Annotated in this window: 59 protein-coding genes (1 of these 59 running past the window's edge); 35 read left to right on the top strand and 24 right to left on the bottom strand. The window is 57.5% G+C overall.

All coding sequences use genetic code 11. The annotated features are described in order from the left end of the window. Positions 1-306, top strand: partial view of a bifunctional DNA-formamidopyrimidine glycosylase/DNA-(apurinic or apyrimidinic site) lyase gene (mutM, locus tag HNR62_RS10975; protein ID WP_204796134.1) — the 3' portion only. 516 nt of this gene lie to the left of the window's left edge; 306 of the gene's 822 nt are visible here — the last part of the coding sequence; its start codon lies beyond the left edge, outside the window; it ends in the stop codon at positions 304-306. A gap of 105 nt (positions 307-411) precedes the next feature. Here the strand turns inward: mutM and coaD are convergent, their stop codons facing one another. Then, positions 412-891, bottom strand: coding sequence for a pantetheine-phosphate adenylyltransferase (gene coaD, locus HNR62_RS10970; RefSeq protein WP_204796133.1), 480 nt, complete (start codon positions 889-891; stop codon positions 412-414). A gap of 79 nt (positions 892-970) precedes the next feature. Between coaD and HNR62_RS10965 the strand changes: the two genes are divergently transcribed. After that, complete coding sequence (locus HNR62_RS10965; RefSeq protein WP_204796132.1) at positions 971-1990, top strand: glycosyltransferase family 9 protein; 1020 nt, start codon at positions 971-973, stop codon at positions 1988-1990. Here HNR62_RS10965 and HNR62_RS10960 read toward each other — a convergent pair. Continuing rightward, the gene (locus HNR62_RS10960) at positions 1959-2738 is read right to left on the bottom strand and encodes a glycosyltransferase family 2 protein (protein WP_204796131.1); all 780 of its coding nucleotides are present in this window, start codon (positions 2736-2738) and stop codon (positions 1959-1961) included. The genes HNR62_RS10965 and HNR62_RS10960 overlap by 32 nt on opposite strands. Further along, entirely contained in the window at positions 2735-3796 is a 1062-nt protein-coding gene (locus HNR62_RS10955; protein WP_204796130.1) for a glycosyltransferase family 9 protein, read from the bottom strand. Before HNR62_RS10955 ends, HNR62_RS10960 begins: the two co-directional genes overlap by 4 nt. Positions 3797-3881: 85 nt before the next feature. Between HNR62_RS10955 and HNR62_RS10950 the strand changes: the two genes are divergently transcribed. Together HNR62_RS10950 and HNR62_RS10945 are read left to right on the top strand one after the other, a co-directional pair. Then, positions 3882-4589 carry a 3-deoxy-D-manno-octulosonic acid kinase gene (locus HNR62_RS10950; protein WP_204796129.1) on the top strand — a complete coding sequence of 236 codons (708 nt, stop codon included), beginning with the start codon at positions 3882-3884 and terminating at the stop codon, positions 4587-4589. A gap of 80 nt (positions 4590-4669) precedes the next feature. Further along, a complete protein-coding gene (locus HNR62_RS10945; RefSeq protein WP_338044104.1) occupies positions 4670-6700 on the top strand; it encodes an acyltransferase family protein in 2031 nt (676 codons plus the stop codon). A gap of 32 nt (positions 6701-6732) precedes the next feature. Here HNR62_RS10945 and waaA read toward each other — a convergent pair whose 3' ends face one another. The 8 genes from waaA to rfaD form a co-directional block, all read right to left on the bottom strand. After that, positions 6733-7989: a lipid IV(A) 3-deoxy-D-manno-octulosonic acid transferase gene (gene waaA, locus HNR62_RS10940; RefSeq protein WP_420827157.1), complete on the bottom strand. Its 1257-nt coding sequence runs from the start codon at positions 7987-7989 to the stop codon at positions 6733-6735. Continuing rightward, complete coding sequence (locus HNR62_RS10935) at positions 7986-9026, bottom strand: glycosyltransferase family 9 protein (protein WP_204796127.1); 1041 nt, start codon at positions 9024-9026, stop codon at positions 7986-7988. The genes waaA and HNR62_RS10935 overlap by 4 nt, the downstream gene beginning before the upstream one ends. A 13-nt stretch (positions 9027-9039) precedes the next feature. Beyond that, positions 9040-10065 (bottom strand): lipopolysaccharide heptosyltransferase II, encoded by a 1026-nt coding sequence (gene waaF, locus HNR62_RS10930; RefSeq protein ID WP_204796126.1) that lies wholly within the window; start codon positions 10063-10065, stop codon positions 9040-9042. 125 nt (positions 10066-10190) lie between these two features. After that, the gene (locus tag HNR62_RS10925) at positions 10191-10934 is read right to left on the bottom strand and encodes a glycosyltransferase family 25 protein (RefSeq protein WP_204796125.1); all 744 of its coding nucleotides are present in this window, start codon (positions 10932-10934) and stop codon (positions 10191-10193) included. Positions 10935-10970: 36 nt separating this feature from the next. Next, a complete protein-coding gene (locus HNR62_RS10920; protein WP_204796124.1) occupies positions 10971-11633 on the bottom strand; it encodes an acyltransferase in 663 nt (220 codons plus the stop codon). Positions 11634-11635: 2 nt separating this feature from the next. Beyond that, positions 11636-12247, bottom strand: a complete 612-nt coding sequence (locus tag HNR62_RS10915) for an acyltransferase (protein ID WP_204796123.1) — start codon at positions 12245-12247, stop codon at positions 11636-11638. 89 nt (positions 12248-12336) lie between these two features. After that, positions 12337-13446: a glycosyltransferase family 4 protein gene (locus HNR62_RS10910; RefSeq protein WP_239552751.1), complete on the bottom strand. Its 1110-nt coding sequence runs from the start codon at positions 13444-13446 to the stop codon at positions 12337-12339. Positions 13447-13454: 8 nt separating this feature from the next. Further along, positions 13455-14408 (bottom strand): ADP-glyceromanno-heptose 6-epimerase, encoded by a 954-nt coding sequence (gene rfaD, locus HNR62_RS10905; protein ID WP_204796122.1) that lies wholly within the window; start codon positions 14406-14408, stop codon positions 13455-13457. Between the two features lie 144 nt (positions 14409-14552). On the opposite strand from rfaD, the gene HNR62_RS10900 reads away from it, so the two are divergent. The 3 genes from HNR62_RS10900 (at position 14553) to tdh (ending at position 17540) form a co-directional block, all read left to right on the top strand. Then, on the top strand, positions 14553-15215 hold the full coding sequence (locus tag HNR62_RS10900; protein ID WP_204796121.1) for a TetR/AcrR family transcriptional regulator: 663 nt from the start codon (positions 14553-14555) through the stop codon (positions 15213-15215). A gap of 95 nt (positions 15216-15310) precedes the next feature. Further along, entirely contained in the window at positions 15311-16501 is a 1191-nt protein-coding gene (locus tag HNR62_RS10895) for a glycine C-acetyltransferase (protein WP_204796120.1), read from the top strand. A 13-nt stretch (positions 16502-16514) separates the two neighbouring features. Further along, positions 16515-17540: an L-threonine 3-dehydrogenase gene (tdh, locus tag HNR62_RS10890; RefSeq protein WP_204796119.1), complete on the top strand. Its 1026-nt coding sequence runs from the start codon at positions 16515-16517 to the stop codon at positions 17538-17540. A 129-nt stretch (positions 17541-17669) separates the two neighbouring features. Here the strand turns inward: tdh and HNR62_RS10885 are convergent, their stop codons facing one another. Genes HNR62_RS10885 through HNR62_RS10875 form a run of 3 tightly spaced genes read right to left on the bottom strand, consistent with a single transcriptional unit; the run spans position 17670 to position 19380 of the window. After that, on the bottom strand, positions 17670-18905 hold the full coding sequence (locus HNR62_RS10885; RefSeq protein ID WP_204796118.1) for an O-antigen ligase family protein: 1236 nt from the start codon (positions 18903-18905) through the stop codon (positions 17670-17672). Between the two features lie 57 nt (positions 18906-18962). Then, complete coding sequence (locus tag HNR62_RS10880; RefSeq protein WP_204796117.1) at positions 18963-19253, bottom strand: glycosyltransferase family 25 protein; 291 nt, start codon at positions 19251-19253, stop codon at positions 18963-18965. A 28-nt stretch (positions 19254-19281) separates the two neighbouring features. Beyond that, positions 19282-19380, bottom strand: a complete 99-nt coding sequence (locus tag HNR62_RS10875) for a glycosyltransferase family 25 protein (RefSeq protein ID WP_204796116.1) — start codon at positions 19378-19380, stop codon at positions 19282-19284. Between the two features lie 314 nt (positions 19381-19694). Here HNR62_RS10875 and HNR62_RS10870 point away from each other — a divergent pair, with 314 nt between their 5' ends. The 7 genes from HNR62_RS10870 (at position 19695) to glpG (ending at position 25934) form a co-directional block, all read left to right on the top strand. Then, positions 19695-20810, top strand: a complete 1116-nt coding sequence (locus HNR62_RS10870) for a branched-chain amino acid ABC transporter substrate-binding protein (protein WP_204796115.1) — start codon at positions 19695-19697, stop codon at positions 20808-20810. Positions 20811-21086: 276 nt separating this feature from the next. Next, entirely contained in the window at positions 21087-22010 is a 924-nt protein-coding gene (gene livH, locus HNR62_RS10865; protein WP_204796114.1) for a high-affinity branched-chain amino acid ABC transporter permease LivH, read from the top strand. Further along, a complete protein-coding gene (locus HNR62_RS10860) occupies positions 22007-23248 on the top strand; it encodes a high-affinity branched-chain amino acid ABC transporter permease LivM (protein ID WP_204796113.1) in 1242 nt (413 codons plus the stop codon). The genes livH and HNR62_RS10860 overlap by 4 nt, the downstream gene beginning before the upstream one ends. Then, positions 23245-24009: a high-affinity branched-chain amino acid ABC transporter ATP-binding protein LivG gene (livG, locus tag HNR62_RS10855; RefSeq protein WP_239552750.1), complete on the top strand. Its 765-nt coding sequence runs from the start codon at positions 23245-23247 to the stop codon at positions 24007-24009. Before HNR62_RS10860 ends, livG begins: the two co-directional genes overlap by 4 nt. 2 nt (positions 24010-24011) lie before the next feature. Beyond that, on the top strand, positions 24012-24716 hold the full coding sequence (locus tag HNR62_RS10850) for an ABC transporter ATP-binding protein (RefSeq protein ID WP_204796112.1): 705 nt from the start codon (positions 24012-24014) through the stop codon (positions 24714-24716). 67 nt (positions 24717-24783) lie between these two features. Beyond that, positions 24784-25101 (top strand): thiosulfate sulfurtransferase GlpE, encoded by a 318-nt coding sequence (gene glpE / locus HNR62_RS10845; RefSeq protein WP_204796111.1) that lies wholly within the window; start codon positions 24784-24786, stop codon positions 25099-25101. Then, positions 25101-25934 (top strand): rhomboid family intramembrane serine protease GlpG, encoded by an 834-nt coding sequence (gene glpG / locus HNR62_RS10840; RefSeq protein WP_204796110.1) that lies wholly within the window; start codon positions 25101-25103, stop codon positions 25932-25934. The genes glpE and glpG overlap by 1 nt, the downstream gene beginning before the upstream one ends. A gap of 7 nt (positions 25935-25941) precedes the next feature. Here the strand turns inward: glpG and HNR62_RS10835 are convergent, their stop codons facing one another. After that, positions 25942-26334 (bottom strand): flagellar basal body-associated FliL family protein, encoded by a 393-nt coding sequence (locus HNR62_RS10835; protein ID WP_204796109.1) that lies wholly within the window; start codon positions 26332-26334, stop codon positions 25942-25944. A gap of 125 nt (positions 26335-26459) precedes the next feature. On the opposite strand from HNR62_RS10835, the gene HNR62_RS10830 reads away from it, so the two are divergent. From HNR62_RS10830 to HNR62_RS10800, 7 genes are all read left to right on the top strand, one after another. Continuing rightward, the gene (locus HNR62_RS10830) at positions 26460-27017 is read left to right on the top strand and encodes a chorismate--pyruvate lyase family protein (RefSeq protein ID WP_338044103.1); all 558 of its coding nucleotides are present in this window, start codon (positions 26460-26462) and stop codon (positions 27015-27017) included. A gap of 11 nt (positions 27018-27028) precedes the next feature. Next, on the top strand, positions 27029-27892 hold the full coding sequence (gene ubiA / locus HNR62_RS10825; RefSeq protein ID WP_204796170.1) for a 4-hydroxybenzoate octaprenyltransferase: 864 nt from the start codon (positions 27029-27031) through the stop codon (positions 27890-27892). Between the two features lie 119 nt (positions 27893-28011). Further along, the gene (lexA, locus tag HNR62_RS10820) at positions 28012-28623 is read left to right on the top strand and encodes a transcriptional repressor LexA (RefSeq protein ID WP_204796107.1); all 612 of its coding nucleotides are present in this window, start codon (positions 28012-28014) and stop codon (positions 28621-28623) included. Positions 28624-28932: 309 nt separating this feature from the next. After that, positions 28933-30054, top strand: coding sequence for a cytochrome c oxidase subunit II (coxB, locus tag HNR62_RS10815; protein WP_338044102.1), 1122 nt, complete (start codon positions 28933-28935; stop codon positions 30052-30054). A gap of 9 nt (positions 30055-30063) precedes the next feature. Continuing rightward, the gene (ctaD, locus tag HNR62_RS10810) at positions 30064-31683 is read left to right on the top strand and encodes a cytochrome c oxidase subunit I (RefSeq protein WP_204796105.1); all 1620 of its coding nucleotides are present in this window, start codon (positions 30064-30066) and stop codon (positions 31681-31683) included. After that, entirely contained in the window at positions 31670-32200 is a 531-nt protein-coding gene (locus HNR62_RS10805; RefSeq protein WP_204796104.1) for a cytochrome c oxidase assembly protein, read from the top strand. Before ctaD ends, HNR62_RS10805 begins: the two co-directional genes overlap by 14 nt. A 16-nt stretch (positions 32201-32216) precedes the next feature. Then, a complete protein-coding gene (locus tag HNR62_RS10800; RefSeq protein ID WP_204796103.1) occupies positions 32217-33086 on the top strand; it encodes a cytochrome c oxidase subunit 3 in 870 nt (289 codons plus the stop codon). A gap of 19 nt (positions 33087-33105) precedes the next feature. On the opposite strand, the gene HNR62_RS10795 is transcribed toward HNR62_RS10800, so the two are convergent. Continuing rightward, positions 33106-33309: a DUF2909 family protein gene (locus HNR62_RS10795; protein ID WP_204796102.1), complete on the bottom strand. Its 204-nt coding sequence runs from the start codon at positions 33307-33309 to the stop codon at positions 33106-33108. Positions 33310-33332: 23 nt separating this feature from the next. On the opposite strand from HNR62_RS10795, the gene HNR62_RS10790 reads away from it, so the two are divergent. The 10 genes from HNR62_RS10790 to HNR62_RS10745 all read left to right on the top strand — a co-directional run bounded on the left by HNR62_RS10790 (position 33333) and on the right by HNR62_RS10745 (position 41217). Further along, entirely contained in the window at positions 33333-34016 is a 684-nt protein-coding gene (locus tag HNR62_RS10790) for an SURF1 family protein (RefSeq protein WP_239552749.1), read from the top strand. Beyond that, positions 34003-34455 (top strand): hypothetical protein, encoded by a 453-nt coding sequence (locus HNR62_RS10785; protein WP_239552748.1) that lies wholly within the window; start codon positions 34003-34005, stop codon positions 34453-34455. Before HNR62_RS10790 ends, HNR62_RS10785 begins: the two co-directional genes overlap by 14 nt. A 9-nt stretch (positions 34456-34464) precedes the next feature. After that, on the top strand, positions 34465-35532 hold the full coding sequence (locus tag HNR62_RS10780; protein ID WP_204796101.1) for a COX15/CtaA family protein: 1068 nt from the start codon (positions 34465-34467) through the stop codon (positions 35530-35532). Between the two features lie 24 nt (positions 35533-35556). Then, positions 35557-36453: a heme o synthase gene (gene cyoE, locus HNR62_RS10775; protein ID WP_204796100.1), complete on the top strand. Its 897-nt coding sequence runs from the start codon at positions 35557-35559 to the stop codon at positions 36451-36453. Then, positions 36446-37093: an SCO family protein gene (locus HNR62_RS10770; RefSeq protein ID WP_204796099.1), complete on the top strand. Its 648-nt coding sequence runs from the start codon at positions 36446-36448 to the stop codon at positions 37091-37093. The genes cyoE and HNR62_RS10770 overlap by 8 nt, the downstream gene beginning before the upstream one ends. Positions 37094-37235: 142 nt before the next feature. Next, positions 37236-38609, top strand: coding sequence for an MATE family efflux transporter DinF (gene dinF / locus HNR62_RS10765; RefSeq protein ID WP_204796098.1), 1374 nt, complete (start codon positions 37236-37238; stop codon positions 38607-38609). Further along, on the top strand, positions 38602-39066 hold the full coding sequence (locus HNR62_RS10760; protein WP_204796097.1) for a tRNA (cytidine(34)-2'-O)-methyltransferase: 465 nt from the start codon (positions 38602-38604) through the stop codon (positions 39064-39066). The genes dinF and HNR62_RS10760 overlap by 8 nt, the downstream gene beginning before the upstream one ends. Positions 39067-39144: 78 nt before the next feature. Continuing rightward, complete coding sequence (gene fieF, locus HNR62_RS10755) at positions 39145-40080, top strand: cation efflux pump FieF (RefSeq protein ID WP_204796096.1); 936 nt, start codon at positions 39145-39147, stop codon at positions 40078-40080. Positions 40081-40083: 3 nt separating this feature from the next. Further along, positions 40084-40866 carry a serine O-acetyltransferase gene (gene cysE / locus HNR62_RS10750; RefSeq protein WP_204796095.1) on the top strand — a complete coding sequence of 261 codons (783 nt, stop codon included), beginning with the start codon at positions 40084-40086 and terminating at the stop codon, positions 40864-40866. 141 nt (positions 40867-41007) lie between these two features. Next, the gene (locus HNR62_RS10745) at positions 41008-41217 is read left to right on the top strand and encodes a cell division protein ZapB (protein ID WP_204796094.1); all 210 of its coding nucleotides are present in this window, start codon (positions 41008-41010) and stop codon (positions 41215-41217) included. A gap of 115 nt (positions 41218-41332) precedes the next feature. On the opposite strand, the gene rraA is transcribed toward HNR62_RS10745, so the two are convergent. The 5 genes from rraA to argS form a co-directional block, all read right to left on the bottom strand. Continuing rightward, positions 41333-41818 carry a ribonuclease E activity regulator RraA gene (rraA, locus tag HNR62_RS10740; protein ID WP_104487896.1) on the bottom strand — a complete coding sequence of 162 codons (486 nt, stop codon included), beginning with the start codon at positions 41816-41818 and terminating at the stop codon, positions 41333-41335. A gap of 97 nt (positions 41819-41915) precedes the next feature. Then, positions 41916-43244, bottom strand: coding sequence for an HslU--HslV peptidase ATPase subunit (hslU, locus tag HNR62_RS10735; protein ID WP_204796093.1), 1329 nt, complete (start codon positions 43242-43244; stop codon positions 41916-41918). 49 nt (positions 43245-43293) lie between these two features. Continuing rightward, positions 43294-43824, bottom strand: coding sequence for an ATP-dependent protease subunit HslV (gene hslV / locus HNR62_RS10730; RefSeq protein ID WP_204796092.1), 531 nt, complete (start codon positions 43822-43824; stop codon positions 43294-43296). 81 nt (positions 43825-43905) lie between these two features. Continuing rightward, entirely contained in the window at positions 43906-44493 is a 588-nt protein-coding gene (locus tag HNR62_RS10725; RefSeq protein ID WP_204796091.1) for an SPOR domain-containing protein, read from the bottom strand. A 3-nt stretch (positions 44494-44496) separates the two neighbouring features. Beyond that, positions 44497-46251 (bottom strand): arginine--tRNA ligase, encoded by a 1755-nt coding sequence (argS, locus tag HNR62_RS10720; protein ID WP_204796090.1) that lies wholly within the window; start codon positions 46249-46251, stop codon positions 44497-44499. 170 nt (positions 46252-46421) lie between these two features. Between argS and HNR62_RS10715 the strand changes: the two genes are divergently transcribed. Beyond that, entirely contained in the window at positions 46422-47030 is a 609-nt protein-coding gene (locus HNR62_RS10715; RefSeq protein WP_204796089.1) for an LON peptidase substrate-binding domain-containing protein, read from the top strand. Positions 47031-47032: 2 nt separating this feature from the next. Here the strand turns inward: HNR62_RS10715 and priA are convergent, their stop codons facing one another. Further along, entirely contained in the window at positions 47033-49231 is a 2199-nt protein-coding gene (gene priA, locus HNR62_RS10710) for a primosomal protein N' (RefSeq protein WP_204796088.1), read from the bottom strand. Between the two features lie 138 nt (positions 49232-49369). On the opposite strand from priA, the gene rpmE reads away from it, so the two are divergent. From rpmE to HNR62_RS10695, 3 genes are all read left to right on the top strand, one after another. Beyond that, positions 49370-49585 carry a 50S ribosomal protein L31 gene (rpmE, locus tag HNR62_RS10705; RefSeq protein ID WP_204796087.1) on the top strand — a complete coding sequence of 72 codons (216 nt, stop codon included), beginning with the start codon at positions 49370-49372 and terminating at the stop codon, positions 49583-49585. Between the two features lie 113 nt (positions 49586-49698). Next, a complete protein-coding gene (locus tag HNR62_RS10700; protein WP_204796086.1) occupies positions 49699-50463 on the top strand; it encodes a thermonuclease family protein in 765 nt (254 codons plus the stop codon). Between the two features lie 114 nt (positions 50464-50577). Next, positions 50578-51822 carry a malic enzyme-like NAD(P)-binding protein gene (locus HNR62_RS10695; RefSeq protein ID WP_204796085.1) on the top strand — a complete coding sequence of 415 codons (1245 nt, stop codon included), beginning with the start codon at positions 50578-50580 and terminating at the stop codon, positions 51820-51822. Positions 51823-52039: 217 nt separating this feature from the next. On the opposite strand, the gene trmA is transcribed toward HNR62_RS10695, so the two are convergent. Next, complete coding sequence (gene trmA, locus HNR62_RS10690; protein ID WP_204796084.1) at positions 52040-53137, bottom strand: tRNA (uridine(54)-C5)-methyltransferase TrmA; 1098 nt, start codon at positions 53135-53137, stop codon at positions 52040-52042. Positions 53138-53335: 198 nt separating this feature from the next. Continuing rightward, entirely contained in the window at positions 53336-54016 is a 681-nt protein-coding gene (locus tag HNR62_RS10685) for a hypothetical protein (protein ID WP_204796083.1), read from the bottom strand. Positions 54017-54107: the final 91 nt, after the last annotated feature.

The raw sequence follows: 54107 nt of genomic DNA, 5'->3' as shown, positions 1-54107 counted from the left end.
GCCAACGAATCCTTGTTCACCGCCGGCATTCACCCCCGGCGTGCGGCCGGCGAGATTGACCATGAACGTTATCTGCAGCTGGCGACGGAGATCAAGAGCGTGCTGGCCCGGGCCATCGGCCAGGGCGGCACCACCCTCAAGGATTTTACCGGCAGCGACGGCAAGCCGGGTTACTTCGTGCAGGAACTACAGGTGTATGGCAAGGCCGGCCGGCCCTGCATGGGTTGTGGCGCCGAGCTGAGGGAAATACGGATGGGCGGCCGCAGTACCGTGTTCTGCCCGTTGTGTCAGCCTGAAGCCAGGTGAGGAGGGAATCGTAAGGAGTGAGGAGAAAATTCCCTCACCCCTCACCCCTCACCCCTCACCCCTCACCCCTCACCCCTCACCCCTCACCCCTCACCCTCACAGGGTTTAAGCCAGCTTTTGGGCAATGGCCCTGGCCACGGCGGCCGGCACGAACTGGCTGATATCGCCGCCGTGAATGGCGACCTCCTTGACCAGGGTGGAAGAGATAAAGGAATTTTCTTCCGCCGGGGTGAGAAACACGCTTTCCAGCTCCGGCATCAGCCGCCGGTTCATGTTGGCCAGCTGAAATTCATACTCGAAGTCGGACACCGCCCGCAGGCCGCGGATCAGCACATTGGCCTGGCAGCTTTTGGCAAAGTCGACCAGCAGGCCGGAAAAGCCGACCACCTTGACGTTGCCCAGGGGGCGCGTGACCTCCTGCACCAGAGCCACCCGTTCGTCCAGTTCGAACATGGGTTTCTTGCTGGGGCTGAAGGCGACCCCGACGACCACTTCGTTAAACAGCTGCGAAGCGCGTTCGATTAAATCCAGATGGCCATTGGTGACGGGATCGAAGGTGCCGGGATAAATGACCCTGATGCTCATGTAGGTTCCTTATTAACAAAATGAAAGTCGAACGGTTTAGGGTAGAATACCGCAGCATAACAGTCAGCGGGAGAGCGAGATGAAACGGGTATTGGTGGTGCGCAACGATAAAATCGGCGACTTTATGCTGGCCTGGCCGGGGCTGGCCATGCTCAAGGCGTCTTCCGGTTGTGAAATAACTGTCCTGGTGCCGGGTTATACCCGTCAGCTGGCCGAACTCTGTCCTTCCATCGACCAAGTAATCGAAGACCCGGGCAAGGATGCCACACCGGCCGATCAGCGAAAGCTGTTGAAACAACTTAAAGCCGAACACTTCGACGCCGTTATCTGCTTGTTTTCCAATTTTCGCAACGCCAGGCTGATGTGGCAGGCGGGTATTCGGCAGCGTTGGGCGCCGGCCACCAAGCTGGCCCAGCTGCTGTATAACCACAGGGTGACCCAGCGCCGCTCCCGGTCGGCCAAGCCGGAATTCGAATACAACCTGGATCTGGTGCGGGCCTTCCTGGACTACAACGGCATGACCGCCATGGAGCCCACCGCGCCCTATCTGCGTTTCGAGGGGGCCGAGCTGGCGAGCTTCAGGCTGCAACAGGCCCAACGGCTGGGCATCGACGCCGCCCGGCCCTGGCTGCTGGTGCATGCCGGCAGCGGTGGTTCGGCCAATAATCTTTCTGCCGGCCAGTATGCCGGGTTTATCAACCGGTTACAGGCAGACGTTCCCTCTGCCCTGGTGGTTCTGACCGCCGGTCCGGGAGAAGAGGCGTTGGCGGAAGAGGTGGCCAGGGGCGTGAGCGAAGGCGCAGTGGTGGCCAGCGGGCTGCCGCTGCCGGACTTCTGCCGGCTGCTGGCCTGCGGCGGTCTCTTCGTGGCCGGCAGCACGGGACCCTTGCATATTGCCGGCGCCCTGGATGTGCCCACAGTGGGTTTTTATCCCCTACGCCGCTCGGCCACGCCGCTGCGCTGGCGCCCGCTCAACAGCGAGGGGCGCCATCTGGCCTTTCATCCCCCCGCCGACGCGCAGCGGGAAGACATGAGCCAGGTGGATGTGGCCGAGGTGGCGGCGGGCGTTAAGCCCTGGGCCCGCGAGTATCTGTCCTGATCCAGAGATCGGCATATTTGACGAAGGTAGAGTGAGCAGAAAGCAGGCTGAGCAGCAGGCCCTGCCTGCCATCGAGAAAGCCGGCCTTGAGCAGATACATCTTCAAGAAGCAGCCCACACCGTGCAGCACACCCTGACCGAGTGAGCCCCGCTTGCCCCGCTGTTGCCGCTGCTGCGCCCAGGCGGCGGCATAACCGGCCGACTTCACCAGATAATGCTCTAGATCCCGATAGGTGTAATGCAGCAAGTCTCCCTTCAGTTTCGCCGTTTTGATGCCGGGGCCCAACTCGACCTTCTCGTGTACCAGGGCATCGTTATAACCGGTGAGCGCCTTGGGATAGAGTCGCAGCACCCGATCCGGGTACCAGCCGCAGTGGCGGATAAAACGGCCGAATACCCAGGATAGCCGCGGAATCGAGTACACCGTATTGGTGGTGGGCTTGGCCAGAATGGCTTCTATGCTGATTTTAAGTTCGGGGGTGACCCGTTCGTCGGCATCAATCCACAGTACCCAGTCGGACTGCACATGGCCCTGAGCCAGCTGGCGCTGACGGCCAAAGCCGGGCCAGTCGGCGTTGACGAAGAAGCGGGCCCCGGCGGCTTCTGCCACCTCGCGGGTGGTATCGGTACTGCCCGAGTCCAGCACGACGATTTCGTCTACCCAGTCCAGGGTAGCCAGGCAGTCGGCCAGGTTCTCCGCTTCATTTTTGACGATCAGCACGGCGGCCAGGGTGGGACGTGAACTCATGAGGGGTCCTGCAACAGGTTGAAATCGTGGATGATGCGGTCGAATTGGATCTCGACCATGGCCGTACTGATCCGCTGCATGGCATCCGGATCCTTGACCCGGGTGCGCCAGGGCACTTGTTCGGCGCGCTTGCCGGTTTCGGCCAGCAGGGCCTCGTCATAGACGCTGACCACATAGTCGCGGCAGCGATAGGGACCGGTACGTCGTGGATTATGATGGGCATAAAGGCCCAGCACCGGGGTGTTTACCAGGGTCGCCATATGGGTTGGGCCCGTATCCGGCGCAACCAGCAGGCGGGCGACCTTGATCAGCGCCAGCAGCTGCGGCAGACTGGTTTGACCCACCAGGTTGTCGGCGATGTTATCCGTCAAATTACAGATTTTTTCCGCCAAATCCCGCTCCTGTTGCGCCGGGCTGCCGATCAGTATCACCTGCATGCCCTTGTCGCGAGCATGATCGGCCAGGGCGGCGTAGCCTTCGGCGGTCCAGTTCTTATAGGCCTTGCTGGCGGCGGGGCAGATCAGCAACAGTGGCTGGTATTCGGCATAGGGTGCCGCCCACTGTTCCGCCTCGGCCGGAATCGGCAGCTCCCAGTTGGGGGTGAAATCGGTCAGCCCCAGCGCCTGACCAAAGCCCATGAAGCCTTCGACCACATGCTCGCCGGTGGCGGCCACCTTGTGATTGGTGAACAGCCACTGGCCGTCCTTGGCGCGTTCTCGCTCGAAGCCCAGTCGATGGGTGGCTCGGATTCCCAGGCTGGCCAGGCTGGCGCGCAGGGCGGCCTGCATATGTAGCAGCACATCAAACCTGCGCCCGCGCAGTTGCTTCCATAGATCGAGGTAGCCACGGATACCGGCTGCTTTATTGAACACGATAACCTCGACATCTGGCAGCAACTGCAGTAATTGTGCCTCTATCTTGCCGGTGATCCAGGTAATCCGGGTCTGGGGCCATTGCCGCTGTATGGCCTGTACCAGAGCGATGGCATGACAGCAGTCGCCGATGGCAGATAAACGTAACAGGCAGATGCTCTGGGGAGCTTGGGAAAATAGCGCCATATATTAGATCTCTTAATACTGAGTCCGGCATTATGCAAAGGCTGGCGGGCCATGTAAAATCCGTGTTTTCGCAGGGGGGACGCTAATGGAACGGATAGAGCACGGCTCGGAGATTATCTGGTATGACCCGGAATGTTTTGGCGCATTCCATCGGGACTTTTTTGAGATTGATTATTGGCGTGAGCAGAACGCCATTCGCGGCAAGGCGGTGGGACGCAACACCACCTGGTTTGTGGAAGACGATATTTCTCACAAGGTGCTGCGTCATTACTACCGGGGCGGCATGATAGGCCGGGTGATGGAAGATACCTTCCTGCACGTGGCCGAGTCCAAGAGCCGGGCCATGGCCGAGTTTACCGTGCTTACCAAACTCTATCGCCGCGGCCTGCCGGTCCCCCGGCCCTGCGCCGCGCGCATGGTCCGTTCCAATCTGGTGTACCGTGCCGATATTATCCTTAGCCGTATCGAGAACTCTCGCGATCTGGTCGCGATTTTGCGGGAAAGGGCGCTGAACAAGGCGGAATGGCAGAGCATTGGCAAGACCATTCGTCAGTTTCACGATGCCGGCCTCTATCATGCGGATCTGAACAGCCACAATATCCTGCTCGACGACAGCGGCAAAAGCTGGCTGATCGACTTCGACAAGTGTCACCTCCGCCAGCCCGGCAGCTGGACCCGGGAAAACATGGATCGGCTGCTGCGTTCCTTTCGCAAGGAACTCAGCCTGCATCCCGAGTTTCAATGGAAAGAAGCGGACTGGAAAGCCTTGTTGAGCGGCTACAAGGCCAGCTGATATATTGTAAATAAAAATAACAAAGTCTTATAACACGTCGAGTCATAGGCATGGCTCGGCTTTTTTATTCAGGAATAAATGTGGCTTTTACGACATACAGACCCGATATAGATGGCTTGAGAGCCATTGCAGTATTAACGGTAATGATATTTCATTTCAATAGCCAATGGTTGCCGGGTGGTTTTATTGGGGTAGATATATTTTTTGTTATATCAGGATATATCATCACCAGAATCCTTTATGTAGACGTTAAGAAAGATAATTTTTCTTTTTCTCTGTTTTATGCGAAGAGAATAAAGCGAATATTACCTCTGTTTTATCTTGTGTCTGTGACCACGCTGGTGGTTTCCTGGTTTCTGCTCACCCCGGACGATCTGGTGAGGCTGGCCGATAGTCTACGTTATGCCAGTGTGTTTATTGCCAATACGTATTTCGAAAAAAACGTGGGTTACTTTGCGCCGGCGGCTGATACTATGCCCCTGCTGCATATGTGGTCGCTTTCTGTCGAAGAGCAGTTCTACTTTGTCTGGCCATTATTGCTGTTTCTATCAATTCGATATATGTCCTCTGGACACCGGAAGCTATTTTTTATTTTATCTCTACTGGTGCTCATTGGTATTTCTGAATATGCGGCTCGAGGTGGGGAAGCATCGGCCTACTATCTGATCCATAATCGGGGTAGCGAGTTGCTGGCCGGAGCCTTGCTGAGCATGTTCGTCCATGACAAAAGGGAAGCACTGTTCGCCCGCGAGGCTACTCTGGCAATAGCGGGATTGGTAGGTGCTCTGGTGTTGCTCAGCCTATTTGTCTTTTTTGACGAGGGGACTGTTTTTCCCGGCTTCAATGCCCTTCTGGTCTCCGTTGCTACAGCAATGGTGATCCTGAACGGTGAGCTGAGAAAAGGTGTGCTGTATCGTTTTCTGAGCTCCCGGGGATTGGCTCTCATCGGCAGGCTCTCCTTTTCTCTTTATCTGTGGCATTGGCCGGTGCTGGTGCTGTATCGTTACTACTTTAATGGCATCGATGCTGTGGGTTATGTCGCCTGTGCATTGCTGACCTTCTTGCTTGCCTTTCTCTCCTGGCGATACTTCGAAAAGCCACTCAGGTATTTGAATATTCGAAAAAAGTGGGTGTTTATTGGTTATTTCATTCTGCCGGTCATCTTATTGGTGATGATAGCCAAAGACATCAAGCGGCATCATGGTTATGAAAACCGAATGCCCGAGCGGGCTCGTCATCTCTACGAAATCTCCATTTCCAGTTATGATGATATCGTCAAGGAGTTCTTAGCAGATAGCCGCTATCTGCCTTTTAAATTGGTACCGATCGGCGACGATAGCCTGGTGCCTGAAGCACCAAAAGCATTGCTGTGGGGAGATTCTCATGCGGGACACTTTCGTTCTTTTGTTGAAGAACTGGGACTCAAAAACGGATTTTACAGCCTTTACGGTGGGGCGGGAGGTTGTCCGCCTTTCATCGGTGTAGACCTAATCAAGCATGGTCGACCTGAAGCCGAATGTACCGATACCAACAATAAGCTATTCGAGGTGATAAAACAGTCTGAATCGTCAGTGATCTTTCTGGCCGGGCGCTGGGCTATGTATACGGAAACCACCCGGTCGGAAGGAGAAAAGGGCAGTCGTGTTTTCCTGGGGGATAGTAGCGACTATTCCGAATCACTGGAAAACAGCCGGCGAGCGTTCCGTGTGGGAATGGAAACGACCATTCAGCAGCTGATCGCCAATAACAAGCGGCCGGTGTTGTTTGAGCAGGCACCTTCTTATCCTTTCCTACCGAGTAATTGCTTGATTAAAAAAGCCACCTACCCATGGATGAAGGATGAGAACTGCGATATCGATATGGCGTCAGTCACGAAACGACAGGCCTATGCTAATGCCGTGATCGAAATGCTGGAGGAAAAATATCCTGAATTGATGGTGATCCGTATCAATGATCAAATATGCGAGAATGGCTGGTGTAAAAGTGAACTGCAAGGAGTGCCGCTCTATAGAGATGATGATCATATTAATGATCGCGGCAGCCGGCTGCTGTTCGACCTTTATTTGCAAAGTGATAAATATCAGCACTTGCGAGAGATAGTACAACCATAATGAGGCTGTGCGGAGGCAAAGCCTCCGCTCACTTAAATAAACTGCATTATAATATCGATACTTTTCGTGATTGATCCTCGATTTTTTTCGACTACTCTACTGGCATTACTGCCGATACGGATGCAACGTTCCCCATCTTTAAATAGACTTGTCAGTGTTTCAGCTAGTGAATGGCAATCATGGATGGTGATCAAGCCGTCGTTATTTTTGAGTTGTTGATAAATATCGTTGAAGTTGAACACAGAAGGACCGGTCAAGACCGGTTTGCCAAGTACGGCCGGCTCCAGGAGGTTGTGGCCGCCATGTTTGATCAGGCTGCCACCGATAAAGGCGACGTCGGCTGCGGCGAGCATAACGGGTAATTCGCCCATGGTGTCGCCCAGATAAACCTGGGCAGAAACGGTAGATGCGGGCAGGGTACGACGACTCAGGGTAAAGCCCTGCCGCGTGACCAGCTCCGCGACCTGGTTGAAGCGTTGCGGGTGGCGGGGTACCAGCATCAGCAGAGCCTGTGGTTGGCTTTGCAGCAGTGTTCTGTGGGCGGCGAGCAGCTGTTCGTCCTCACCTTCGTGGGTGGAGGCAGCAATCCAGACCGGGCGTTGTTCACCCAGTTTTTCTCGCAGCGCCTGTCCCTGGCGGCGCACCTCGTCGTCGTAGTCGATGTCGAACTTGATGGAGCCGGTTACGCTCAGTTTTTCACGGGGGAGTCCCAAGTCTGAAAAACGGTCGGCATCATCCCTATGTTGGCAGGCTATGTGGCTGATATTCGCCGATAACAGGCGAAATATGCCATGAAAGCGTTGGTATCTGGCGGCAGAACGGGCCGATAAGCGGGCGTTGAGCACTATCACAGGTAGCTGTTTTTGTCCGCATGCGGCCAGCCAGTTGGGCCAGAGTTCGGTTTCCATAATCAGCAGTGCCCGGGGATTAATTCGGCGCAAAAACAGCGCCACCGCCCAGGGAAAGTCGAGCGGGGCATAGCGATGCTCGATCAGATCGCCCAGCTTGTCTGCCTGATCGGCACCGGTGCGGGTGGTGGTGGTGACCAGAATGGGTAGCTCCGGGTATTCTGCCTTGAGCGCCTTGATCAGCGGGGTGGCGGCAACCATTTCCCCCACGCTGACCGCATGCAGCCAGACCGGATTTTGTTGTTCGGGCGCAGGTACCAGCCCCAGATGCTCCGGCCAGCGCCTGCCAAAGCCCGGCTTGCCCCGTTTGGGCCAGTACAGCAGCCCCAGCAGCACAGGGCTGAACAGATGGATTAAGAGATTATATAAAACAGTCATCATGAGTGATTAATATGTTTTAACGAGGTTTGTATGCCTGATAATACCTGATCTGAAGAGGGCAGGCTGGCATCAGCATTCATAACAATATGATGATGTTCATAGGAGGGGGTATATCGAAAGGGAACGGTTGAGTAAAAGATCCCGACAGTAGGAGTATGGGTGGCGATTGCCAAGTTACGTATCCCTGTGTCTGTACTAACAGCTAATGTTGCTTGTGATAATAACTGTGTTAATTGTTCCAGATCAAGGCAAGGCTGAATGGAAAAATTATCATGCCTTTCCAGAACGCGCAGTGAGTGACCTTTTTCTTTTTCATTCAACCCTTCCAGGAATATATGTTGATATTCAGGTAGAGCCTGCGTCGCTTTCTGTAGTAGCTCTTTTTGAGCCGCAATGGGATACATCTTGGACTCTTGAGATGCACCATTGAAATATATAATGAAGGGCTTGCGATCGTTTCTATGCTGCTGATTGCTTGGGTAGGAAAAGTCTAATGGATATGTTGGGTTGTGTCCTAGTACCTTAAGCATGCCAAGCATGACGTCGACTTCTGCCGTAAAATCAGAGCGAAGCACAGCAATATCATATAGTAGGCCATTTAATATCGACCTGTAGGGGAACCCTATCTTCAGCTTTGCCTTGGAGAGAGCGACCATCCAGTAAGAACGATTGGTGGCCGCCAGATCAAATATAATATCCTGCTCAGGTAATTCCTTGATGTTTTTTATTTTTTCAATTGGGTTTGTTTTTTTATTTTTGCTTTTTCCATGCATGATGTGGACGCTATCAACAAGGTCGCTTGGCATGCCGTATTGATAGTGAGAAACGGCACATAATGTAATATGTGCATTAGGGAAAAACTTTCTTGCCTCGACCAGGAAGGGGCGTGTTATCACCTGATCACCTAGCGCAGCATGGCGAATAATGGCGATTTTTTTTACCTTTATAGGATCGAACTCATTGGCCAGGTGAGCGCGAGCCTTTTTATTAGCGAAACCACCTTTTTCAAACCATAAATGCTTCATGTTGTACTTCATTTTCAATCCTAAATTATTTTATTTTTTCTATGGCATTGATTACTTTATTCGGGGTGAGGTCACGCAAGCACTTTAGATGACCCAGTGGGCATTCCCGTTTAAAGCAGGGACGGCACTCGATATCGGTATGCACCACGGCGACCTTTTCCGCCAGCGGTGGTGTGTACTGGGGCGAGGTCGAGCCATAGACCCCAACCAAGGGGCGCTGCAGGGCGGCGGCGATATGCATCAAACCCGAGTCGTTGGAGATAACAACGGTGGCCAATGCCATCAGATCGATGGCCTGATGCAACGACGTTTTGCCGGCCAGCAAGTGGCAGTGCACACGCATGGCGTCGGGCTGATGAGCGGTGATCGTTTCGGCCACAACCCGATCCTTGGCCGAGCCAAAAATCCAGACCTGCCAGCCCTCGGCGATTTTTTGTCTGGCAACCTCGGCATAATGCTGCTCGGGCCAGCGCTTGGAGGGCCCGAATTCGGCACCGGGGCAGAGGGCCAGTATGGGCCGATCGGTATTAAGTTGTAAGTTGTTCAATGCCTGTTGCTGATTCTCGAGATCGACCGAAAGTGCCGGCCAGGGCAGGGAGGGCAGGCAATGACGATCTTTCATCTCCGGCTTGGGGTAGGCCAGCGCCGCATAGCGCTCGACCATCAGCGGGAAGTCGGTCTTGTTGCTGCGCAGATCGTTCAGCAGACCGTAGCGGGATTCTCCCTTCCAGCCGGTGCGCTTCCTGATGCCGGCGAACAAGGGGATCAGCGCCGATTTCAGTGAATTGGGCTGCACGATCGCCCAGTCATAGCCTTCTTTTGTCAATTGGCGACCGAGCCGGAAGCGCTCGGCCAGCTTGAAATCCCCATGCCCCAGCGGCATCACAATGGCCTTGTCCACCTCCGGCATCCGCTCCAGCAGGGCGCAGCACCAGGACGGCGCCATCACATGCAGCTCGGCCTGCGGATGCTGCTGCTTCAGGCTGATATACAGGCTCTGGGACATCACCATGTCCCCGACCCATGACGGGCCTATGACTAAAATCTTCATACTTTAATTTTCATAATTAAGTTTAAATGTAGTATAAATCTAGTTTGCGGAACAATATATAATTATGCTAATTTTTAATTAATAGTATTTAGTTTACTCCGTCCCAGCGGGAGTTTTTATTGTGGTTATTTTTTCATTTTTTTCTTGAAATATTTGTTGTGTAGGAATCTTTTTACCTTACGATATAGGGTGTAAAGCTCTCGACTTGGTTTCCGATATATGGGTGTGTATGTGCGAGGTCCGATTTGCACTGTGGTTTCAAAGTTACCTTTGTCAATGACAAGTTGAGGTGTCAGATGATATGCTTCGACACCATGAAAGTAAAACTCTCCAAGGTAATTATCAACTGGCACTGACCATTTTCTTGAATTTTTAACGAGTTTCTTAGCTGCACTAGGTGAGAGTGCGTATGCTTGGGCTCCACCAAAATTATCGTACATTTTGGTAATGCAATGTTCAGGCCCTTGCTCTACAGCAAGTAATTCCCCACGGATAACATTTTCCAATCTGAGGTAGCCATATTCTTCAATTTTTTCTGCGACTATATTTATGGTTTTCTGCGCATTCTCACACACATTGACATCATCTTCCATAATGATTATCGGAGTGTCGAGTTCAATACATTTTTCCCATAATTGGTAATGGCTTGCATAGCAGCCTGCTTCCCCTTTACTAGGCATTTTCCCACTGGTTAACCAGAGGCGTTTGGTTAAGTCATATTTTTTTAAAAGCGAAGAAAACTGATCTTTACCATTAACAGCATCAAAGAATTCAAACTTTATTCCTTTATCAGGGAGTACGTCTTCAATATATTTTCTTCTTTCAATACTTTCCTTTAAGCTGATAACAAAAATTGGCATATGTTTCATCTTGTAATCCCTTTATGTTTTTATGTGAATGTGACTTTATTCTTGCCAGTTAATGTCTTTTTTAATGGCTTTTGCTGGGTTTCCTGCGATTATGCAGTTAGTCTCATTAAAGGTGCGAGTCACTAAGCTTTGGGCACCAACAACACAATTATCTGGAACACTAACACCTTTTAGTATCATTGCTCGGGCGCCAATCCATACATGATCACCTATATTAACCTCTTGAGGTTTGTTAATGATATGACCTTTTTTATCTAGAATATGATGATGATCCGCATCGGTGATCAGGCTGTCCCAAGCCATCAAGGTATCTTTTCCAATAGTGATTTTTTTCCTCGAGATGATGGTGCCACCGGCAGATATATGAAAGTTTTCACCCAGCACAAGCTCTCCTGCTACAGAAATTCTGGAGCTTTTACCGATTTTTGATTTTCCGTGAAAGTAAATGTGCCCAGAAATATGCAGGATGGTTCTTTGATAAGACAAGTCAAATGTCTCTACACTGCCGAATCCAACTCTCACTATTCCAGGCTTTATTCTTCCAAAACTTACACGGCCAGATAAATCATTAAGCTTGGTTTTGTGAGATACAATAATGGGAAGAAGAAGGGCATCTTTTAGTCTGCATAATCTCAAACAAACATAAATGCTTTTAGGAAGGCCGAGTAAGTAGAGACAGTTGGTTAATATCTTTCTCATTATTAATGTTCCCAGCTGATATTACTTTTAATTGTTTTTGCCGGTGAGCCTGCAACAATGGTTTTCGCTTCGACATTTTTGGTGACGATAGCACCAAAAGCGATAATGCTACCATCGTGGACGGTTACCCCTTTTAGTATGGAGGCGTTGGCGGCTACCCAGACATGGTTCCCGATGCAAATATCTTGAGGGTGATTCAATACCTCTCTGGTATTAGCATCATAAATGGGGTGGCCATCATAGGTCATCACATTGATATTGCGAGAAAACATGCAGCTTTCACCTATGGTGAGTCGGGTGCTCTCGCCTTTGGCGGAAAGGTAGGCGCCGCCAATGTCGGTTTTCTTGCCAATACGGATCAGGCAGTTGCTACCGACAATTTCCAGGTTGCTGAAGCTGATATTGGCACCGTCCTCTATCTCGATCAGGTTATTGTCGCCTTTTACGCTGATGGTGCAGCGGCGAAACTTGCCGTTGCCAAAAACAGTTAACTGGTTGTTGTTGCCTGATAGTTTGATCTTGTTCCAGATCAGGTAGGCTTGGGGGGAAAGAGCAATATTTCCACCTCTCCCCTTTACAATGTTAAGTAGTCTCAGTTTGAGTTTGCGTATCATGGTCGGTTGCCGCTTGGGTAAGGTCGATTTTGATTATGGAACGCATGCATTGTTTCTTTCTCACCGTTCTATGACAGCCAGCCCCTGTATCAGCATGAGCGGTAATGGCTCACCAGTTGCAGGACATGGTGCGCCATGGAAAAGTGGCGCTCGGCCCGGGGCTTTGCTCGGTGCTGTATCACCTCTCCCAGAGGACTACAACAGAGGGTACGGATGGCCTCGATGAAGTCGGTGGCGGATGTCGGGTCGGCCAGCAAGCCGGCTTCGGCAATGATTTCCGGCAGGGCACCCGAATTGGCTGCGACGATCTTTTTGCCAGCGGCCATGGCTTCGATGGCGGTCAGGCCAAAGGCTTCATTCTGGGAAGGGATGCACACTATATCCATGGCGGCCAGCAGGTTGGGCATATCACGCCGAAAGCCGGAAAAAACCACTTTTTCTCTTAATTGATAGCTATCTATCTGGCCTCTCAGACTTGCAACAAAGGCTTCATCGGCTCCCTCCTCCGTCGTCAGCCCCCCAACGATCAGGAGTTTGGCTTCCCTGAAATCATGATCACCTTGCAGCAATTTGAAGGCATCGAGCAGCACCTGGTGTCCTTTGCCCGGGCAGAGGCGGCCGGGCAGGCCAATCACCAGTTGCTGTTCGGACAGACCCAGCTCTTGCCGGATATCGCCGACCGCGCGATCCGGTTCCCTGAACTCTGTTCCCAGCCAGAGCCGTTTTATCTTGTCGGGAGGCACGGGCAAGGCCTTCAGATTGCGTGCCAGCGTTGCGTCACTGATGGACAGCACCTGATCAACATGGCTGTATATCCAGCGATGCAGCAGATCCTTTTTCGGACGAGTCACGCCCATATGCTCGGTGAAGATAATCCTGCAGCCGGTCAGTCTTTTCAGCAAGGCCGCCAGCCTGAGATCACTGGATTTGTGGCAATGCAGTACCGAGACGCCCTTGTTTTTAAGCCAGTCGACCAGTTTGCCGATCCCGAGCAAGGCGCTCGCCTGGCTGCGGACTTCAAAAACATCTATCCCCAGTTCCTGAAAGGACTCTGCTACCTTGCCGCCTTCCAGACAAATAGCCACCGGCTGCCAATCCTGCTCCGGCAAATACTTGCTGACTCGTGCCGGATACATCTCCAGGCCGCCCCAGCCTTTGGAAAGACAGAGGTGGGCAACACAGTGGCCATGGTTATTCATGCTATTCCTTATCTGTTCAGCCAGGCCATATATTCACTGGTGCCTTCGGCGACTGTCTTGAAGTCGTGGGGATAGCCGGCGGCGCGCAGCTTGGTGAGATCCGCCTGGGTAAAGCTTTGGTAGCGGCCTTTCAGCTGCTCGGGGAAGGGGATGTATTCAATCTGGCCCTTGCCGTGGTGTTTGATCACCGCTTCGGCCACGTTCTGGAAGGGTTCGGCCCGGCCGGTGCCACAGTTGTAGATGCCGGAGACGCCCGGGTTCTGCCAGAACCAGAGGTTGACCTGGCACACGTCGCTCACATAGATGAAGTCGCGCATCTGGCCGCCATCGGGGAAGCCGTCACAGCCTTCGAACAGCTTGGGGTTTTCGCCCTTGTGCAGCTGGGTGTTGAGATGAAAGGCCACGCTGGACATGCCGCCCTTGTGCTGCTCGCGCGGGCCGTAGACGTTGAAATACTTGAGCCCCACCACCTGGGAATTGATCTGGGGCATCAGCCGGCGCACGTACTGGTCGAACAGCTGCTTGGAATAGCCGTAGACGTTGAGTGGCTGTTCGTACTGCGGCTCTTCGATGAAGTTGTCGTTGCGTCCGCCATAGGTAGCGGCAGAAGAGGCGTAGATAAAGGGAATGTCGCGCTCAACGCAATAGTGCAGCAGATCCTTGGAGTACTCGTAGTTGTTCTCCATCATGAACTTGCCGTCCCACTCGGTGGTAGCCGAGCAGGCGCCTTCATGGAAGATCACCTCGATGCCGCCCCAGTCCTCGAATTCGTCGCCGGAGACGATGCGGTGGATAAATTCGTCCTTGTCCAGGTAATCGGCGATGGTCAGATCGACCAGGTTGACGAACTTGGTGCCATCGGTGAGATCGTCGACGACCACGACATCGGTGCGCCCCTGATCGTTGAGGGTTTTTACCAGATTACTGCCGATAAAGCCGGCGCCGCCAGTCACAATGATCATCGTTGTCTGCCTCTTGCTGGCCGGACCCTGTCCGGCTGAACGAAGTAATAATGAAGGCAAAGTTTACCATGCTTGTGCGGCAGAAAACTAACCCGTCGGCCTGTGTTACTATTCAGTGATGGTATTGAGCGTTTGGTTAACAGGATGAAAACCAAGGATCGCATTGTCGCCGCCGCCCTGCTGTTGTTTAACGAACAGGGGGAGTCGAATGTCACCACCAATCATATCGCCGCCCATCTGGGGATCAGCCCGGGTAATATCTACTACCATTTTCGTAACAAGAACGACATTATTCACCGTATTTTCCTGCAGTATAGCGACCATTTACGCAAAAGTTTCACGCCGGTGACCGTGTCGGCCACAACCAGCCCGGCGGTATGGTTTCATTATCTGGATGCCATTTTCTATGTGATGTGGGAGTTCCGTTTTCTCTACGCCAACCTCAACGATATTCTGCAACGGGATCCCGAATTGCATCTGCAGTATCTGGCGGTACAGCAGGAGCTGACGGTGCATCTGCAGGGCCTGCTGCGCGAGCTGAACAGCCAGAAGGTACTGGCCATTCCCGATGAAGAAATCGAGCCCCTGACCGAGGTGCTGCGGATGCTGGTGTCGTTTTGGGTCAGCTACCAGTCGGCCCAGTCGCTGACCCCGCACATCAGCCAGGCGGTGCTTTATCAGGGGGTCGCCCGGGTGTTGCTGCTGCTAAAACCTTATTTTCATCCGGAGAAAGGACTCGAACTGGCAACGTTCATGGCACATTATCAGGCGTTAGGTATGACCCCCAGTGATCCCTTTCACAAATAGGATAAAGTTTGGAATATGTTATGAGTATTCGGTGTTTAAGTAGTAAAATGGTCTGAATTACACCCTGATACCCAGATTGATAGCGGGAGTTCACTATGTCATCGGCATTTTATGCTTATTTATCCGAGCAGTTAGCACAAACCAAAGCTGAAGGGCTCTACAAGAAAGAGCGGGTGATCACCTCGGCCCAGAACGCCGCCATCGAGGTGGGCAAACAGGAAGTTATCAACTTCTGCGCCAACAACTATCTGGGACTGGCCAATCATCCCGAGCTGGTCGAGGCGGCCAAGCAGGGGCTGAATAGCCACGGTTTCGGCATGGCCTCGGTGCGTTTCATCTGCGGTACTCAGGATCTGCACAAGCAGCTGGAAGCCGAGCTGTCCGCCTTTCTGGGCATGGAAGACACCATTCTTTATACCTCCTGTTTCGATGCCAACACCGGCCTGTTCGAAACCCTGCTGGGCCCGGACGATGCCATCATTTCCGATGCGCTCAACCATGCCTCTATCATCGACGGCGTGCGCCTGTGCAAGGCCAGGCGCTACCGCTATGCCAACAACGACATGGCCGAGCTGGAAGCCCGGTTGCAGCAGGCGGACGCCGACGGTGCGCGCTTCAAGCTGATCGCCACCGACGGCGTCTTCTCGATGGATGGCGTTATCGCCAATCTGCAGGCCATCTGCGATCTGGCAGACCAATACAATGCCATGGTGATGGTGGACGACTCCCATGCGGTCGGCTTCGTCGGCGAACAGGGCCGCGGCACCCATGAATACTGCGAGGTGATGGGGCGGGTCGATATCATCACCGGTACCCTGGGCAAGGCCCTGGGCGGTGCGTCCGGCGGTTATACCTCGGGCAAGAAGGAAGTGATCGACTGGCTGCGTCAGCGTTCGCGGCCCTACCTGTTTTCCAACTCGGTGGCACCGGCCATAGTGGCGGCTTCCATCAAGGTGCTGGAGATGCTGAAGAACGGCGACGACCTGCGCAACCAGGTGCGGGAAAACAGCGCCTATTTCCGTGAGCAGATGAGCGCCGCCGGCTTTACCCTGGCGGGGCAGGATCACGCCATTATTCCGGTGATGCTGGGCGACGCCGCCCTGGCGGCACAGATGTCCGACAAGCTGCTGGAGCGGGGCATCTATGTCATCGGCTTCTCCTTCCCGGTGGTGCCCAAGGGTCAGGCCCGCATTCGTACCCAGATGTCGGCGGCCCACAGCCGCGAACAGCTGGACCAGGCCATCGCCGCCTTTATCGAGGTCGGCCGCGAGCTGGGTATCATTTAAGGAGCGCAGTTTCATGAAAGCACTGGCAAAACTGAAAGCGGAACCCGGCATCTGGATGACCGATGTGCCCGAGCCCGAACTGGGCCATAACGACCTGCTGATCAAGATCCGCAAGACCGCCATCTGCGGCACCGACATTCATATCTACAACTGGGACGAATGGTCGCAGAACACCATACCGGTGCCCATGGTGGTCGGCCACGAATACGTGGGCGAGGTGGTGGCCCTGGGTCAGGAAGTGCGCGGCTTTGCGGTGGGCGACCGGGTGTCTGGCGAAGGTCATATCACCTGTGGCCATTGCCGCAACTGCCGAGCCGGGCGCACTCATCTGTGCCGCAACACCGTCGGCGTGGGCGTGAACCGCGAAGGGGCCTTTGCCGAGTATCTGGTGATCCCGGCCTTTAACGCCTTCAAGCTGCCCGACGAAGTATCCGACGATCTGGCCTCCATTTTCGACCCCTTCGGCAACGCGGTACACACGGCGCTGTCGTTCGATCTGGTCGGTGAAGATGTGTTGATCACCGGCGCCGGCCCCATCGGCATCATGGCCGCGGCCGTGGCCCGTCATGTGGGTGCCCGTCATGTGGTGGTCACCGACGTCAACGAATACCGACTGGCGCTGGCGCGCAAGATGGGCGTGACCCGGGCGGTGAACGTGGCCACCGAGCAGCTGGACGATGTCATGGCCGAACTGGGCATGACCGAAGGCTTCGATGTGGGTCTGGAAATGTCCGGGGTGCCGGTGGCGTTCCGCGATATGCTGGACAAGATGAACCACGGCGGCAAAATTGCCATGCTGGGTATTCCCCCGTCCGACATGGCCATCGACTGGAACAAGGTGATCTTCAAGGGCCTGGTGCTCAAGGGCATCTATGGCCGGGAAATGTTCGAAACCTGGTACAAGATGGCCAGCCTGATCCAGTCCGGTCTGGACTTGAGCCCCATCATTACCCACCACTTCAAGGTCGACGACTTCCAGCAGGGTTTCGACACCATGCGTTCCGGGCAGTCCGGCAAGGTCATCCTCGACTGGACCTGAGCGTCATACTACGGGGGTGAGGGCTATATCGGCGCTCATCCCCGAGACTCATTCCTTCCCAGATCCTGCGCTTTAACTCGCGGCATATTCAGTTCTGTGTGGCGAATACAGGCCAGCACTTCATACACATCACGTATCGCACATTACATTATTTTCGTCCGCTTTCAGCAGCATTATTCCCATCAGTATGCTGTAGAAGTAGATGATGTGGGTGTGGTGAAAGGGTACGTCGGTGAGGCCGGCAATCAGCACTATGGTGGCGCTGGCCAAAGCCCCGTTTCTTAATTTTCGATTCTTGTGTTTATGTAACAGCCAGGCGGGCAGCAGCATCCAGGTCAGCAATACCACCAGGCCGAGGGCGCCGGTACGCACCAGGGTATCGATATACTGGTTGTGGAAGTGAGAGCCGGATACGGGGGCAGCTATCGGTGTTATAAGACCGGCATTTTTGTCCTGCTCTATTTTTTTCAGATAACCGGCGGTGCCGGTGCCGAGCAGCGGTGATTGCATGATGTAGCTCCAGCCCCGCTGCCACAGTTGCAGTCGAATGCCGATGGAGGTGTTCATGTTGTTGCTGGCGATACTGGCAAACTCGGCGCTGGTTTGCTGGTAGCGGATTTCCAGTTTATTACCCAGAGCATAGAGGCTACCGCTGGCCAGCAGGCTACCGGCGACCAGGGTGGTAAGGAGTGCCTTCGGTGTGGCGCGGCGCACCAGAGGCACAATGAGCATAAGCAGGGTCAATATTACTGCAAGCCAGGCACCACGAGTACCGCTGAAGATAATGGCGGTAGTGGCCCCCACCACACCGGCAAAATACAGGGCGCCAAGGCGTTTTCCGGTATTAAAGGTGAACAAAAAGAACAGGCAGCTAATGAGTAGAACGGAGGCAAAGGTGGCATAGGGAATGGGGTTGGAGGCCAAGGCTCCGGCTCTACCTGTGTGCAGTACCATTACCTCATATACCGAGCCTGCGCCGGTCAGGATGGCACCCAGTGCCGTAATGGCAGACAGGTGATGCAACTTGATGTTACGCCAGGGCAGCAGGGTTAAGTAAAGCTGCACCAGCAGCAGGGTACGGGCAAAGCTGAAGGTTTCTCCATCCAGCAGGTGCTGCAGGCTGAACAGCACAAACAAAATAGCGTTAGCCTGGCTAAATGTTTTGAAGCCGGGTTGAGCCAGGTTTTTACGCCACTCGCCCTTGAAACGAAACAGGCAGTACACAGCGACGACGGGGATTAGCCGGCTGAGTGCCGACTTACCATCCGGCACGTTGAATACGCCAACCATCAGCCAGATAACCGGGCTCAGTAAAAAGAGGGTTTCCAGCTGGGTGGGAAATGTGTTTTTGTTGAATGAAAACATGATGTCAGCCTGTGCGCTCAAGAGTTTTTTTGAATGTTTTGTTGTGCAGATAAAGTCTTAGCTTTCAATAAGCCGAGTAGAGTTCTCGGCTGGACTTACGATAAAGAGGAGTTTTTTCCTTACCATAAAGATAGTTTCAAATTCATCATCACCAACCATTTCAGGGCTCAAGTGGTAAGATTCCATACCATGAAGATAGGGGGCACCTATGTAGCTATCTATCGGTAAAGACCAGCTTTGGGAGCCATTCAGTAGCTTCTGGACCGCCCAGAGCGCGATGGCATAGGCACGTGTTCCGCCAAAGTTGTCGCTCATGCGGTTGATTCGGTAATGCTCGTTTTCTTCCATGGTGAGGGTCTCACCTCTAATGAGGCCTTCAAGTGTCGATGCCCTGCTGCCGCAACTGGGCGGCGATATAGTCTCTGCGATCCTGACTTCTTTTCAGGCTGATAACAAAAACGGGAATGGCTGACATTGGCTGAATCTGCGGTATAAAAAATTGCGCAGATAGTACCACATCTGGCGTTAAAGTCTTTAATAGATGTAAGGCGGATGTGGGGTGTATGGCGTATGGCATGGTTGAATAATCAACCGTCAGCACACAAAAGCCCCGGCGAAGCCAAGCCGTTTGCCTTAAGTGGTGCTGCCCTGCTTCACAAGCCTTGGATTTAGGTTATAACTGGTGTCATGCGAAGCACATTTCGCTTGTGGAAATGGCACGCTCAGGTTAGAAAAAGAGCGGTCCGGAGCCTCTTCGGCGCAGGAACTCAACGGATAGAGGGAACCTTGATGATCACATGGAACAAGCAAGCGGTGGCGGCGGCGGTGTCTGTTGCTCTGGGGTATGGTGCCGTCTTCGCCGCCTCGGCGGAAACCGTCAAGGTGGCGATTGCCGGCCCGGTGACCGGGGCCGTGGCCCAGTATGGTGATATGCAGTTTATTGGTGGCCGCATGGCGGTCGAGATGCTCAACAAGTCCGGCAACCTGGGTGACTACAGCCTGGAAGCGGTGGAATACGACGACGCCTGCGATCCCAAACAGGCGGTGGCGGTGGCCAACCGGGTGGTCAACGATGGCGTTCAGTTTGTGGTGGGCCACCTCTGCTCCGACAGCACACTGCCGGCCTCGGATGTGTATGACGACGAAGGTATTTTGATGGTGACGCCGGCCTCCACCAACCCGGTCATTACCGAACGGGAGCTGGAATTCGTGATGCGCACCATAGGCCTCGATAGCGATCAGGGCCCCACCGCCGCCCGTTACATACTCGAGCAGGTCAGGCCCGAGCGTATCGCGGTCATCCACGACAAGAAGCAATACGGTGAAGGCCTGGCGTCCAGCGTGCGTGAGGCGCTGAAAGACGCCGGTGTCGAGGTGGTGGCCTATGAGGGGGTGACTTCGGGCGACAAGGACTTCTCGACTCTGATTGCCAAGCTGCAGCGCGACAAGGTCGACTTTGTCTACTATGGCGGTTACCACCCCGAACTGGGGCTGATATTGCGCCAGTCGGCCGAGAAAGGCTTCAAGGCGCGTTTCATGGGGCCCGAGGGCGTGGGTCATAAAGATATTACCTCCATCGCCGGTGACGCCTCGGAAGGCCTGCTGGTCACCCTGCCCAAGAAATACGATCTGGATCCGGCCAACGTCAATGTGGTGCAGGCCATTCAGGCCAGAGGCGAAGATCCGTCCGGTCCCTTCGTCTGGACCACCTATGCGGCGGTGGAAGCCATTGCCGAGGGTATCAAGCGCGCCGGTACCGACCCACAAGCGGTGGCCAGGGCCCTGCGCGCCGAGCCGGTGATTACCGTGATGGGGCCGCTGAGCTGGGATGAAAAAGGCGATCTGCTGGGCTTCGAGTTCGGTGTGTTCGAGTGGCACAAGGACGGCTCTTCGACTCAGATGTAACGTTATACCGATCGGATTAATCATGTGTTCAGGCCGTTGTCCTGACGAAAGTCAGGATCTCCCTGCAGGAAGATACCGGGTCTGTCATGCTGATACTGAATCAAGTTCAGCATGACGAAGATTCAGTACCGGTATGACAGGAGTTTAAATACGGCACTGCCATCGGCAACTGATCACTTAATGACATTGGTATTATTCTCTTGCTTCATCGTCAACAGGCGGGATCATCCCGCCTGATTCGACGGCGCTCATCGTGCTGCGACAAGGAAAGGTTGTATGTCCGAGCCCATGCTTTATTTTATTCAGCAGCTGCTCAATGGCCTGACCATCGGCAGCACCTATGCGCTGATCGCCATCGGCTACACCATGGTGTACGGCATTATCGGCATGATCAACTTCGCCCACGGCGAGGTGTACATGATCGGCGCCTATGCCGCTTTCATGGTGATGACAGCTCTGATGATGGCAGGCATCGACAGCACCTGGCTGCTGCTGACCGCCGCCTTTCTGGTGAGCATTACCCTGACCAGCGTGTACGGTTATTCCATCGAGCGGGTGGCCTACCGGCCGCTGCGGGGCAGCAAGCGGCTGATTGCGCTGATCTCCGCCATCGGCATGTCCATTTTTCTGCAGAACATGATGCGGCTGTCCCAGGGCTCGCGTGATATCGCCATGCCCAGCCTGATCCCCGGTGGCTGGACCTTCGGTGAGAGCGGCTTTCAGGCCTCATTGTCCTATATGCAGCTGATCATCTTCGTGGTGACCTTCGTGGCCATGACACTGCTGTCGCTGTTTATTTCCCGTTCCCGCATGGGCCGGGCCTGTCGGGCCTGTGCCGAAGATTTGAAAATGGCCAACCTGCTCGGCATCAACAGCAATACGGTGATCGCCCTGACCTTCGTCATCGGCGCCTCCCTGGCGGCGGTGGCCGGCGTCTTGCTGGGCTCCTACTACGGCGTCATCAATCCCTATATCGGCTTCATGGCCGGGCTCAAGGCCTTTACCGCTGCGGTACTGGGCGGCATCGGCAGCATTCCCGGCGCGGTGCTCGGCGGCCTGCTGCTGGGGGTGACCGAAGCCATGACCGGCGCCTACTTCAGCACCGAATACAAGGATGTGGTCTCCTTCGGGCTGCTGATCGCGGTGTTGCTGTTCATGCCGACCGGCATTCTGGGCAAACCGGAGGTAGAAAAGGTATGAGCAAGTTAAAACCTGCCTTGATTGCCGCCGCCCTGTTTCTGTTGCTGGCCGGCTGGCTGCTCGGTTTTCGGCTGGAAACCGCCGGTACCCGGCTGATCGTCTCCAATCGCATGGAGGCAGCATGGGAGTGGCTGTTGCTGGGTGCGGGCCTGGTGTTTGCCGCCCAGTTGTTCCAGAGCCAGCTGCGCAGCCCCTTCAAATACCTGTCGGACCGCAAGGGCCATTTTGCCCTGCCGGTGCCGGAAGAACGGCCCTGGTTGTATCGCATCGTCACCGTGCTGGTGCTGGCCGGCTTGTTGATCTGGCCCTTTATGGGCTCGCGCGGGGCGGTGGATCTGGCCACCCTGATCCTGATTTACGTGATGCTGGGGCTGGGGCTGAACGTAGTAGTGGGCCTGGCCGGGCTGCTGGATCTGGGCTACGTCGCCTTTTATGCGGTGGGGGCCTACAGCTATGCCCTGCTCAATGCCTATCTGGGGCTGGATTTCTGGACCTGTCTGCTGATTTCCGGCGGCATGGCGGCGTTGTTCGGTTTCCTGCTCGGTTTTCCGGTGCTGCGGCTGCGCGGCGACTATCTGGCCATCGTGACCCTGGGTTTCGGCGAGATCATCCGTATCCTGCTCAACAACATGACCGAGCTCACCGGCGGCCCCAACGGCATCGCCGGCATTCCCAAACCCACCCTGTTCGGGCTGGAGTTCGAGCGGCGGGGTGACAACACCTTCCATCAATTTTTCGACATCGCCTACCACTCGGGGCACAAGGTGATCTTTCTCTATCTGCTGGCGCTCTTGCTGGTGATTTTCACCATCTTCATCATCAATCGTCTGCTGCGTATGCCATTGGGGCGGGCCTGGGAAGCGTTGCGCGAGGACGAAATCGCCTGTCGCTCGCTGGGCCTCAACCCGACCCTGATCAAGCTCAGCGCCTTTACCATCGGCGCCGCCTTCGCCGGCTTTGCCGGCAGCTTCTTCGCCGCCCGTCAGGGCTTCATCAGCCCCGAGTCGTTCGTGTTTATCGAATCGGCCATCATACTGGCCATCGTGGTGCTGGGCGGCATGGGCTCGCAGATTGGTGTGGTACTGGCGGCCATCGTCATGACCATATTGCCGGAACTGACCCGGGAATTTAACGAATATCGCATGCTGTTGTTCGGCCTGCTGATGGTGTTGATGATGATCTGGCGGCCTCAGGGGCTGCTGCCGATGCACAGACCCTACATGGAGCTGAAATCATGACGGCCCTGTTAACCGTCTCCGATCTGACCATGCGTTTCGGCGGCCTGGTCGCCGTGGACAAGGTCGCACTCGGCATGGATGAGCGGCAGATCGTTTCGGTGATCGGCCCCAACGGCGCCGGCAAAACCACGGTGTTCAACTGCCTGTCCGGTTTCTATCGGCCCAGCGGCGGCACAGTCACATTCAAGGGGCAGGCCATACAGGGGCTGCCGGGCCACAAGATTGCCCGCCTGGGCATGGTGCGCACCTTTCAGCATGTGCGGCTGTTCAAGGAAATGACGGTGCTGGAAAACCTGCTGGTGGCCCAGCACTTTCATCTGAACACCGGCTTCTTGTCCGGCCTGTTGAAGACCCCGGCCTTTCGTCGCTCCGAACGGGACGGGCTGGCGCGGGCCCATTACTGGCTGGAAAAGGTGAACCTGACCGAGTTTGCCAACCGCACCGCCGATAACCTGGCCTATGGCCAGCAGCGGCGGCTGGAAATTGCCCGCTGCATGGCGGCGCGGCCGCAGCTGCTGATGCTGGATGAACCGGCGGCGGGCCTTAACCCGAACGAGACGCGCGAGCTGGATCGATTGATCTGCGATTTGCGTGATAACGAAGGGGTCAGCATACTGCTGATTGAACACGACATGAAACTGGTGATGGGCATTTCCGACTATATCTATGTGGTCAATCAGGGACGCCCGCTGGCCGAAGGTACCCCGGAGCAGGTGCGCAACAATCCCGACGTGATCAAAGCCTACCTGGGAGAAGCCTGAGCATGCTGCATGTGGATAACGTCAGTGCCGGCTACGGCAAGATCCAGGCGCTGGAAGAGGTCACGGTCGAAATAAAACAGGGGGAGATCGTCTCCCTGATCGGCGCCAACGGTGCCGGCAAGACCACCCTGATGATGACCATCTGCGGCGAACCCAAACCCACGCGGGGCCGAGTACTGTTCGAAGGTGAGGATCTGGGTGGCCTGGATACCGCCGCCATCATGCGCAAGGACATCGCCATCGTGCCGGAGGGACGGCGTATCTTTGCCCGGCTGACGGTGGAAGAAAACCTGCACATGGGCGCCTTTTTCGTCGACAAGCGCGAACATGCGGCCTTGCTGGCGGAGGTGTATCGCATGTTCCCCCGGCTCAAGGAGCGCATGAAGCAGCGGGCCGGCACCATGTCCGGCGGCGAGCAGCAGATGCTGGCCATCGGTCGGGCGCTGATGAGCAAGCCGCGGCTGTTGCTGCTGGACGAACCCTCGCTCGGGCTGGCGCCCATCATCATCGCCCAGATTTTCGAAACCATAGCCCGGCTGCGGGACGAAAAGGGCATGACGGTCTTTCTGGTGGAGCAGAATGCCAATCAGGCGCTCAAGCTGGCGGACCGGGGCTATGTGCTGGAAAACGGCCGGGTGGTGCTGGCCGATACCGGGGCCGCCCTGCTGGTCAACGAGCAGGTTAGGCAGGCTTATCTTGGCGGTTAGGATGACCCCTGATGCCAAGGCCGCCGAGATTGGGTAAACTGCCCTAAATTTACGCTAGGAGTAACTCATGGAGCAGTTTGCCCATATTTCGGTGGCCGAGGCCGACAACCTGTTGGCCGAAGGTCGTGCCCGGCTGGTGGATATTCGCGATCCCCAGTCTTTCGCCCAGGCTCATGCCGAAGGCGCCTTTCACCTGACCAACGATACCCTGGTGTCCTTTACCAACGAGGTGGATTACGAGACGCCGGTGGTGGTGATGTGCTACCACGGCATCAGCAGTCAGGGGGCGGCCCAGTATCTGATCAATCAGGGCTTCGAGGAAGTCTACAGTCTGGATGGCGGCTTCGAAGCCTGGCGCCGCACCCAGGCGGTGGTCACCGCCTGATGAAGTTGCTGCTGGTGCTGGATGATCCGCGCCGGGCCCAGTCGTTCGTCGATTACCTGGCCGATATGGGCCTCCAGTGCGAGCTGACCCTGGATGATGACAACAATGTCAGCATCTGGCTGGTGAACGAGGCCCGCTTTCAGCAGGCCCAGCAGGAGGTGAAGCGTTTCATTGCCGAGCCGCTGCATCCCCGTTATCAGGATGCGGCCTGGCGCCAGGGCGACACCCATGTGCATTTCAGTGCCGATGCTGGCCGGCCCGGGCTGGCCCGGGATCTGTTGCGCCGGACCGGGCCGGTCAACATGCTGGTGCTGTTCGCCTGCCTGGCCATTTATGGCCTGAGCTGGCTGGGCTTGCCGATGTTCGGGTTGCTGGCGTTTCCTCCCAGCTGGGAGTCGCTGCTGGGCGCGGAATTCTGGCGTGCCTTTACCCCGGCGCTGCTGCATTTTTCCCTGATGCACCTGGTATTCAACCTGTTCTGGTGGTGGTATCTGGGCGGCATGGTGGAACGGCGGCTGGGGCACGGAAAACTGCTGCTGCTACTGCTGGTGGCGGCGGTGCTGCCCAACCTGATGCAGTTCTGGGCCAGCGGCCCCCGTTTCGGCGGCCTGTCCGGGGTGGTGTATGCCTTGCTGGCCTATGTCTGGCTGTCCGGCCGGCTCAACCCGAGCCGGGGCATAGGACTACCGGACGGCATGGCGGTGTTCATGGTGGTCTGGCTGGTGCTGGGCTTTGCCGGCGTACTGGGACCGGTGGCCAACCTGGCGCACCTGGGGGGCGGGCTCATCGGCCTGTTACAGGCCTGGTTCGATCGCGGACGCCGGGCGGCCTGATACCCCTTTACTGGTAAAGGAACTTGGTAAACAGCAGGCGACGCACTGGCGTTTCGCCGGTGACTTTCAGCAGTAAATCGTTGAGCCGCCGCTGTCCTTCGCTGCTCAGCTCGTTGCGCACCGGCAGCGAGCGGATTTCCTGCTGATTGCGCTCTGCCAGCAGATGGTTGAGGGCATCGCGCAGCAGTGGCATATGCTGCTCGACCAGCGGCATCTGATCGACATTTTCCAGCATGAGATCAACCGACACTCGAATATAACCCAGGGTCTGGCCCGAATGCTGGTAGTTGGTAATAATGTCCGGTGTCATGGTGTAGTATAAAGGCTCCTCGGGAGCCGTCTCCTGAGCGCTAAGCCGACCGGCAGTCAACAGGATACAAAGTGCAATAAAGCGAAACATCGCGAGCCTTTCTATTTGAATAATAAGGGCATTGTTTAAATAAAGCACTGGCCGGTCAAGTGAATACGTATTTTTCAGGATAAAGCAGCGAGTCAAGTATGTGTTTGCCATTTCAGGACGTGTCAGTGACCAACACCGCCGATCATGACTGGCACTGGGGGCCGGAATTACCCCGTTCCCGGATGCCGCTGTGCCACTGGCTACAGGATACCGGCTCTCTGACCGAACGGTTGCGCCGTCATTGCCGGCAGTTTCGGGTCCAGTTACAGAGCACCACCGGCGAAATAACCCTGACTCCGGCCCAGGCCGCCTGGATTGGTGCCGAGCGCGCCTTTTGCCGCGAGGTCTTGCTGCTGTGCGACGAACAACCCTGGGTCTATGCCAGCTCCCTGTATTCTCCCTCGACCCTGGATGCGGTTCCGGCGCTGGGCGGACTGGGTCGGCGGGCCCTGGGCGAATTGCTGTTTGAAGATCCTCAATTACTGCGCAGCGAGTTTGACTTTGCCCGGCTGACCGCCCCCCAGTGGCGGCAACTGGCCCAGATGCAGGGCATGACGCAACACCCGGATCCGTTGGCAAACGAGCCTTCGCTCTGGGCCCGGCGGTCACTGCTGGCCACCGGCCAGGCCGGGGTGCTGGTCACCGAATTGTTTTTGCCTGCGGCCCAGGCTTACCGAGAGTAGAGATAATCATGATGACGACTGCAAGCCGACCACGCTGGCGGGCCTATATGGCGCTGGCCCGACTCGACAAGCCCATCGGCACCCTGCTGCTGCTGTGGCCCACCCTGTGGGCGCTCTGGATTGCCGGCGACGGCAAGCCTTCAATCTGGCTGCTGCTGGTGTTTGTGGCCGGGGTCTTTTCGATGCGCTCCGCCGGTTGTGTGATCAACGATTATGCGGACCGGCACATCGATGGCCACGTCAAACGCACCCAGGCCCGGCCGTTACCGAGCGGTGAGCTGACCGAGCGGCAGGCGCTGGGCTTTTTCGCGCTGCTGGTGGGTGTCTCTTTCATACTGGTGCTGACCACCAACGCCCTGACCATACAGCTGGCGGTGGCGGGCCTGGGCTGGGCGGCGCTTTATCCCTTCATGAAACGCTACACCAACCTGCCGCAGCTGTTTCTGGGCATCGCCTTTTCCTGGGCCATTCCCATGGCCTTTGCCGCCCAGAGCAACAGCCTGCCGCCGGGGCTCTGGCTGCTGTTCGCCGCCAACCTGACCTGGACCGTCGCCTACGACACCATGTATGCGATGGTGGACAGAGACGACGACCTTAAAATAGGGGTCAAGTCGACCGCCATCCTGTTTGGTCGCCGCGACAAGCTGATGGTCGGTCTGCTGCAACTCTTGACCCTGATCCTGCTGGTCGCCGCCGGCCAGTCCTTTGCCCTTGGGCCGCTGTACTACTGGAGCCTGCTGGGGGCGGCGGGTCTGTTCGTATATCAGCAGCGACAGATCCGCGATCGGGAACGCATGGCCTGTTTCGGCGCCTTCCTCAACAACAACCATGTCGGCATGCTGGTGTTCGCCGGCGTGGTATTGACCCTGTTGTAATCACTGAGGGGGCGCCGGGTACCAGGAGGCTGGTCGCGGAAAGAGCCCGGATTTTGTACTTGCTCTGGCGGATTTACTGGATATACTGACAGTTAACTGTATAAAAAAACAGGCCCATTATGAAAGCCCTTACGCCTCGCCAGTCTCAGGTACTGGAGATCATCAAAGAGCATATTCAGCAGACCGGGATGCCGCCGACCCGTGCCGAAATTGCCCGGACGCTGGGCTTTAAATCTGCCAATGCCGCCGAAGAGCATCTCAAGGCACTGGCCAAGAAGGGCGTCATCACCATGATGCCCGGCACCTCTCGCGGTATTCGCCTGACCGAAGAAGAAGAGGAGGCGCCGGGGCTGCCCTTGATCGGGCGGGTCGCCGCCGGTGAGCCCATCCTGGCCCAGCAACATATCGAGAGCCATTACAAGCTGGATCCGTCCCTGTTTCATCCTTCGGCCGACTTTCTGCTGCGGGTAAAGGGCATGAGCATGAAGAACATCGGCATCATGGACGGTGATCTGCTGGCGGTACACAAGACTCGGGAAGTCCGCAACGGCCAGGTGGTGGTGGCCCGGCTGGACGACGAAGTGACGGTCAAGCGCTTCCAGCGTCAGGGCAGCAAGGTCAGCCTGTTACCCGAAAACGAGGAACTTTCTCCCATAGAAGTGGACCTGCGCAGTCAGGAGCTGATCATAGAAGGCCTCGCCGTCGGCGTGATCCGCAACTCCGACTTCTGATTTCCCCTTGTACTGAACAGCGCACGCCGGGGTGCTTCCTCTGCCCCGTCTTCCTCTTATGCCACCCCCCTGAAACCACCCTTATCTTCAACCAGCATCTCAATCCCTGTGTCCGCCCTGCTGCTCCGGGGTCGCCGCTTTATTCATCCGCCTTCTCCCGCTAACTTCCTTTTTTACTTCAATTTTTTACTTTTTCATTATCAGTGCTTTACTTAGTGAGTGCCGGGCCGAGGGATGTGGTAGCCCGACAGGCACTGACTCGTTATATGAGTACACCAAAAATACAGGAAGAAACTTTTGGGGGTGCATGTGAAGCCGATTATTCTGCTGTTGTCCCTGCTGGCAACATGGCCGGTGCGGGCGCAAGCTCGTTTGAATATGACCGAAGGGGTCACCGATATCAGCCAGAAGGTGTATGGCCTGCATATGACCATACTGATCATCTGCGCCGTTATTGGCGTGCTGGTATTCGGGGTCATGTTCTGGGCCATTATCCATCATCGAAAATCCAAGGGCGCCCGGGCGGCGCAATTTCATGAAAGCACCAGGGTCGAGATCCTCTGGACCCTGATCCCCTTCGTGATCCTGATTGCCATGGCGGTACCTGCCACCCGCACCCTGGTGGCAATGGAAGATGCTTCTCAATCCGATCTCACCGTGCAGGTCACCGGCTCCCAGTGGAAATGGCACTATCGCTATTTCGACGAGGGGGTCGAGTTCTACAGCCTGCTGGCCACCCTGCCTCAGCAAATCGAAGGTCGGGTGGCCAAGGGGAAAAACTATCTGCTCGAAGTCGACCAGCCACTGGTGTTGCCTACCGACCGCAAAATCCGTTTTCTGATCACCTCCGATGACGTCATCCACTCCTGGTGGGTGCCGGCCTTTGCGGTGAAAAAAGACGCGATTCCCGGTTTCATCAACGAGGCCTGGACCCGCATCAACGAGTCGGGTCTGTATCGGGGCCAGTGCGCCGAGCTGTGCGGCAAGGATCACGGTTTCATGCCGATAGTGGTGGATGCCCGATCCCCCGAGGAATTCGACGGCTGGCTGGCCCAGACCCGGGCGAAGCAGGCCGAGGCAAAGGCCGCCGAGCAGGCGCTGGTGGCGATGGAAATGACCATGGACGAGCTGATGCAGCAGGGTGAGCAGGTTTATCAACGTCATTGCGCGGCCTGTCACCAGGCCAATGGCGAAGGGATACCCGGTGCCTTTCCGGCACTCAAGGGCAGCGAGCTGATTCTCAATGACAAGGCGGGTCACATCGATGTCGTGCTGTACGGCAAGGCCGGCACCGCCATGCAGAGTTTCGACAAGCAGCTGGCGCTGAAAGAGCTGGCCGCGGTGATCACCTATGAACGCAATGCCTGGGGGAATGACAGCGGAGATCTGGTGCAACCCGGCGACATTGATCAGGCCAGGCAGGGACAATAGGGGGCAGGGATGACACAGCTAAACGTAACAGACACCGCCGACGAACATATGGGCCACGAAGCGGTGCATCATGGCCCGGCCAGAGGCTTCAGCCGCTGGCTGTTCACCACCAACCATAAAGACATAGGAACCCTGTACCTGCTGTTCAGCCTGACCATGTTCTTTGTGGGGGGCGGCATGGCCATGGTGATCCGGGCCGAGCTGTTTCAACCGGGGTTACAGCTGGTGGAACCGAATTTCTTCAACCAGATGACCACAATGCACGGTCTGGTGATGATTTTCGGCGCAGTGATGCCGTCCTTTGTCGGCCTGGCCAACTGGATGATCCCCATGATGATAGGCGCGCCGGACATGGCGTTGCCGCGCATGAACAACTGGAGCTTCTGGATACTGCCCTTCGCCTTTATGCTGATGCTGAGCTCGCTGTTCATGCCCGGCGGTGGCCCCAACTTCGGCTGGACCTTCTATGCGCCCCTGTCCACCACCTATTCACCGGACAGCACGGCCCTATTCGTGTTCGCCGTTCATATCATGGGTATCAGCTCCATCATGGGCGCCATCAACGTCATTGTAACCATCTGGAACCTGCGGGCGCCGGGCATGACCTGGATGAAGCTGCCCTTGTTCTGCTGGACCTGGCTGATCACCGCCTTTCTGCTGATTGCGGTCATGCCGGTACTGGCGGGGGCCGTGACCATGGTGCTGACCGACAAGTACTTCGGTACCAGCTTCTTCGAGGCCGCCGGTGGCGGTGATCCCGTGCTGTTTCAGCATATTTTCTGGTTTTTCGGGCATCCCGAGGTTTACATCATGATACTGCCGAGTTTCGGCATTATCTCCGCCATCATCCCCACCTTCAGTCGTAAACCGCTGTTCGGCTATGCCTCCATGGTGTACGCCACCGCCTCCATCGCGGGCCTGAGCTTTCTGGTATGGGCACACCACATGTTTACCGTGGGCATGCCGGTGGCGGCCGAGCTGTTCTTCATGTATTGCACCATGCTGATTTCGGTACCCACCGGGGTCAAGGTGTTCAACTGGGTGGCCACCATGTGGCGGGGCTCGCTCAGTTTCGAAGTGCCCATGTTGTTTGCCATCGCCTTTATCGTGCTGTTTACCATAGGCGGCTTCAGCGGCCTGATGCTGGCCATTACGCCGGCCGACTTCCAGTATCACGACACCTATTTCGTGGTGGCCCACTTCCATTATGTGCTGGTCACCGGCGCCATCTTTTCGGTGCTGGCGGCGGTGTACTACTGGCTGCCGAAGTGGACCGGCCATATGTTCGATGAAGGGCTGGCCAAGTGGCACTTCTGGTGTTCGGTGATATCGGTCAATGTGCTGTTCTTTCCCATGCATTTTCTCGGCCTCGGCGGCATGCCCCGGCGTATTCCCGACTATTCGCTGCAGTTCGCCGACATCAACGCCCTGGTCAGCATCGGCGGCTTCGCCTTCGGCCTGTCCCAGCTTATTTTCGTGGTGGTGCTGATCAAGTGTATCCGTGGCGGAGAAAAAGCCCCGGTGAGCCCCTGGGAGGGAGCGCACGGGCTGGAGTGGACGGTGCCGTCACCGGCACCCTACCACACTTTCAGCACACCTCCGGAGGTAACAGGCAATGGCTCACGGTAACAGGATAGCGGTTCGACTCGGCCTGCTGGCGGTGACCATGTTCGGCTTCGGTTTTGTACTGGTGCCGCTGTATGACGTCTTCTGCGATATCACGGGGCTGAATGGTAAAACCGCCACCCGTGCGGTGGCCGAATCCCGCGTGGTAGACGAACAGCGATGGGTGACGGTGGAGTTCGTCACCTATCAGAGCAGTGGGCTGCGGGGAGACTTCACACCTTCGGTGCGCCGCTTGCAGGTGAGACCGGGCGAGATGCATCAGGTGGACTTTACCGTCAATAATCCCGGAGCAGACGCCCGGGTACTGAGGGCCATTCCCTCGGTATCGCCGGGGCTGGCGGCAGGCTACCTGCGCAAAACCGAATGCTTCTGTTTTCAGGAGCAACCCATAGCGGCGGGGGAGGAGGCGGTGATGCCGATGCGTTTCTATGTGGATCAGGCGCTGCCGACCGACATAGAGGTATTCACCCTGTCCTACACCCTGTACGACATCAGCGAGCAGCTTGCCACGCGCAGCTGAGCTCAAGGAGGCAAGCATGGCGGTCAAGACTGAGCAATATTATGTACCGGCCCAGAGTCCCTGGCCGATAGTTGGCGCCCTGGGACTGTTTCTGCTGGCGTCGGGCGCCGGCCTCTGGTCCGCAGGCATTGCCGGCATCACGGGTCCTCTGGTCTTTACCGCCGGTACCCTGGTGATGACGGTGATGTTGTTCGGCTGGTTCGGCAACGTGATTGACGAGTCTCACGCCGGACTCTACAGCGACCAGATGGACAGATCCTTTCGTCAGGGCATGAGCTGGTTCATCTTTTCCGAGGTGATGTTCTTCGGCGCCTTCTTCGGCGCCCTGTTTTATGCTCGCATACTGTCGGTGCCCTGGCTGGGCGGCGCCGGCAACAACGCCATGACCAATGCCGTCTTGTGGCCCGACTTTACTGCCAGCTGGCCCTTGTTGCAGACCCCGGGCGGCATCGAAACCACCGCCATGGGCTGGTTTGGCCTGCCGCTGATCAACACCGTTATTCTGCTGACCTCGTCGGTTACCGCGCACCTGGCTCATCTGGCCCTGTTGCAGGAGCGACGCGCCCGCATCAAGCAATGGCTGGGCCTTACCGTGTTGCTGGGCCTGACCTTTCTGACACTGCAGGTGTGGGAGTACGTGCATGCCTATGAGGAACTGGGGCTGCGGCTGGACTCGGGTATCTACGGCAATACCTTCTTCCTGCTCACCGGCTTTCATGGTGCCCACGTCACCCTGGGTACCCTGATGCTGTTCATCATGTGGTTGCGGGTGCGCAAGGGGCACTTTACCCCGGCCCAGCATTTCGGCTTTCAGGCCAGCAGCTGGTACTGGCACTTTGTCGATGTGGTCTGGCTCTGTCTGTTCGTCTTTGTCTATATTCTATAAGGGCTCCAATAGAGGCTTGTTATGGGGTGGCGTTGGGCACCAGCAGGCCGGTAGCCAGCGCGACTATCAGCAGTAGCATTATGATCACGGCGAATAACAGACGGCGGCCGATATAACGACTCATCAGCACCGGATCCCGCTGAGAGAGCATGGCCTTCAGGCTCAGCAGCAGGTTGCCGATCATACACAGCAGTAGCAATACAATCAGTAGCTTGAGCAGCATGGATGCGTTCCTGGAGAGACTGGATGTTGAGTATAGGAAAAAGAGGCGGTTTGCTGGCACTGACCGGGGTGATGAGTCTGTTGATGATCACCATGGGGGTGTGGCAGCTGTCGCGGGCCGACGAGAAACGATTGCTGCTGCAGGAATGGCAGCAACGTCGCGATATCGGTCTGTCGCTGAATGAAGCCCTAAGCATGCAAATCCCCTATGGCTACCGGCTGGAGGTGAGCGGTGTTTATCTTAACGGTGGCGCTCTCTTTCTCGATAACCAGATAGCGTCGGGCCGGGCGGGCTATCGACTGATACGGCCATTGCAAACCCGATATGGTCTGCTGGTGGTGGATACAGGCTGGTGGCCGGCCGATCCGGATCGGCGCAAGCTGCCACCGATACTGCCGCAAAATGAGCCGGTGCAGCTATCTGGTAACCTGGTTCGCCCCTCTATCCCCCCCCTTGCCTTAGGCGAAGTTCGGTTCGACCCCGGCCACCCCCTTGTCTCCAGTCTGGAGACGGAACAGCTGGCGCAAATCTGGGGACAACAAGTACTGCCCTTCGTGCTGAAACTGGGTGTTGAAAAAGATGACTGGCAGCCGGTGGTGATGGGGCCGGAGCGGCATATCGGTTATGCGGTGCAGTGGTTTGCCATGACGCTGGCAATCTGGGGGGCCGCAGCATGGTGGTATCGGAGGCAAGATGATGAAGCATAAAAACCGTAAAACCCATAAAACGATACTGGCCTTGCTGAGTGTCTTTCTGCTGCCGGTGGCCCTGGCCTGGCTGACCCTGTCACAGGGCTGGTTTACTCCCGGGGTGAATGGCCACGGTGAATGGGTGCAGGGGCGTATCGCCGAGGATAGCCAGTGGCGGCTGGTGTTGCCGGTCACCCCGGAATGCGAGTCCTGTGCGCTGGCAGAGCCCTTGCTGAATAACATCGACCTCGCCCTGGGGCGAGACAGCAACCGGGTGTCGGTGCTGCGGCTGCCGGCCGGTACCGGATTGGAGACGGGCTTTGTCTATATTGCCGATCCGCCGGGTCTGCTGATCATGCGTTATCCGCTGAGTGGAGATGAAGTCGGCGATCGACTGACCGGCAAGGCACTGCTCGGCGATTTGCGCCGTCTGCTCAAATTTTCCCGGGCCGGCTAGGAGATGACTATGCGCCGACTCTGTCTTTTTGCCTTCGGGCTGACCCTGGTGGTGGTGATGCTGGGCGCCTATACCCGGCTGACCGATGCGGGTCTGGGCTGCCCCGACTGGCCCGGCTGTTATGGTTTCAATTATGTGCCAGGCTCGGCCCAGGATCATGCCACGGCGGCACTGCGTTTTCCCGATACTCCGTTGGAGGTGAGCAAGGCCCGCAACGAGATGGTGCATCGCTATGCGGCGGGCACTTTGGGCTGCATTATTTTGCTGATGGCACTCTGGTCGTTGCGTTCGTCGCAAAGCGCCTATCGTGGCTTTGCCTGGGGGCTGCTGGCGCTGGTGTGCGGTCAGGCGACCCTCGGCATGTTGACGGTGACCCTCAATCTGCTGCCCTTTGTGGTGATGGGGCACCTGCTGGGGGGCTTTACCATACTGGCGTTGCTGTTTCTCTTGCTCTGTAAAACCCGGCCACCCCGGCAGAGCTCATCCCGGCAGACCCCAACTCGGCAGACCCCACCCCGGCAGACCCCATCCGGGCAGACCCATAGAGGACGGGGCCTGGGAGTCTGGTTTGTGCTGGCGCTGGGCGCCTTGTTGCTGCAGATAGCGCTGGGCGGCTGGACTGCGGCCAACTATGCGGCCATGGCCTGTCTCGAGTTGCCGGTGTGTCAGGGCGACTGGCCAGGCCAGTGGCAGTGGAGCGCCTTTCATCCCCACGGGGTGCCGGCAGAAAACTACCAGTACGGGGTACTCAGTCAGGATGAAAGAGTCACCATTCATGCGGCGCACCGGCTCTGGGCCATGGTTACCGCTTGTGTGTTATTGATATTGGCCTGGCGTCTGTGGCAGCAGCCGGCGCTGCGTCATTGGGGCGCCTGGCTGGCGCTGGGAGTGGTGATGCAACTGGCGCTGGGGGTGGCCAATGTGGTGCTGCATCTGCCGCTGGCGGTGGCAGTGGCCCACAATGCCGGTGCCGCCATCTTGTTGCTGGTGTTAACGGGAACCGGAGAACGACTCTGGCGAGCCAGAGCCAATCCGGTGCCTGTTCATGGCTTCGTCGCCGTAACAAATGAAAACTGACGGGAAAGACCCGATGGAGGCTATATGGCTGGAAGTGTGCTGTTATCCGGAAGCTGGACATCAAGCTGGCGGGATTATTTTGCCCTCACCAAACCCAAGGTGGTGGCCCTAATCCTGCTGACGGCCGTGGTCGGCATGTTTTTGACCGACACCCTGCCGACGCCGTGGCGGGTACTGGCGGCCACCCTGGGTATCGGTTTGATGGCCGGGGGAGCGGCGGCCATCAACCATGTGCTGGACCGACGCATCGATATCAAGATGGCCCGTACCTATCACAGGCCCGTGGCCCAGGGGCGGGTACAGGGCGGCCCGGCACTGGCCTTTGCCTTTATGCTATCGGCGGCGGGCCTCGCCATACTGCTACTCTGGGTCAATGAACTCACCGCCTGGCTCACGCTGGCCTCGCTGCTGGGCTATGCGGTGGTGTATACGGTGTGGCTGAAGCGGGCCACGCCGCAGAATATCGTGATTGGCGGTCTGGCCGGGGCCATGCCGCCGCTGCTGGGCTGGACGGCGGTGACCGGCGAGTTTCACGGCCATGCGCTGTTGCTGGTGATGATCATCTTCGCCTGGACCCCACCTCATTTCTGGGCACTGGCCATTCATCGGCGGGATGATTACGCCAAGGCGGAAATACCCATGCTGCCGGTCACCCACGGTATCGAGTTCAGCAAGACCTGTGTGCTGCTCTACACCCTGCTGCTGACCCTGGTTTGTCTCTTGCCCTGGATAGTGGGGATGTCCGGCATCCTCTATCTGACGGGAGCCACCCTGCTCAATCTGCGTTTTATTCAGTGGGCCTGGCGGTTGAAGTTTAGACCTGAGCCGCAAACCGCATTACAATGTTTCCGCTTTTCAATCAGTCATTTAATGTGGCTTTTTGTTCTTATACTGGCGGATCACTGGATAAATTATGGTTAATACGAGCAGATGGATATGGATACCGGCGGTGGTGCTGATCATCGCCGGTACCCTGAGTGGGGCTGCCTGGTATGCGGACAGCAAGAACAAGCTGACCGAGGCGGTGGTGGTCTACCCCGAGCCCCGAGCCCTGACGCCTTTCACCCTGACGGACGCCGACGGCCAGCCCTTTACCGAGCAGCACCTGCTCGGGCGCTGGAGCCTGATGTTTGTCGGCTACACCTATTGCCCCGATATCTGCCCCACCACTCTGTCGGATCTGGCACGCATTTACCCCGAGCTGTCCCGACTGAGCGACAAGGCGCAGGTGGTGTTTGTTTCGGCGGATCCGGCCCGGGATACCCCCGAACGCCTGAAAGCCTATACCGCCTATTTCAACCCCGACTTCGTGGCGGTGACCGCCGAGCATGAACGGCTGACGCCGGCGGTGCAGCAGCTGGGGCTGATTTACGGTATCTTCGAACGGGAGCAGGCCGATTATCTGGTCGATCATTCCGCCTCCATCGCCCTGGTCAATCCCAAGGGGCAGCTGCATGCCTCCTTTCGGCCCGGCTTCGACGAACAGAACCCGATGCCACTGGTCAACGGCCCCGAGCTGGTGAGCAACTTCTCCCGCATCGTGGCCCTCTGGGGCGATTAAAAAATAAAGCGTGAGGGGAAAGGCGTAAGGTGTGAGAGACAATACATCCGAGCCGCCGGGTTATTGCGGTTCTTACCTCACCCTTTACACTTTACCCCTCGCCCTTCACGCCTCACCCCTCATCCCTCATCAAGAGTTGTTTATGTGGTCATCTTTTCTTGACTGGGCTCGTCACCGTCAGGTGTTTGCGCTGGCCCTGCCCATGGTGCTGTCCAATATTACCGTGCCCTTGCTGGGGCTGGTGGACACCATCGTCATCGGTCATCTCGAACATGCCTATTACCTGGGCGGGGTGGCGGTGGGCGCCACCATCATCAGCCTGATCTTCTGGTTGCTGGGTTTTCTGCGCATGTCGACCACAGGCCTGGCGGCCCAGGCGGTGGGAGCCGGAGACCGCGAACGTTTGCTGCAGGTGCTGGCACGGGGCCTGCTGCTGGCCTGGGGGCTGGCGCTGGCGATACTGCTGGTGCAGCAGCCGCTGATGGAGCTGGCGTTCTGGCTGGTCGGCGGCAGCGACGAGGTACAACATTATGGCCGTGACTATGTGATGGTCCGGATCTGGAGTGCGCCGGCGGCGCTGACCAACCTGGTGCTGCTGGGCTGGCTGCTGGGCAACCAGAATGCGCGGGCGCCCATGCTGCTGTTGATCCTGGGTAACGGGGCCAATATTCTGCTCGATATCTGGTTTGTGCTGGGGCTGGGCTGGCAGGTCAAGGGGGCGGCGGCGGCCTCGGTATTGGCGGATTATCTGGCCATGGCGCTGGGCGCCTGGCTGGTATGGCGAACCCTGCAGGCGCGAGACCTGATGCCGACGGCGGGGTTCTGGCAACGAACCCTGCATCTGGCGGCCTTCAAGCGGCTGTTGGGGCTGAATCGGGATATTTTCATTCGTGCCCTGTGCCTGCAGCTGTGTTTCGCCTTCATGACCTTTCAGGGCGCGCGCCTCGGCGACGAGGTGCTGGCCGCCAATGCGGTGCTGATGAACTTTCTGATGTTCATTTCCTTCGGGCTGGACGGCTTCGCCTATGCGGTCGAGGCCATGGTGGGCAAGGCGGTGGGAGAGCGTAACAGAAGGGGCTTCCGTCTGGCCTGTGGCCTGAATCTGTTCTGGGGCGGCCTGGTGGCCCTGTTGTTCACCCTGTTCTTTGCCCTGGCGGGCGAGCAGCTGATTGGATTGATTACCGATATTCCCGCCGTGCGGGCCCAGGCAACCCTGTATCTGCCCTGGCTGGTGCTGATGCCGCTGGCGGCCTGTTGGTGCTTTATTCTCGATGGTATCTTTATCGGCACCACCCGGGGACGAGAGATGCGCGACATGATGCTGCTGTCCACCGCCGGGGTATTTTTTCCGGTGTGGTGGCTGGCGCAGGGGCTTGGCAATCATGGTCTCTGGCTGGCCATGCTGTGTTTTATGCTGGCCCGGGGGCTGACCCTGGGCTGGGCCTGGTGGCGACTGGACCGCCGGCAGGGTTTTATGGATTATGACGACGTGATGAGAGAAACCAACGATGTTTGATATTGCGCTTTACGAGCCGGAAATAGCACCCAATACCGGCAATATCATGCGGCTGGCGCGCAACAACGGCTGCCACCTGCATCTGATTGAGCCGCTCGGCTTCGATTTGGAAGAAAAGAAACTGCGCCGGGCCGGGCTGGATTATGCGGATTTTGGCCGTATCAGCGTGCATAAGGACTATCCGGCGTTTTTGCAGGCGGTGGCGGGGCAGCAGATTTTTGCCTGCACCACCAAGGGCAGCCGGCCCCATCACGAGCCGGCCTATCAGGCCGGCGATGTGCTGTTGTTCGGGCCCGAAACCCGGGGCCTGCCGGACCAGGTACTGGCGTCGGTGGTACCGGAGCTGCGCATTCGCATTCCGATGCAGCCGGACAGCCGCAGCCTGAATCTGTCCAATGCGGTGGCCATCATCAGCTACGAGGCGTGGCGGCAACACGACTTTTCCGGGGCGAAATAACCCGGATGACACACCCTCGGTGTCACCCGGGTGGCGGACGAGGGTATACTGCAACAAACTTCCCTTGGCGGCTGACGCATGAAAGAACCCACTTCCTATTCCCGACTGGTCACCACGGCGGCGGTGGCTGCCACCCTGGTGGCGGGGCTGATGATCCTGGCCAAATTGCTGGCCTGGTTTTATACCGGTTCGGCCAGCATGCTGGCCTCGCTGACCGACTCGCTGCTTGATATCAGCGCCTCGCTTATCAACCTGATGGCGATTCGCTATGCGCTGGTGCCGGCGGACAAGGATCATCGTTTCGGTCACGGCAAGGCGGAATCACTGGCCGGGCTGGCCCAGTCCGCCTTTATCAGCGGCTCGGCCATTTTCCTGATTATCAATGGCATCTCCCGCCTGTTTAACCAGCAGGAAGTCACCCATGCGGCACTGGGGATCTGGGTGATGCTGTTTTCGCTGGCCTTGACCATAGGGCTGGTGATGTTTCAGAGCTATGTCATCAAGCGAACCGATTCGGTGGCGATTCGCGCCGATCAGCTGCACTATCGCTCGGATATTCTGCTCAACGTCGGGGTGCTGCTGGCGATAGCGCTGGCCTGGTTTGGCTGGCACTGGGCCGATGCGGTGTTTGCGGTGCTGATCGGGGCTTTCATTCTCAAGGGCGCACTGAAAATCGGGTATGACGCGGTGCAGATGCTGCTCGACCGGCAGTTGCCGGAAGCGGAGCAAAAGCGCATTATTGACACCTGCCTGGCGGTAGAGGGGGTGCACGGGCTGCATGAACTGCGTACCCGGCAATCGGGTCAGACCCGGTTTATCCAGCTGCACCTGGAGCTGGACGACAAGCTGCCCCTGATTCGTGCCCACCGTATCGCGGACCAGGCAGAGCGGGAACTGCACGACTTGTTCCCCGATACCGACGTTATTATTCATATGGACCCCATCTCGGTCCTGCCTCGAGAAGCCCATTCTCAGGATATGAGCGAACATAAATTCATAGAAGACAAGGTTTAACCCATGGAAGACGGCATTCAATCCAGCACCTGGTTGCGCATCCGCGAAGAAGCCCAACGGATGATTGCAGAAGAGCCGATGCTCGGCAGTTTTTATTATTCGACCATCCTTAACCACGATACGCTGAAGTGTGCCCTGAGCTTTATTCTGGCCAACAAGCTGGAAAGTTCGGTGATGCCGGCGATCAGCCTGAGGGAAGTGATCGAAACGGTGCTGGATGCCGAACCGGCCATTCTGGATATGGCCGCCACGGACATCTGTGCGGTACAGGAACGGGATCCGGCGGTGGATCTGTTTTCCACCCCGCTGCTCTATCTGAAGGGCTTTCATGCGCTGCAGGGCTACCGGATTTCCAATTGGCTGTGGCGGCATAACCGTTGTGCCCTGGCAACCTACCTGCAAAACCAGATATCGGTGGTGTTCGGAGTGGATGTGCATCCGGCGGCGCGTATTGGCAAAGGCATCATGTTCGACCATGCCACCGGCATAGTAGTCGGTGAAACCGCGGTAATCGAAGACGATGTGTCCATACTGCAAAGCGTCACTCTGGGCGGTACCGGCAAGGCGGGTGGCGATCGGCATCCCAAAATCCGGGAAGGTGTCATGATTGGCGCCGGCGCCAAGATCCTGGGTAATATCGAAGTGGGAAAAGGCGCCAAGATTGGCGCCGGCAGTGTGGTCCTCGAGCCGGTGCCACCGCACACCACAGTGGCCGGCGTGCCTGCCCGGGTGGTCGGCCGCCCGGGCTCCGACAAGCCGTCACTGGATATGAGCCAGAATATCTGAGACTTTTGTTGACGCAGTCAACATTAATTAACCGTAAAGGGGGTCGAGATGGCGGGGCCGCTTGTCGTCTTGGAGTGGCCGCGGTATCCTCGAGCGCTGAGGGGCCTGCGGGCCGGAGAACCGTTATTTAGGGGTGAGTGCATGTCTTTTGATGTATTGGAAAAACTGGAATCGAAAATCCAGGCGGCAGTGGACACCATTTCCCTGCTGCAAATGGAAGTTGATGAACTGAAAGCGCAAAACGGCCAGCTGGGTGAAGAAAACCAGCAGCTGAAGCAGCAGCACGATACCTGGCAAGAGCGCCTGCGGGTGTTGCTGGGTAAAATCGATCAGGTAGAAGAAAGCGCCTGAACCATAACGCCGGCATGGCCGGCGTTATCTTTATCAGCCGTCATCGAGGGCTGATAACGACAAAGAGGCCAGCCCAGGGGCTGGCCTCTTTGTGTCTTAAGCTTGCAGCTGTCTTTTATTCGATATCCAGCGGCTCGGGAGACAGGATAATACCCGTGGTATCGGCGTAAAGATGGTCCGCCGGCAAGAAGGTCACACCACCGAAATTGACCGGGATCTCCTGATCGCCGATCTCGCTGTCATCGGCGCCGACCGGAATGGAGGCCAGTGCCTGAATGCCGATATCCAGATCTTCCAGCGCATCCACTTCGCGGACCGAACCATAGCAGACGATGCCTTCCCAGCCGTTTTCCGCCGCGGTTTCGGCGATGTCGGCATCGAGCAGGGCCCGGCGCAGTGAGCCGCCGCCGTCGATCAGTAACACCCGACCTACGCCGTTTTCTTTGACTGCCGCCATGATGAGGCCGTTGGATTCGAAGCACTTGATGGTGGAAATGGTACCGCCGAAAGAATTACGGCCGCCAAAACTGGAGAACATGGGTTCGACCACGTCCACCATGTCAATATAGGTATCGCACAGTTCTGAAGTATTGTATTCCATGGAATCAGCCACATCTGGAAACAAGGTGACATCAGTATAAAGGGGCGGGAGCGGTTTTCAATCACAATTGTGTGACCGCTCCCGTTGCTGGTGCGGGTTAGAGGATGTAGCGGCTCAGATCTTCGTCTTCGACCAGATTCTTGAGGTAACGATCCACATAGTCTTCGTCCACCAGAATGGAGTCACCGGACTTGTCGGACGCTTCAAAGGACAGCTCGTCCAGCAGTCGCTCCATGATGGTATGCAGCCGGCGAGCACCGATATTTTCGGTGGTCTCGTTCACGCGCCAGGCGGCTTCGGCCAGGCGGCGGATGCCGGCCTTGGTGAAGTCGACGGTCACGTTTTCGGTGGCCAGCAGCGCCTTGTACTGCTCGGTCAGCGACGCGTTGGGCTCGGTGAGAATGCGCTCGAAGTCATCGGTATTCAGCGAGTCCAGCTCGACCCGGATGGGCAGGCGACCCTGCAGTTCGGGGATCAGATCCGACGGCCTGGCCACCTGGAAGGCGCCGGAGGCGATGAACAGCATATGATCGGTACGCACCATGCCGTGCTTGGTGTTGACGGTACTGCCTTCAATCAGCGGCAGCAGATCCCGCTGTACCCCTTCACGAGACACATCGGGGCCCGCGCTTTCGCCGCGCTTGCAGATTTTGTCGAATTCATCGATGAAGACGATGCCCTGGTTTTCCACCGCATGAATGGCCTGTTCTTTCAGTTCTTCCGGGTTCAGCAGCTTGGCGGCTTCTTCCTCGACCAGCAGCTTGATGGCGTCCTTGATCTTCAGCTTGCGCTGCTTGCTGGTGTTGCCGGACAGGTTCTGGAACATACCCTGCAACTGATTGGTCATTTCTTCCATGCCGGGAGGGGCCATTATCTCCACGCCCATCTGCGGGGCCGAGACACTGATTTCGATTTCCTTGTCGTCGAGCTGGCCTTCGCGCAGCTTCTTGCGGAAAATCTGACGGCTGTTGCTGTTGTCGGCCTTTTCCTCTTCACCCCAGGTGTTACGCGGGTTGGGCAGCAGGGCGTCCAGCACCCGTTCTTCCGCCGCTTCCTCGGCACGGTGACGGAATTTTTCCATCTGCTGTTCGCGGGTCATCTTCATGGCGATATCGGTCAAATCGCGGATGATGGTGTCCACTTCCTTGCCGACGTAGCCCACTTCGGTGAACTTGGTCGCTTCCACCTTGATGAAGGGGGCGTTGGCCAGCTTGGCCAGGCGACGGGCGATTTCGGTCTTGCCGACCCCGGTCGGGCCTATCATCAGAATGTTTTTGGGGGTGACTTCCTGACGCAGCTCGGGGGTCAGCTGCATCCGGCGCCAGCGGTTACGCAGGGCGATGGCCACGGCACGTTTGGCGGCAGACTGGCCGACGATGTGGCGGTCCAGCTCGTGGACTATCTCTCTTGGGGTCATGTCAGACATAATCAAATCCTGTGGTGCGGACAGGCTCGACACCTGCCCGAAAGCAAATTCAGAGACGGTAATCCAGTTCTTCGATGGTCTGGTTACCGTTGGTAAAGACGCAGATGTCGCCGGCGATGGTCAGCGCCTTTTCGACGATGTCCTGGGCTTCCAGCTCGGTGTTTTCCAGCAGGGCGCGGGCGGCGGACTGGGCAAAGGCGCCACCGGAACCGATGGCGATCAGATCCTGCTCGGGCTGAACCACGTCGCCGTTGCCGGTGATGATAAAGGAGTTCTTGTCGTCGGCGACCGCCAGCAGGGCTTCGAGCCGGCGCAGGCTGCGGTCGGTACGCCAGTCTTTGGCCAGGGCCACGGCGGCACGCTCCAGGTTGCCCTGGTGCGCCTGCAGCTTGGCTTCAAAGCGTTCCAGCAGGGTAAAGGCGTCGGCGGTGCCACCGGCAAAGCCGGCCAGTACCTTGCCGTTGAACAGGCGGTGTACCTTGCGGGCATTGCCTTTCATGACGGTGTTGCCCAGGGAAACCTGGCCATCGCCGCCGATAACCACTTTGCCGTTACGGCGAACTGAAACGATTGTTGTCACTGTGAACCTCACTTGACTGTGTAGCCAGCCTGGCTGGCAGAAATGTCATGAACACAGAAATGGGGACGGAAGGGGGAGAGATCAACCCTCCCAGAACCAGATTGCACAATGGTTGACGTTGGCCCGCAGCAGCTTGTGCTTGTCCCGTTCCGCCCGCCGCTTGCTATCGTAGGGACCCAGAATAACCCGATACCAGACACCCTTGCTACCGGTGCTGCGACGCACCTGGGCTTCCAGCCCCTGAAAGGCGATGCGGGCCTTGAGCTGCTCGGCCTGGGCGGCGGAGCGGAAGGAACCGCATTGCATCAGATAGGGTTGGGTGGACGCTTCAGCCTCGGGCACATTCACCACCACTTCCTTGTTTTCCAGCTGCTCTATGTAGCGCCATTTTTCCACCGGCTTCTGATCGATGGGATTGATCGGCGCGGGGGCTGTCTGGGTGTGGGTGATGGCAGCAGGTGGCTCCGCACGACGGCGGTCGGCAGATCCCTTGACGAGTGAAATCAGGTAGCCGAGGGCACCGGCCAGCAGCAGCGCCAGTATGATGGCCAGCCAGGGAATACGTCGCTGTGGTGCGCGGCTGCGACTGCCGCCCCGGGCGGGACGGCTGTTGCTCTTGCCTTTGCTCGTGCTTTTGGGCTTGCTGCGCCGGACGTAGTCCCTGGGCATGGTTTACATGCGCTCCATGGTGTCGATGCCGAGCAGCGACAGCCCCTGCTTCAGTACCTTGGCGGTGGCCGCACACAGGCGCAGACGGCTGGCCCGCTCGTCGGCGCCGACGCCATCCTTGTTGATGGGGCAGGCTTCATAGAAGCTCATGAAGGCGCCGGACAGCTCGTACAGATACAGACACATCAGATGCGGCAGACCCTTGTCGGCCACCGACTTCACGGTGTCGTTGAACTGCACCAGCTTCTGGGCCAGGGCCTCTTCGGCCGGTGCCTGTATGCTGATTTGTCCTGGCAGGGCATCGGCGGTAACACCGGCCTTGCGGAAGATGGACTGCACCCGGGTATAGGCATACTGCAGGTAGGGGGCCGTGTTGCCCTCGAACGACAGCATGTTGTCCCAGTCGAAGATGTAATCCGTGGTGCGGCTCTTGGACAGATCCGCGTACTTCACCGCGCCCATGGCGACCCGGCTGACGACCTGACGTTTTTCTGCTTCGCTGAGGCCGGTATCCTTTTTGGCCAGCAGGGCGGCAGCGCGCTCTTCCGCTTCCTCGAGCAGGTCCACCAGCTTGATGGTGCCGCCAGAGCGGGTCTTGAACGGGCGGCCGTCCTTGCCCAGCATCATGCCGAAGGCGTGGTGTTCCAGGCTGACCGACTCGGGAATGTAGCCGGCCTTGCGCACTATGCTCCAGGCCTGCATCAGGTGCTGGTGCTGGCGAGAGTCGATGAAGTACAGCACCCGGTCGGCACCCAGCTGCTCGTAACGGTACTTGGCACAGGCGATGTCGGTGGTGGTGTAGAGGTAGCCGCCGTCCTTCTTGCGGATGATGACGCCCATGGGGTCACCGTCCTTGTTCTTGTACTCGTCCAGATAGACCACGATGGCGCCTTCGTCTTCCACCGCCAGCCCTTGCTGCTGCAGATCGGCCACTATGGTGGCCAGCATGGAATTGTACCTGCTCTCGCCCATGACGTTGGCCGGGGTCAGGGACACGTTGAGCCGGTCATAAACCTGCTGGTTATGCAGCAGGGTAATGTCGACCAGCTTCTGCCACATGGCCAGGCAATAGGCATCGCCGCCCTGCAACTTCACCACATAACCCCGGGCACGCTCGGCAAAGTCCGGATCCGCGTCGTACTGCTGCTTGGACTCGCGGTAGAACTGCTCCAGATCCGACAGACCGGAAGACAGCACGTCCGGATTTTCTTTTTCCAGCTTTTCCAGGTAGGCGATCAGCATGCCGAACTGGGTGCCCCAGTCGCCGATATGGTTGGCGCGGATCACCTTGTGGCCGAGAAACTCCAGGGTGCGCACCACGGCGTCACCGATAATGGTGGAGCGCAGGTGGCCCACGTGCATTTCCTTGGCCACGTTGGGGGCCGAGTAATCCACCACTACGGTCTGCGGCTGTTCCACCACAGGCACATTGGCGCGCTCGTCGGCGACCATGGCGTCTATCTGGCGCGCCAGCCAGTCGCTGTCGAGAAAGAAGTTGATAAAGCCGGGGCCGGCCAGCTCGGTTTTGGCCACCAGCTCGGAAGCGGGCAGGTTATCGACCAGCATCTGGGCCAGGGCGCGGGGGTTTTGTCCGGCGGGCTTGGCCAGCAGCAAGGCCAGATTGGTGGCCAGATCTCCGTGAGCCTTGTCTTTGGTTCGGTCTACCTGGATGCGGGGCGCCAGTTCGGCAGGCAGCTTGCCTTGCTGTTGCAGGAGAGAGACCGTCTGCTCAAGCAGCGCTTGAATATGTTCTTTCATTATCAGTTCACCAAATTTAAGACAAGGTTGGAGATAACCCGGGGGAAGAAATTCTACTCATAACGGGTGCAGAAAACTACCGCCAAGGCAAGGCGAGGGCACGGATTGAAAGTGGAAAGGATAAAAAAGGGTCTCTATGGCTACTTAATCTTAAAGGAAGGAGTCTGGCCATGAAACTGGCGCTATTACCCCTTACCCTTCATCTGATGCCCGGCGGCAAGGTTCCATTGCGCATCTTCGAGCCCCGCTATATCAGAATGGTGAGCGAGGCCAGCCGCAGCGGAACCGGCTTTGGTATCGGTATGCTGGACGAACTGGACGAACTGGACGAACTGGACGAGGCCAGCCACAGTGATCTCTTCACGCTGGGTACCCGGGTGAACATCACCGACTTCTATACCCTGGAAGGCGGCTTGCTGGGGATCACGGTGGAAGCGGTGGACCGTTTTCGCATCCTCCAGCTGGAACGGGAAGCAGATGGCCTGTTGCGGGCCGAAGTGGAACTGCTCGATAACTGGCAGCCCTGTACCCTGTCGCCGACCGAGCAGGTGCTGTCCGATAAATTGCAGGAAGTCTTTGCCGAATATCCGGAACTGGCCGACCTGTATCCGGCACCCCGCTGGCGGGATGCCGCCTGGGTAACCCAGCGCTGGCTGGAAGTGCTGCCACTGCAAGGGCGACAGGCCCTGAAGCTGATGGCGGCGGACAGCTGTCATCGTGCCCTCGGCTTCCTGATGTCGATACTGACCTCGCCGTCGCAGCCGGAGCAGCGGCACTGAAGCTACCAGAGCTCCACCGGATCGATATCCAGCGACCAGCGTACCTTGCGGGCGGAGGTCAGGGTGTCGATGAGCGCCAGCGCCAGCCGGCAGGCCGCCGCCAGCTCGCGGCGGTTGCCGGCCTGCAGCAAAAGCTGGTAGCGATACTGACCGGCCTTGCGCTCCATCTGGGCGCTGAGAGGCCCCAGACAGAGCACCGAGGATGGCAGGGCGGGCAGCAACGCTTGTACCAGTTGCTGCAAGAAGGCCTGTACCTGATCGGCCCGGGGCGCCTGGGCTCTAAACAGCGCCTGAAAGCTGAACGGGGGCAGGGCGGCGGCCTGTCGTTCCTGCAGGGCGCTGTGGGCAAAGTGACGATAGCCCTGGTTGGCCAGATCCTGCAGCAGGGCGTGTTCCGGCTGGTGGGTCTGCAGTACCACCCGGCCCGGCTTGCTGGCTCGCCCGGCCCGGCCCGCCACCTGGATATACAGCTGGGCAAAGCGCTCAGTGGCCCTGAAATCGCTGGCGAAAAGGGCGCCGTCTGCATCCAGCATCGCCACCAGGGTGACATCGGGAAAGTGATGGCCCTTGGCCAGCATCTGGGTGCCGATCAAAATCTGATACTTGCCGCTGCGAATGCCTTCCAGATGTTGCTGAAAGCTGCCCTTGCGCCGGGTGTTATCCCTGTCGATGCGAATAATGCCGTATTGAGGAAAGAGTCCGCTCAGGGCCTGCTCTACCTGTTCGGTGCCGAGCCCCGTGCCCACCAGTTGCCGGCTGCCGCAGCTTGGGCACGTTGGCGGCAGTGGCCGCTGATGATCGCAATGGTGGCAGTGCAGGCGGAAGGCATGCCGGTGCCAGGTATAGTGGGCGTCACAACGTTCGCAATCGGCCAGCCAGCCACAGTCGTGACACAAGAGCGCCGGCGCATAGCCGCGCCGGTTCAGGAACAGCATCACCTGATTACCCTTCGCCAGCTCCTGCTCGAGCAGCTGGAGCAGCTGGGGCGAGAGTCCGGCGTGCATCTGCACATGCTTGCTGTCCAGCAGCAGATGCTCGGCCACGGTGGCGGTGCCGGGTCGCTGGCTCAGGGTCAGCAGCTGATATTTACCGCCGGCCGCATTGTGCAGGCTTTCGAAGCTGGGCGTGGCCGAGCCCAGCACGATGGGGATTTCGAGCTGACGGGCACGCAATAACGCCAGATCCCGGGCATGGTACCGAAAGCCGTCCTGCTGCTTGAACGAGGTGTCGTGCTCTTCGTCGATGATTATCATCCCCAGCCGGGCAAAGGGCGTGAGCAGGGCGGAGCGGGTGCCGATGACGATGGCGGTGCTGCCGTCCCGGCACGACAACCAGGCATCGAGCCGCTCCCGCTCGTTCATGCCCGAATGCAAGGTGCTGATCGGCACCTTGAAACGCTGCTGAAAGCGAGAGATGGTCTGGGGGGTCAGGCCGATTTCCGGCACCAGCACCAGCACCTGTTTACCCGCCTGCAGTACCGGTTCCATGATTTGCAGGTAGACTTCTGTCTTGCCGGAGCCGGTGATGCCTTCCAGCAGAAAGGGGCTGAAGCCCCGGACGCTCTGGATCAGGCTGACCGCCAGCGCCTGCTCCGTGGTCAGGCGGGGCTTGTCATCGTCGGCCACCTCGGTGGCCGTGGCGCGCCAGTCGAGCGTGTCCGGCAGCTGCTCCCTTTTTTCGATCAGCTGCTTTTTAGCCAGCGCCTGCAGAATGGCGCCGCTGATGCCTCTGATTTCCAGCTCACCGGCGGTCAAGGGCCCCTGACGTAACAGGGCCAGGGCCTGCTGTTGCTTGACGGCCTGGGCGGAGACACCGGCCTCGGCGTCGAGCAGGTGCCAGTAAGTCGTGCTGCGGTAGGCGGCGGCTTCGCCCTTGCGTAACAGGGTGGGCAGCGCCTGAAAATACACCTCGCCGGGGGCGTGCAGGTAATATTGAGTGGCCCAGGCCAGTAGCCTGAGTTCGGCCGCGGCCAGAATGGGCTCCGGATCCAGTATGGCGCCAACGAACTTGAGTTTGGCGGCATCCATGTCCGACTCGGCGGGATGAGACAGGACCAGCGCCGTCATGGTTCTGTTACCGAAGGGCACCGATACCCGGCAGCCGGGAACGGGCAGGGGCAGGGGGCAGAGATAATCAAACTCCCGCCGCAGTGGAACGGGCAGCGTAACCCGCAGCAAACCAGACTGTGCCGGTATTGACATTGGTGATTTTTCCCTCGTTTGACCTTGCCTGCAAATAGGCGATCCTATATTATTCGCACCCTTCACAAAACGTGTATCACTCGTGTGGTGTCTGGCACAGGATCAGATAGCGACACGGCCTACAGATAGAGGTTGTCCATGAAACAAGGTATTCACCCGGAATACAACGAAATTACTGCCAAATGTTCTTGCGGTAACGAGATCAAAGTCGGCTCTACCATGAGTAAAAGCCTGAACCTGGACGTTTGCTCCGCTTGCCACCCTTTCTACACCGGTAAGCAGAAAATGGTTGATAGCGGCGGCCGCGTTGACCGTTTCAACAAGCGCTTCGGCGCGCTGTCCAGCAGCAAATAAGCGAACTGCATCGCAAGAAAAGGCGCCTCGGGGCGCCTTTTTTATTGCCCGGAATTTGTGTATGACGTCGATGTTTCCCATGGTTAGGGCTGGTTTTACGCCAGGACAACGAAATGAAGCGATGGCAATGGCTGTTGATCATGGGGTTATGGTCACTGCCGGTCGCGGCAGAATGCCCTAGACCACCGGCAGACGAAACCGTAACGGTTCGGCATATTGTAGATGGTGACACTGTCATATTGCAGGATGGTAGAGTAATCCGCTTTATCGGTATCGACACGCCAGAATTCAATAAACACAGCAAGCTGCCGGCGGAATCCGGTGCGGAAGCGGCACGGCGCTGGCTGTTGAATAAAATCCCGAAAGGGAGTCGATTGAAACTGGTTTTTGGTGTTGAAAGGCGTGATGATTATGGACGCTGGCTGGCGCATCCACTGACGACCGACGGCAATTTGCTGGTCACCAGGATGCTCGCACAGGGGCTGGGACCCCTGTTGCTGATCCCGCCCAATGATGATTACTGGCGGTGCTGGCTGGCGGCCGAACAGCAAGCCCGGCAACGACGCCTGGGAGTATGGCAGGCATCGCTGACCCGTTTTTCCTCCGGTGGCTGGCAACTGTTGCAGGCCAGGGTGGTTTTACCTTATGCGGGCTCGGGTCGCCTGAAGATCGAGCTGGAGGGGCAACTGACCGTGATGGCAGGCAAACACCTGCCGGCAACGGCTCGCCACAGCCTGAAAAGACTACGGCGGGGAGATCGGCTGTTTATTCGCGGTCGGGTTCATGCCAGCCCCAGTGGTCGACAACGTGGCCAAGAACGTGGTCGACAAATAGTGTGGATAAATCATCCCTGGCAGTTTTACCAGGTAGAACAATAAATTTTTGGGTAATGTCGAACAAGTTGACTACTGCCACATTGTATAAACATTGTGGTAAACTTTTTCACATTTAAATCTTGTAAATGTCAACAATTGCATCAGGGTACTCGTAGAATGACCGACTTCCGACAACAAGCGCTCGATTATCATGCCTTGCCCACGCCGGGTAAGATCTCCGTTGAAATCAGTAAGCCGGCAGAAACCGCCAAGGATCTCGCCTTGGCCTACAGCCCGGGTGTGGCTGAGCCGGTGCGCGAAATTGCCGCCGATCCCGAAAACGCTTACAAATATACCGCCAAGGGCAACCTGGTTGCCGTTATCACCAACGGTACCGCCATTCTTGGTCTGGGTAACCTGGGCCCGCTGGCCGCCAAGCCGGTAATGGAAGGCAAGGCGCTGCTGTTCAAGCGGTTCGCCAACCTCGACTCCATCGATATCGAAGTCAAGCACCGCACCACCGAAGAATTCATCCAGACCGTGGCCGCCATTGCCGACACCTTCGGTGGTATCAACCTGGAAGACATCAAGGCACCCGAGTGTTTTGAAATCGAAAAGGCGCTGATCGAACGCTGTAACGTACCGGTTTTCCACGATGACCAGCATGGTACCGCTATCGTGACCTCCGCCGGTCTGATCAACGCCCTGGAAGTACAGGGTAAAGACATCGCCGAAGCCCGCGTGGTTTGTATGGGTGCCGGCGCCGCTGCCGTGGCCTGTATGGAGCTGCTGATCAAGTGTGGTGCCCAGCGCGAAAACATCTACATGCTGGACCGCAACGGTGTGATCCACACTCGTCGTGACGATTTGAACGAGTACAAGGCGCTGTTTGCCAACAACACCGACAAACGCACCCTGGAAGACGTGATCACCGACGCCGACGTTTTCGTGGGTGTGTCCGGTCCCGACGTATTGCCGGCGGAAGCCGTAGCACTGATGGCTGACAAGCCGGTGATCTTTGCCTGCTCCAACCCGGATCCGGAAATCAAGCCCGAGCTGGCTCATTCCGTGCGTCAGGATCTGATCATGGGTACCGGTCGTTCCGACTACCCGAACCAGGTGAACAACGTGCTGTGCTTCCCCTTCATCTTCCGTGGTGCCCTGGATGTTCGCGCGTCCTGCATCAACGACGAGATGAAAGTGGCGGCCGTCGACGCTATCCGTGGTCTGGCCAAAGAGCCGGTACCGCAGGAAGTGCTGGTTGCCGCCGGCGTGGAATCGCTGGAGTTCGGCAAGGACTACGTGATTCCCAAGCCGATGGATGCGCGCCTGCTGCCTCGCGTAGCCCGTGCTGTGGCCGTGGCCGCCGTGGAATCCGGCGTAGCCGGCATCGCGCTGCCGGAAAACTACATGCTGGATTGACTCCAGGCATGACATGAAAAAGGGGAGCCGAGGCTCCCCTTTTTGATCGTGAAACGTGATATCTATCCCGGACAAAGGGCCCGCTCACCCGACCCGCTCAAGCACATCCATGTGACGCTCAGCACATGACATCCCTGTCATGTGATGGCCGGCTGAGCAGATCCCTTTGTCCTCCTTGATGTTCCGTGCTGCTTACAGTTCGTTCTTGCCTCACCCCTCACTTGCGGGTCAGATAAACCCCGGCTTCCATGTGATGGGTATAGGGGAATTGGTCGAACAGGGCGAAGCGGCTGATGTCGTGGGTCTGCGACAGGGTTTCCAGATTCTGACGCAATGTGTCCGGATTGCAGGAGATATAGACGATATTATCGTATTCCTGCACCAGCTTGACGGTTTCTTCGTCCAGGCCGGCCCGGGGTGGATCCACCAGTATGGTGTTGCACTCGTAGCTGGCCAGATCGATGCCCTGCAGGCGGCGGAACTCGCGTACTCCGCGCATGGCCTGGGTGAACTCTTCCGCCGACATCCGCAGTATGGTCACGTTATCGATGCCGTTGGCGGCAATGTTGTACTGGGCCGACTTGACCGACGAGCTGGCGATTTCGGTGGCCAGCACCCGGCGGAAGTTGGCGGCCAGCGCCAGCGAGAAGTTGCCGTTGCCGCAATACAGCTCCAGCAGATCACCGCTGGCACCCCGGGTGGCATCCAGCGCCCAGCTCAGCATCTGTTCGTTCATGCGGCCGTTGGGCTGGGTAAAGCTGTTTTCTACCTGCTGATAGACCAGCGCTTTATCCTGTACCTGCAGCCGCTCGACCACATAGTCCTGGCCGACCACCCATTTCTGTTTCTTGGCCCGGCCTATGATGCTGGCGGCAATGCCCTCTTGTTGCAGTTGTGCCCGCACCTTCTGCACGGCATTGTGCCAGGCATCGTCCAGCTGGCGATGGTAGAGCAGGCTGATCACCAGCTCGCCGCTCAATGACGACAGAAAGTCGACCTGAAACAGCTTGCGGCGCAGTACCGGATCCGGTTTGAGCGCGCTCAGCAGCAGCGGCATGGCCTGGTTGATCAGGCGTGAGGCGGCGGGGAATTGATCGACCCGGTATTTTTCCCGAGTGGCCTGATCGAACATGATGTAGTAGAGATCGTCGTCCTGATGCCAGACCCGAAACTCGGCGCGCATCCGGTAATGTTCGGGTTCGGAGGCAAACACGTCCAGCGCCGGCGGGGAAAAGGGCGCGAAGGTTTCCCGAAGCCGATCGGCCTTTTCATCCAACTGTGCCTGGTAGGTTTGCGGGTTGACCACTGTGCTCATGAGTTGCCTCTCTGTAAAACGGAGCGCAAATTCTACGGCCTGCGGCGAATTTGTCCAGTTATCGGACGGCGGCCCTACGCCACAAACATGCCACAAACGGCATCAGTGCCGTTGCACCGGCGAGAACATAGGGCCTATGCCGGTGCGGCCGGAACAAGAGGGCAGTAAGTTCGATGACATCCTGCCCTGGTTTTACATTTATCCGGCCAGGGATTGGGCAAGCTGGCGTTCGAAAACGATACGACGCTCGTGATCGAGCTGTGTGCGGATTTGCTGCTCCAGAGCGCGAACCGCATGTTCAAAGCCCCAGCGACTCAGGGTATTCAGATCTGCAATGGCCTCCGGCAATGCCAGCTTGTCGCCGTCAATCTGTTCGTATTTGTCGATCAGCTGTTTGGCCCGCAGCAGGCGTACGGATAACTGACGGGTCAGCACGAATTCATGGTTTACCTGCTCTCCGCTGGCATTGGCTGCACTCAGCCTCAGCATGGACGGCGCCGTATTGCCGTCCATCAAAGACAGCAGGTCCACCGGCAGCAAGCCGCGTTCATCCGTTTCCAGGGAGGCAATGCTGGCATCAAGGGCGGCCGTCAATTTGAACTGCCGCAGTGGCGACTCGCTTTTCTCGATTTTTTGATCGATGACCTCGCGCTCGGGGATGCCCAGTATTTGTTTCTCGCTCCGGGCATGACTTTCGATGTTCATGAAGGGGTTGATGCCCGCGACCCCGTTGGCCAGCAGATCCTTGGTCATCACATCCGGCAGCATGCCAAAGAAGGGCACCACGTCGACGATAGAGAACACGACACCACCCGCGGTCATGATGATGCCGCCCGGAAGTTCATACAGCTCACGCAGCGGCTGGTAGGGAGTATACATTCGTAGGATCTTAAGCGGAGGCTGCTGTCAAAGCTTGCTACAGGGAGGCTAGTCGATTGATTTATCAGAAAAATGGTTTGAAGTGTGCTGC

Origin of the sequence: Oceanisphaera litoralis (genome assembly GCF_016907015.1) — a bacterium.
Classification (GTDB): domain Bacteria; phylum Pseudomonadota; class Gammaproteobacteria; order Enterobacterales; family Aeromonadaceae; genus Oceanimonas; species Oceanimonas litoralis.
The sequence above is the reverse complement of the archived record's forward strand: the minus strand, read 5'-3'. Positions and strand labels throughout refer to the sequence as shown.

Coding starts and splice junctions, on each gene's coding strand:
- coaD (WP_204796133.1), bottom strand. CDS start 891: ATGAGCATCAGGGTCATTTATCCCGGCACCTTCGATCCCGTCACCAAT.
- HNR62_RS10965 (WP_204796132.1), top strand. CDS start 971: ATGAAACGGGTATTGGTGGTGCGCAACGATAAAATCGGCGACTTTATG.
- HNR62_RS10960 (WP_204796131.1), bottom strand. CDS start 2,738: ATGAGTTCACGTCCCACCCTGGCCGCCGTGCTGATCGTCAAAAATGAA.
- HNR62_RS10955 (WP_204796130.1), bottom strand. CDS start 3,796: ATGGCGCTATTTTCCCAAGCTCCCCAGAGCATCTGCCTGTTACGTTTA.
- HNR62_RS10950 (WP_204796129.1), top strand. CDS start 3,882: ATGGAACGGATAGAGCACGGCTCGGAGATTATCTGGTATGACCCGGAA.
- waaA (WP_420827157.1), bottom strand. CDS start 7,989: ATGATGACTGTTTTATATAATCTCTTAATCCATCTGTTCAGCCCTGTG.
- HNR62_RS10935 (WP_204796127.1), bottom strand. CDS start 9,026: ATGAAGTACAACATGAAGCATTTATGGTTTGAAAAAGGTGGTTTCGCT.
- waaF (WP_204796126.1), bottom strand. CDS start 10,065: ATGAAGATTTTAGTCATAGGCCCGTCATGGGTCGGGGACATGGTGATG.
- HNR62_RS10925 (WP_204796125.1), bottom strand. CDS start 10,934: ATGAAACATATGCCAATTTTTGTTATCAGCTTAAAGGAAAGTATTGAA.
- HNR62_RS10920 (WP_204796124.1), bottom strand. CDS start 11,633: ATGAGAAAGATATTAACCAACTGTCTCTACTTACTCGGCCTTCCTAAA.
- HNR62_RS10915 (WP_204796123.1), bottom strand. CDS start 12,247: ATGATACGCAAACTCAAACTGAGACTACTTAACATTGTAAAGGGGAGA.
- HNR62_RS10910 (WP_239552751.1), bottom strand. CDS start 13,446: ATGAATAACCATGGCCACTGTGTTGCCCACCTCTGTCTTTCCAAAGGC.
- rfaD (WP_204796122.1), bottom strand. CDS start 14,408: ATGATCATTGTGACTGGCGGCGCCGGCTTTATCGGCAGTAATCTGGTA.
- HNR62_RS10900 (WP_204796121.1), top strand. CDS start 14,553: ATGAAAACCAAGGATCGCATTGTCGCCGCCGCCCTGCTGTTGTTTAAC.
- HNR62_RS10895 (WP_204796120.1), top strand. CDS start 15,311: ATGTCATCGGCATTTTATGCTTATTTATCCGAGCAGTTAGCACAAACC.
- tdh (WP_204796119.1), top strand. CDS start 16,515: ATGAAAGCACTGGCAAAACTGAAAGCGGAACCCGGCATCTGGATGACC.
- HNR62_RS10885 (WP_204796118.1), bottom strand. CDS start 18,905: ATGTTTTCATTCAACAAAAACACATTTCCCACCCAGCTGGAAACCCTC.
- HNR62_RS10880 (WP_204796117.1), bottom strand. CDS start 19,253: ATGGAAGAAAACGAGCATTACCGAATCAACCGCATGAGCGACAACTTT.
- HNR62_RS10875 (WP_204796116.1), bottom strand. CDS start 19,380: ATGTCAGCCATTCCCGTTTTTGTTATCAGCCTGAAAAGAAGTCAGGAT.
- HNR62_RS10870 (WP_204796115.1), top strand. CDS start 19,695: ATGATCACATGGAACAAGCAAGCGGTGGCGGCGGCGGTGTCTGTTGCT.
- livH (WP_204796114.1), top strand. CDS start 21,087: ATGTCCGAGCCCATGCTTTATTTTATTCAGCAGCTGCTCAATGGCCTG.
- HNR62_RS10860 (WP_204796113.1), top strand. CDS start 22,007: ATGAGCAAGTTAAAACCTGCCTTGATTGCCGCCGCCCTGTTTCTGTTG.
- livG (WP_239552750.1), top strand. CDS start 23,245: ATGACGGCCCTGTTAACCGTCTCCGATCTGACCATGCGTTTCGGCGGC.
- HNR62_RS10850 (WP_204796112.1), top strand. CDS start 24,012: ATGCTGCATGTGGATAACGTCAGTGCCGGCTACGGCAAGATCCAGGCG.
- glpE (WP_204796111.1), top strand. CDS start 24,784: ATGGAGCAGTTTGCCCATATTTCGGTGGCCGAGGCCGACAACCTGTTG.
- glpG (WP_204796110.1), top strand. CDS start 25,101: ATGAAGTTGCTGCTGGTGCTGGATGATCCGCGCCGGGCCCAGTCGTTC.
- HNR62_RS10835 (WP_204796109.1), bottom strand. CDS start 26,334: ATGTTTCGCTTTATTGCACTTTGTATCCTGTTGACTGCCGGTCGGCTT.
- ubiA (WP_204796170.1), top strand. CDS start 27,029: ATGACGACTGCAAGCCGACCACGCTGGCGGGCCTATATGGCGCTGGCC.
- lexA (WP_204796107.1), top strand. CDS start 28,012: ATGAAAGCCCTTACGCCTCGCCAGTCTCAGGTACTGGAGATCATCAAA.
- ctaD (WP_204796105.1), top strand. CDS start 30,064: ATGACACAGCTAAACGTAACAGACACCGCCGACGAACATATGGGCCAC.
- HNR62_RS10805 (WP_204796104.1), top strand. CDS start 31,670: ATGGCTCACGGTAACAGGATAGCGGTTCGACTCGGCCTGCTGGCGGTG.
- HNR62_RS10800 (WP_204796103.1), top strand. CDS start 32,217: ATGGCGGTCAAGACTGAGCAATATTATGTACCGGCCCAGAGTCCCTGG.
- HNR62_RS10795 (WP_204796102.1), bottom strand. CDS start 33,309: ATGCTGCTCAAGCTACTGATTGTATTGCTACTGCTGTGTATGATCGGC.
- HNR62_RS10790 (WP_239552749.1), top strand. CDS start 33,333: ATGTTGAGTATAGGAAAAAGAGGCGGTTTGCTGGCACTGACCGGGGTG.
- HNR62_RS10785 (WP_239552748.1), top strand. CDS start 34,003: ATGATGAAGCATAAAAACCGTAAAACCCATAAAACGATACTGGCCTTG.
- HNR62_RS10780 (WP_204796101.1), top strand. CDS start 34,465: ATGCGCCGACTCTGTCTTTTTGCCTTCGGGCTGACCCTGGTGGTGGTG.
- cyoE (WP_204796100.1), top strand. CDS start 35,557: ATGGCTGGAAGTGTGCTGTTATCCGGAAGCTGGACATCAAGCTGGCGG.
- HNR62_RS10770 (WP_204796099.1), top strand. CDS start 36,446: ATGGTTAATACGAGCAGATGGATATGGATACCGGCGGTGGTGCTGATC.
- dinF (WP_204796098.1), top strand. CDS start 37,236: ATGTGGTCATCTTTTCTTGACTGGGCTCGTCACCGTCAGGTGTTTGCG.
- HNR62_RS10760 (WP_204796097.1), top strand. CDS start 38,602: ATGTTTGATATTGCGCTTTACGAGCCGGAAATAGCACCCAATACCGGC.
- fieF (WP_204796096.1), top strand. CDS start 39,145: ATGAAAGAACCCACTTCCTATTCCCGACTGGTCACCACGGCGGCGGTG.
- cysE (WP_204796095.1), top strand. CDS start 40,084: ATGGAAGACGGCATTCAATCCAGCACCTGGTTGCGCATCCGCGAAGAA.
- HNR62_RS10745 (WP_204796094.1), top strand. CDS start 41,008: ATGTCTTTTGATGTATTGGAAAAACTGGAATCGAAAATCCAGGCGGCA.
- rraA (WP_104487896.1), bottom strand. CDS start 41,818: ATGGAATACAATACTTCAGAACTGTGCGATACCTATATTGACATGGTG.
- hslU (WP_204796093.1), bottom strand. CDS start 43,244: ATGTCTGACATGACCCCAAGAGAGATAGTCCACGAGCTGGACCGCCAC.
- HNR62_RS10725 (WP_204796091.1), bottom strand. CDS start 44,493: ATGCCCAGGGACTACGTCCGGCGCAGCAAGCCCAAAAGCACGAGCAAA.
- argS (WP_204796090.1), bottom strand. CDS start 46,251: ATGAAAGAACATATTCAAGCGCTGCTTGAGCAGACGGTCTCTCTCCTG.
- HNR62_RS10715 (WP_204796089.1), top strand. CDS start 46,422: ATGAAACTGGCGCTATTACCCCTTACCCTTCATCTGATGCCCGGCGGC.
- priA (WP_204796088.1), bottom strand. CDS start 49,231: ATGTCAATACCGGCACAGTCTGGTTTGCTGCGGGTTACGCTGCCCGTT.
- rpmE (WP_204796087.1), top strand. CDS start 49,370: ATGAAACAAGGTATTCACCCGGAATACAACGAAATTACTGCCAAATGT.
- HNR62_RS10700 (WP_204796086.1), top strand. CDS start 49,699: ATGAAGCGATGGCAATGGCTGTTGATCATGGGGTTATGGTCACTGCCG.
- HNR62_RS10695 (WP_204796085.1), top strand. CDS start 50,578: ATGACCGACTTCCGACAACAAGCGCTCGATTATCATGCCTTGCCCACG.
- trmA (WP_204796084.1), bottom strand. CDS start 53,137: ATGAGCACAGTGGTCAACCCGCAAACCTACCAGGCACAGTTGGATGAA.
- HNR62_RS10685 (WP_204796083.1), bottom strand. CDS start 54,016: ATGTATACTCCCTACCAGCCGCTGCGTGAGCTGTATGAACTTCCGGGC.